The sequence below is a fragment of the Tenacibaculum sp. IB213877 genome (assembly GCF_034043975.1).
Lineage (GTDB): Bacteria > Bacteroidota > Bacteroidia > Flavobacteriales > Flavobacteriaceae > Polaribacter.
Genome location: NZ_JAXCHH010000006.1, coordinates 1 through 57,671, shown reverse-complemented (window position 1 = coordinate 57,671; position 57,671 = coordinate 1). Strand labels below are relative to the sequence as shown.

Annotated in this window: 53 protein-coding genes (1 of these 53 running past the window's edge); 21 read left to right on the top strand and 32 right to left on the bottom strand. The window is 31.2% G+C overall.

Annotation, left to right across the window (positions count from 1 at the left end):
- The 11 genes from mrdA to SLH33_RS07795 form a co-directional block, all read right to left on the bottom strand.
- Positions 1-1,496, bottom strand: the 5' portion of a protein-coding gene (gene mrdA / locus SLH33_RS07845) for a penicillin-binding protein 2 (RefSeq protein ID WP_320418536.1). 403 nt of this gene lie to the left of the window's left edge; 1,496 of the gene's 1,899 nt are visible here — the first part of the coding sequence; its start codon is at positions 1,494-1,496; its stop codon lies beyond the left edge, outside the window.
- 3 nt (positions 1,497-1,499) lie between these two features.
- The gene (locus SLH33_RS07840; protein WP_320418535.1) at positions 1,500-2,003 is read right to left on the bottom strand and encodes a rod shape-determining protein MreD; all 504 of its coding nucleotides are present in this window, start codon (positions 2,001-2,003) and stop codon (positions 1,500-1,502) included.
- Positions 1,996-2,823, bottom strand: coding sequence for a rod shape-determining protein MreC (mreC, locus tag SLH33_RS07835; protein WP_320418534.1), 828 nt, complete (start codon positions 2,821-2,823; stop codon positions 1,996-1,998). Before mreC ends, SLH33_RS07840 begins: the two co-directional genes overlap by 8 nt.
- Before the next feature lie 9 nt (positions 2,824-2,832).
- Positions 2,833-3,861, bottom strand: a complete 1,029-nt coding sequence (locus SLH33_RS07830) for a rod shape-determining protein (protein WP_320418533.1) — start codon at positions 3,859-3,861, stop codon at positions 2,833-2,835.
- Positions 3,862-3,945: 84 nt separating this feature from the next.
- On the bottom strand, positions 3,946-5,472 hold the full coding sequence (gene purH / locus SLH33_RS07825; protein WP_320418532.1) for a bifunctional phosphoribosylaminoimidazolecarboxamide formyltransferase/IMP cyclohydrolase: 1,527 nt from the start codon (positions 5,470-5,472) through the stop codon (positions 3,946-3,948).
- A gap of 355 nt (positions 5,473-5,827) precedes the next feature.
- Positions 5,828-6,280: a GAF domain-containing protein gene (locus SLH33_RS07820; RefSeq protein ID WP_320418531.1), complete on the bottom strand. Its 453-nt coding sequence runs from the start codon at positions 6,278-6,280 to the stop codon at positions 5,828-5,830.
- A gap of 9 nt (positions 6,281-6,289) precedes the next feature.
- Complete coding sequence (locus SLH33_RS07815) at positions 6,290-7,126, bottom strand: pseudouridine synthase (protein ID WP_320418530.1); 837 nt, start codon at positions 7,124-7,126, stop codon at positions 6,290-6,292.
- 53 nt (positions 7,127-7,179) lie between these two features.
- Positions 7,180-8,094 carry a geranylgeranylglycerol-phosphate geranylgeranyltransferase gene (locus SLH33_RS07810; RefSeq protein WP_320418529.1) on the bottom strand — a complete coding sequence of 305 codons (915 nt, stop codon included), beginning with the start codon at positions 8,092-8,094 and terminating at the stop codon, positions 7,180-7,182.
- Positions 8,094-9,020: a mevalonate kinase gene (locus tag SLH33_RS07805; RefSeq protein ID WP_320418528.1), complete on the bottom strand. Its 927-nt coding sequence runs from the start codon at positions 9,018-9,020 to the stop codon at positions 8,094-8,096. Before SLH33_RS07805 ends, SLH33_RS07810 begins: the two co-directional genes overlap by 1 nt.
- Before the next feature lie 51 nt (positions 9,021-9,071).
- Entirely contained in the window at positions 9,072-9,569 is a 498-nt protein-coding gene (locus SLH33_RS07800) for a hypothetical protein (RefSeq protein ID WP_320418527.1), read from the bottom strand.
- An 18-nt stretch (positions 9,570-9,587) separates the two neighbouring features.
- Positions 9,588-10,667: a diphosphomevalonate decarboxylase gene (locus tag SLH33_RS07795; protein WP_320418526.1), complete on the bottom strand. Its 1,080-nt coding sequence runs from the start codon at positions 10,665-10,667 to the stop codon at positions 9,588-9,590.
- A gap of 36 nt (positions 10,668-10,703) precedes the next feature.
- On the opposite strand from SLH33_RS07795, the gene SLH33_RS07790 reads away from it, so the two are divergent.
- From SLH33_RS07790 to SLH33_RS07780, 3 genes are read left to right on the top strand one after another with little or no spacing between them, the layout of a single operon-like run.
- Positions 10,704-10,937, top strand: a complete 234-nt coding sequence (locus tag SLH33_RS07790; protein WP_320418525.1) for a hypothetical protein — start codon at positions 10,704-10,706, stop codon at positions 10,935-10,937.
- 45 nt (positions 10,938-10,982) lie between these two features.
- Entirely contained in the window at positions 10,983-11,603 is a 621-nt protein-coding gene (locus SLH33_RS07785) for a hypothetical protein (protein ID WP_320418524.1), read from the top strand.
- Between the two features lie 55 nt (positions 11,604-11,658).
- Positions 11,659-11,955 (top strand): hypothetical protein, encoded by a 297-nt coding sequence (locus SLH33_RS07780; RefSeq protein ID WP_320418523.1) that lies wholly within the window; start codon positions 11,659-11,661, stop codon positions 11,953-11,955.
- Here the strand turns inward: SLH33_RS07780 and SLH33_RS07775 are convergent, their stop codons facing one another.
- From SLH33_RS07775 to SLH33_RS07765, 3 genes are all read right to left on the bottom strand, one after another.
- Positions 11,956-13,164, bottom strand: a complete 1,209-nt coding sequence (locus SLH33_RS07775; protein WP_320418827.1) for an NAD(P)/FAD-dependent oxidoreductase — start codon at positions 13,162-13,164, stop codon at positions 11,956-11,958.
- 81 nt (positions 13,165-13,245) lie between these two features.
- A complete protein-coding gene (locus SLH33_RS07770) occupies positions 13,246-14,229 on the bottom strand; it encodes a GYDIA family GHMP kinase (protein WP_320418522.1) in 984 nt (327 codons plus the stop codon).
- Positions 14,229-15,962 carry a hydroxymethylglutaryl-CoA reductase, degradative gene (locus SLH33_RS07765; RefSeq protein ID WP_320418521.1) on the bottom strand — a complete coding sequence of 578 codons (1,734 nt, stop codon included), beginning with the start codon at positions 15,960-15,962 and terminating at the stop codon, positions 14,229-14,231. The genes SLH33_RS07770 and SLH33_RS07765 overlap by 1 nt, the downstream gene beginning before the upstream one ends.
- A 144-nt stretch (positions 15,963-16,106) precedes the next feature.
- Here SLH33_RS07765 and SLH33_RS07760 point away from each other — a divergent pair, with 144 nt between their 5' ends.
- From SLH33_RS07760 to SLH33_RS07745, 4 genes are all read left to right on the top strand, one after another.
- Positions 16,107-18,326, top strand: a complete 2,220-nt coding sequence (locus SLH33_RS07760) for a S9 family peptidase (protein ID WP_320418520.1) — start codon at positions 16,107-16,109, stop codon at positions 18,324-18,326.
- Between the two features lie 6 nt (positions 18,327-18,332).
- On the top strand, positions 18,333-19,868 hold the full coding sequence (locus SLH33_RS07755) for an oligopeptide:H+ symporter (RefSeq protein WP_320418519.1): 1,536 nt from the start codon (positions 18,333-18,335) through the stop codon (positions 19,866-19,868).
- Positions 19,869-19,897: 29 nt separating this feature from the next.
- Entirely contained in the window at positions 19,898-21,472 is a 1,575-nt protein-coding gene (locus SLH33_RS07750; protein ID WP_320418518.1) for a peptide MFS transporter, read from the top strand.
- A 100-nt stretch (positions 21,473-21,572) separates the two neighbouring features.
- Entirely contained in the window at positions 21,573-22,088 is a 516-nt protein-coding gene (locus SLH33_RS07745) for a thioredoxin family protein (protein WP_320418517.1), read from the top strand.
- Between the two features lie 6 nt (positions 22,089-22,094).
- On the opposite strand, the gene SLH33_RS07740 is transcribed toward SLH33_RS07745, so the two are convergent.
- The 4 genes from SLH33_RS07740 to SLH33_RS07725 form a co-directional block, all read right to left on the bottom strand.
- Positions 22,095-24,116 (bottom strand): ComEC/Rec2 family competence protein, encoded by a 2,022-nt coding sequence (locus SLH33_RS07740; RefSeq protein ID WP_320418516.1) that lies wholly within the window; start codon positions 24,114-24,116, stop codon positions 22,095-22,097.
- A 168-nt stretch (positions 24,117-24,284) separates the two neighbouring features.
- The gene (locus SLH33_RS07735; RefSeq protein ID WP_320418515.1) at positions 24,285-25,214 is read right to left on the bottom strand and encodes an ATP-binding protein; all 930 of its coding nucleotides are present in this window, start codon (positions 25,212-25,214) and stop codon (positions 24,285-24,287) included.
- A gap of 187 nt (positions 25,215-25,401) precedes the next feature.
- The gene (gene lysS, locus SLH33_RS07730; protein WP_320418514.1) at positions 25,402-27,099 is read right to left on the bottom strand and encodes a lysine--tRNA ligase; all 1,698 of its coding nucleotides are present in this window, start codon (positions 27,097-27,099) and stop codon (positions 25,402-25,404) included.
- Between the two features lie 342 nt (positions 27,100-27,441).
- Positions 27,442-27,945 (bottom strand): DUF456 domain-containing protein, encoded by a 504-nt coding sequence (locus SLH33_RS07725; RefSeq protein ID WP_320418513.1) that lies wholly within the window; start codon positions 27,943-27,945, stop codon positions 27,442-27,444.
- Positions 27,946-28,131: 186 nt separating this feature from the next.
- Here SLH33_RS07725 and SLH33_RS07720 point away from each other — a divergent pair, with 186 nt between their 5' ends.
- From SLH33_RS07720 to SLH33_RS07700, 5 genes are all read left to right on the top strand, one after another.
- Positions 28,132-28,500 carry a BlaI/MecI/CopY family transcriptional regulator gene (locus SLH33_RS07720; protein ID WP_320418512.1) on the top strand — a complete coding sequence of 123 codons (369 nt, stop codon included), beginning with the start codon at positions 28,132-28,134 and terminating at the stop codon, positions 28,498-28,500.
- A gap of 5 nt (positions 28,501-28,505) precedes the next feature.
- On the top strand, positions 28,506-29,888 hold the full coding sequence (locus tag SLH33_RS07715) for a M56 family metallopeptidase (protein ID WP_320418511.1): 1,383 nt from the start codon (positions 28,506-28,508) through the stop codon (positions 29,886-29,888).
- Between the two features lie 7 nt (positions 29,889-29,895).
- On the top strand, positions 29,896-31,149 hold the full coding sequence (locus tag SLH33_RS07710) for a tetratricopeptide repeat protein (RefSeq protein ID WP_320418510.1): 1,254 nt from the start codon (positions 29,896-29,898) through the stop codon (positions 31,147-31,149).
- Between the two features lie 36 nt (positions 31,150-31,185).
- A complete protein-coding gene (locus SLH33_RS07705; protein ID WP_320418509.1) occupies positions 31,186-31,653 on the top strand; it encodes a hypothetical protein in 468 nt (155 codons plus the stop codon).
- A 263-nt stretch (positions 31,654-31,916) separates the two neighbouring features.
- The gene (locus SLH33_RS07700) at positions 31,917-32,240 is read left to right on the top strand and encodes a hypothetical protein (protein ID WP_320418508.1); all 324 of its coding nucleotides are present in this window, start codon (positions 31,917-31,919) and stop codon (positions 32,238-32,240) included.
- 22 nt (positions 32,241-32,262) lie between these two features.
- On the opposite strand, the gene SLH33_RS07695 is transcribed toward SLH33_RS07700, so the two are convergent.
- The gene (locus tag SLH33_RS07695) at positions 32,263-33,774 is read right to left on the bottom strand and encodes a GH3 auxin-responsive promoter family protein (RefSeq protein WP_320418507.1); all 1,512 of its coding nucleotides are present in this window, start codon (positions 33,772-33,774) and stop codon (positions 32,263-32,265) included.
- A 57-nt stretch (positions 33,775-33,831) separates the two neighbouring features.
- Between SLH33_RS07695 and SLH33_RS07690 the strand changes: the two genes are divergently transcribed.
- Positions 33,832-34,626, top strand: a complete 795-nt coding sequence (locus SLH33_RS07690; protein WP_320418506.1) for a DUF2797 domain-containing protein — start codon at positions 33,832-33,834, stop codon at positions 34,624-34,626.
- A gap of 26 nt (positions 34,627-34,652) precedes the next feature.
- Here the strand turns inward: SLH33_RS07690 and SLH33_RS07685 are convergent, their stop codons facing one another.
- A complete protein-coding gene (locus SLH33_RS07685) occupies positions 34,653-36,776 on the bottom strand; it encodes a carboxy terminal-processing peptidase (RefSeq protein ID WP_320418505.1) in 2,124 nt (707 codons plus the stop codon).
- Between the two features lie 322 nt (positions 36,777-37,098).
- Between SLH33_RS07685 and surE the strand changes: the two genes are divergently transcribed.
- From surE to SLH33_RS07660, 5 genes are all read left to right on the top strand, one after another.
- Complete coding sequence (gene surE, locus SLH33_RS07680; protein ID WP_320418504.1) at positions 37,099-37,869, top strand: 5'/3'-nucleotidase SurE; 771 nt, start codon at positions 37,099-37,101, stop codon at positions 37,867-37,869.
- Positions 37,857-38,144 (top strand): hypothetical protein, encoded by a 288-nt coding sequence (locus tag SLH33_RS07675; protein WP_320418503.1) that lies wholly within the window; start codon positions 37,857-37,859, stop codon positions 38,142-38,144. The genes surE and SLH33_RS07675 overlap by 13 nt, the downstream gene beginning before the upstream one ends.
- A 4-nt stretch (positions 38,145-38,148) precedes the next feature.
- Positions 38,149-39,258, top strand: coding sequence for a lipid-A-disaccharide synthase (lpxB, locus tag SLH33_RS07670; RefSeq protein ID WP_320418502.1), 1,110 nt, complete (start codon positions 38,149-38,151; stop codon positions 39,256-39,258).
- Between the two features lie 98 nt (positions 39,259-39,356).
- Positions 39,357-39,884: a C40 family peptidase gene (locus tag SLH33_RS07665; protein WP_320418501.1), complete on the top strand. Its 528-nt coding sequence runs from the start codon at positions 39,357-39,359 to the stop codon at positions 39,882-39,884.
- 55 nt (positions 39,885-39,939) lie between these two features.
- Positions 39,940-40,356 carry a C40 family peptidase gene (locus tag SLH33_RS07660; protein WP_320418500.1) on the top strand — a complete coding sequence of 139 codons (417 nt, stop codon included), beginning with the start codon at positions 39,940-39,942 and terminating at the stop codon, positions 40,354-40,356.
- A 43-nt stretch (positions 40,357-40,399) separates the two neighbouring features.
- On the opposite strand, the gene SLH33_RS07655 is transcribed toward SLH33_RS07660, so the two are convergent.
- The 4 genes from SLH33_RS07655 to secDF all read right to left on the bottom strand — a co-directional run bounded on the left by SLH33_RS07655 (position 40,400) and on the right by secDF (position 47,479).
- Complete coding sequence (locus SLH33_RS07655) at positions 40,400-42,025, bottom strand: hypothetical protein (protein ID WP_320418499.1); 1,626 nt, start codon at positions 42,023-42,025, stop codon at positions 40,400-40,402.
- A gap of 183 nt (positions 42,026-42,208) precedes the next feature.
- Positions 42,209-43,198 (bottom strand): GTPase ObgE, encoded by a 990-nt coding sequence (obgE, locus tag SLH33_RS07650; protein WP_320418498.1) that lies wholly within the window; start codon positions 43,196-43,198, stop codon positions 42,209-42,211.
- A gap of 92 nt (positions 43,199-43,290) precedes the next feature.
- Positions 43,291-44,409 (bottom strand): adenylate kinase, encoded by a 1,119-nt coding sequence (locus SLH33_RS07645; protein ID WP_320418497.1) that lies wholly within the window; start codon positions 44,407-44,409, stop codon positions 43,291-43,293.
- Between the two features lie 97 nt (positions 44,410-44,506).
- Positions 44,507-47,479, bottom strand: coding sequence for a protein translocase subunit SecDF (gene secDF / locus SLH33_RS07640; RefSeq protein ID WP_320418496.1), 2,973 nt, complete (start codon positions 47,477-47,479; stop codon positions 44,507-44,509).
- A gap of 216 nt (positions 47,480-47,695) precedes the next feature.
- Here secDF and SLH33_RS07635 point away from each other — a divergent pair, with 216 nt between their 5' ends.
- Complete coding sequence (locus tag SLH33_RS07635; RefSeq protein WP_320418495.1) at positions 47,696-49,372, top strand: formate--tetrahydrofolate ligase; 1,677 nt, start codon at positions 47,696-47,698, stop codon at positions 49,370-49,372.
- Positions 49,373-49,383: 11 nt separating this feature from the next.
- Entirely contained in the window at positions 49,384-49,812 is a 429-nt protein-coding gene (locus SLH33_RS07630) for an SRPBCC domain-containing protein (RefSeq protein ID WP_320418494.1), read from the top strand.
- Positions 49,813-49,814: 2 nt separating this feature from the next.
- On the opposite strand, the gene SLH33_RS07625 is transcribed toward SLH33_RS07630, so the two are convergent.
- The 3 genes from SLH33_RS07625 to SLH33_RS07615 form a co-directional block, all read right to left on the bottom strand.
- Complete coding sequence (locus tag SLH33_RS07625; protein ID WP_320418493.1) at positions 49,815-50,339, bottom strand: hypothetical protein; 525 nt, start codon at positions 50,337-50,339, stop codon at positions 49,815-49,817.
- Positions 50,340-50,454: 115 nt separating this feature from the next.
- Positions 50,455-50,790: a DUF779 domain-containing protein gene (locus SLH33_RS07620; protein WP_320418492.1), complete on the bottom strand. Its 336-nt coding sequence runs from the start codon at positions 50,788-50,790 to the stop codon at positions 50,455-50,457.
- 12 nt (positions 50,791-50,802) lie between these two features.
- Positions 50,803-52,302, bottom strand: a complete 1,500-nt coding sequence (locus tag SLH33_RS07615) for an aldehyde dehydrogenase family protein (protein ID WP_320418491.1) — start codon at positions 52,300-52,302, stop codon at positions 50,803-50,805.
- Between the two features lie 227 nt (positions 52,303-52,529).
- Between SLH33_RS07615 and SLH33_RS07610 the strand changes: the two genes are divergently transcribed.
- On the top strand, positions 52,530-53,468 hold the full coding sequence (locus SLH33_RS07610) for an AraC family transcriptional regulator (RefSeq protein ID WP_320418490.1): 939 nt from the start codon (positions 52,530-52,532) through the stop codon (positions 53,466-53,468).
- A 35-nt stretch (positions 53,469-53,503) separates the two neighbouring features.
- Here SLH33_RS07610 and SLH33_RS07605 read toward each other — a convergent pair whose 3' ends face one another.
- The 5 genes from SLH33_RS07605 to thrS form a co-directional block, all read right to left on the bottom strand.
- Positions 53,504-54,100, bottom strand: coding sequence for a tRNA (guanine-N1)-methyltransferase (locus tag SLH33_RS07605; protein ID WP_320418489.1), 597 nt, complete (start codon positions 54,098-54,100; stop codon positions 53,504-53,506).
- A gap of 79 nt (positions 54,101-54,179) precedes the next feature.
- Positions 54,180-54,524: a 50S ribosomal protein L20 gene (rplT, locus tag SLH33_RS07600; protein ID WP_320418488.1), complete on the bottom strand. Its 345-nt coding sequence runs from the start codon at positions 54,522-54,524 to the stop codon at positions 54,180-54,182.
- An 88-nt stretch (positions 54,525-54,612) separates the two neighbouring features.
- On the bottom strand, positions 54,613-54,810 hold the full coding sequence (rpmI, locus tag SLH33_RS07595) for a 50S ribosomal protein L35 (RefSeq protein ID WP_320418487.1): 198 nt from the start codon (positions 54,808-54,810) through the stop codon (positions 54,613-54,615).
- 64 nt (positions 54,811-54,874) lie between these two features.
- A complete protein-coding gene (gene infC, locus SLH33_RS07590) occupies positions 54,875-55,393 on the bottom strand; it encodes a translation initiation factor IF-3 (RefSeq protein WP_320418826.1) in 519 nt (172 codons plus the stop codon).
- Positions 55,394-55,463: 70 nt separating this feature from the next.
- Positions 55,464-57,410 carry a threonine--tRNA ligase gene (gene thrS / locus SLH33_RS07585; protein ID WP_320418486.1) on the bottom strand — a complete coding sequence of 649 codons (1,947 nt, stop codon included), beginning with the start codon at positions 57,408-57,410 and terminating at the stop codon, positions 55,464-55,466.
- Positions 57,411-57,671 lie beyond the last annotated feature (261 nt).

Here is a 57,671-nt window from a genome sequence, read left to right as displayed (position 1 = left end):
GTAAAATATTCTGGATCTATACTTGTTTTTTTTGCTATGGTGTATTTAGTATTTTGAATTTGATTATTACTTATTTTTTTTACAATATGCGGTGTGTAATAAAAACCTCTGTTAGCAATTGCTGCTGTAGCATTTGCTAATTGTATAGGAGTAGTTAGCACTTCTCCTTGACCTATTGCGTTAGATATATTAGTGGTTGGGCCCCACCCAAATTTATACCAATCATTATAAAATTTAGCATCGGGAATATAGCCTTTTTGCCCAACAGGCAAATCGTATCCTAAATAATTACCTAAACCAAAGCTTTTTACATGATTACTCCAATTATCAAAACCTATTTCTGTTTTGTCTGCTTTGTCGATTATTTTTCTGTATACCGTTGCAAAATAACTGTTGCAAGATTTTGCAATTGCAGTTTTAAGGCGGATGGGTCTGCCATACGTACCGCAGTGACAACCCATGAATTCATGTGGTTTTTTACCATACCTATATCCTCCATAACAGCGAACGGTAAACTTTTCATCTATCACTTTTTCTTGTAGTCCTATTAATCCGTTAATTATTTTAAAAGGAGAACCAGGGGAATATACACCTTGTAAGCCTCTGTCATAAGTTGGGTTGTTAATAGTGTCTCCAAATAATTTTACGGAGTTTGCAGATCGTTCTCTACCTACCATCATATTTGGATCGTAAGAAGGAGCAGTAACTAATGCTAAAATTTCACCGGTAGAAGGTTCTATGGCAACAATACCACCTCTTTTTCCGGCCATTAATTTTTCACCATATTGCTGTAATTCGGTATCTATGGTTAACATCAGATCTTTTCCGGGAACAGCAAGTGTATCGTACATTCCATCTTTATATGAACCAGTAATTTTGTTGAGGTTATTTCTTTTAAAATGTTTCTTTCCTTTTATTCCGCGTAAAACATTTTCATATTCTTTTTCAACACCCCACCAACCAATAAGTTCGCCTTGTTCATAATAGTCGCTATTTTTAGCAACTTGTTCATTTACTTCACTAATATAACCTACTACATTGGCAGCTGATTTAATAGGGTAATTTCTAATGATACGTTTTTGAATATAAAAACCTTTGTATTTATGTAATTTTTCTTGTAAAAAAGCAAAATCTTCTTTAGCTAATTGTTTTACAAAAACAGAAGGCAACCAGCGAGCATATTTTTCTGCTTTTTTATATTTTTCTTTAAATTCTTCTTTGGTTATTTTTAAAAGAGAACAAAACTCTAGGGTATCTAAAGGCTTAACATCTTTTGGTGTTACCATTACATCGTAAGAGAGTTGGTTGGCAACAAGCAATTTTCCTTTTCTGTCATAAATATATCCTCTTTCAGGATAGTCATACTCAATTTTTACGGCAGCACTTTGCACCGGATTTGTTTTACTACCTATAATTATTTGTAGTTGAAAAAGCCTTCCTATGTATATAAAACCTATTAAAGTAATTAAGAAAATAAGTAAAATGTTTCTTTTCACAAACTATACCTTTCTACTAAAAATGAAACTTCCTAAAAAATAAAGCAATAATGTAAACATACTTGATAAAATAGTGTTTATAATTACTTTTGAAAAATTATGAAAGCTAAAATTAATTAAACTATATAGAATAAAATGATGAATAAAAGTTAAAATTACAATGTAGTTAAAAACCTTACCAAAACTTTCTTGTTCTAGTTTAAAAAACTCAAAATCGCTCTCGGTTTTTTGAAAAACCACTCTAAAGAAATACAAACGTAAAAAAGCTATAGTTAGTGTGGCAAAGGCATGAATTCCTCCTGAGTTTGAAAAAAAATCAATAATTAGTCCTAATAAAAAAGCATAAGTTAAAAAAGGAAAACGATTTTTACTTAACGGAAACTGAAATATAAAAACGATATATAAATACGGATTTACATACCCAAAAAGTAATACATTGTTTAATATTAGTACTTGTAATAATATTAAAAAAGAGAATAAAAATATGTAGTAAAGACTTTTATTCATTAGGGGTTTGTAGTTTTTTTATTTCCTCTTTATCAAAGTTTTTAATAATATAAACAGTGCTTAAGTTACTCATATCATTAAATAATTTGACATTAATAGTGTTTAATGCAGATGTGTTTTTTGGAACTTCCATTACCGTTCCTATCAATATTCCTTCAGGAAAAATAGTTGATTTACCTCCAGTAATTATTGTATCTCCAATAGTATATGTGGCTTGCCTTGGAATGTCTGTAAGCTGAACTGTATTAAAATCATTTCCATTCCATGTTAAGGTACCAAAATGAAAACTGTTTTTAAAACGAGCATTTATTTTACTATTTCTGTTTAAAATTGATTGAACTCTTGCGTATGAGTTTGAAACATTATCAGTAATTCCAATAATACCTTTATTGTTTACTACAGCCATTTCAGAAGTTATCCCTTGTTTTATACCTCTATTAAGGGTTAAAAAATTATAAGGTTTATGAAATTCATTATTTATAATTTTACCATTTATGTATTGGTATTGCTGCTTATAGTTAGTAGTGTCTGTAACTTTTATTGTTACAATTGTATCTGAATAATAATGATATTTCTCTAAAAGGTTCTTTAGTTTATTATTTTCTTCAACAAGAATTTGATTTTGAGTTTTTAAATCAAGATATTCAGATAATTCTGCTCTTTTTTTATAAAGCCCACCAGTAATAAAATTTGTAGAGCTTATAAATTTGCTCTTATGGAAGTTATGGTTATTAATAATTAAAACAAGAGCAATAAACTGTAACAGCAAAAAATACAAGAAGTATTTATACTTCTGAAGAAAATAAATGAGCTGTTGCATGTTTAATTATTACTTAATCAATACACTTTTATATCTGTCTAAATCTTTTAGGGCAATACCAGTTCCTCTAACTACAGCTCTTAGTGGGTCTTCAGCTACATAAACAGGTAAATCTGTTTTTCTTGATAAACGTTTATCTAAACCGCGAAGCATAGAGCCGCCTCCTGCTAAATAGATACCAGTATTATATATATCTGCAGCTAATTCTGGAGGGGTTTTAGATAGGGTTTCCATCACTGCATCCTCTATACGTAAAATAGATTTATCGAGGGCTTTAGCAATTTCTCTATAAGAAATTTGAACCTGTTTAGGTTTTCCGCTTAACAAATCACGACCTTGAACCATCATATCTTCTGGTGCATCGTCTAAATCTTCAGTAGCAGCACCAATTTGAATTTTAATTTTTTCAGCAGTTGTTTCTCCCACATGAAGATTGTGTTGTGTACGCATATAATACATAATATCACTTGTAAATAAATCTCCTGCTACTTTTACAGATTGATCACAAACAATACCAGCTAATGCAATTACTGCTATTTCTGTTGTACCACCTCCTATATCAATAATCATGTTTCCTTTAGGCTCCATAATATCAATACCTACACCAATGGCTGCTGCCATTGGTTCATAGATAAGGTATATTTCTTTGGCATTCATATGACGAGCAGAGTCAATTACTGCACGTTTTTCAACTTCTGTAATACCAGAAGGAATACAAATGACCATTCTTAAGGAAGGAGGGAATAGTTTTTTTCTAATATCTGGAATTTGTTTTACAAATTCTTTAATCATTTCTTCAGATGCCTGAAAATCAGCAATTACTCCATCTTTTAATGGGCGAATGGTTTTTATGTTTTCATGGGTTTTTCCTTGCATTTTCTGTGCCTCTTTACCAGTGGCAATAATTTTACCGGTAACTCTGTTACGAGCAACTATTGAAGGGCTATCAATAACAACTTTACCATTATGAATTATAAGTGTATTAGCTGTTCCTAAATCGATGGCAATATCTTCAGTTAAAAAATCGAAAAATCCCATATAATTATGTTAATTATTTTATTCTTTATAAATGATGTATTCTCGCAAATCTATGAAAAAATGTAAGAAATTACATCATAATTCTTAATGTTTAAAATGTCTGGTTCCTGTAAATACCATTGATAAATCATGTGTATTACAATAATCAATACTTAATTGATCTTTTATAGAGCCTCCAGGTTGTATTACGCTTTTGATTCCTGCATTATCTGCTATTTCAACACAGTCTGGAAAAGGAAAAAAAGCATCACTTGCCATAACTGCTCCGCTTAAATCAAAATTAAAGCTTTTTGCTTTTTCAATAGCTTGACGCAAAGCATCTACACGACTTGTTTGGCCTGTGCCACTTGCGCATAATTGTTTGTTTTTTGCTAATACGATAGTATTAGATTTTGTGTGTTTGCAAATTTTTGATGCAAATAACAAGTCCTCTAACTCACTTTCAGAAGGTTTATTGTTAGTTGCATATGATAAATCTTCAAGTTGATCAGTTTTATTGTCTTTGTCTTGAACTAATACTCCATTTAAAGCAGTTCTTACAGTTTGAGTTGGCAGCTCAACATCTTTTTGAATTAAAATGATTCTATTTTTTTTGCTTTTTAAAATTTCTAATGCATCTGCATTAAAGTTAGGGGCAATAACCACTTCACAAAATAAATTATGAATCTCATCCGCAGTGGACTTATCAATAGTTGTATTAGCAATTAAAATTCCTCCAAAAGCAGAAACAGGATCTCCGGCTAAGGCATCAACATAAGCTTGATGAATAGTTTTGCGTTGTGCAAAACCACACGCATTGTTGTGTTTTAAAATTGCAAAAGTTGGATCTTCACCTGTAAATTCATTCATTAAGTTTACAGCTGCATCAACGTCTAATAAGTTGTTGTAACTAAGTTCTTTTCCATGCAGCTTATCAAACATGCTATCTAAGTTCCCAAAGAAATAACCTTTTTGATGTGGGTTTTCACCATATCTTAAGGTTTGAGAAGTTTGTTCGCTTACTTTATAAACTGTTTCTTCTTCATTAAAATAAGTAAAGATAGCAGTGTCATAATGAGACGAAATGTTAAATGCTTTTGCAGCAAAACGTTTTCTGTCAGCAATAGTAGTTTCTCCTTTATTTTCAGAAATTATATGTAAGAATTCATCATATTGTTCCATTGAAGAAACAATGAATGTGTCTTTAAAATTTTTTGCTGCTGCACGAATTAAAGAAATACCTCCAATATCAATTTTTTCTATAATATCTTGTTCAGAAGCACCTGAAGCAACTGTTTTCTCAAAAGGATATAAATCTACAATTACTAAATCTATTTGCGGAATATTGTATTCTGTTAATTCAGCAATATCATTCTCGTTTTCTTGTCGGTTTAATATACCTCCAAATACTTTTGGATGTAATGTTTTTACTCTTCCTCCTAAAATGGAAGGGTAGGATGTAACATCCTCTACAGGAACTACATCAATACCTAACTCTTTGATGAATTTTTCTGTTCCGCCTGTAGAGTATATAGTAACTCCTAAATCGTTAAGTTTTTTAGCTATTGGTGCTAATCCGTCTTTGTGAAAAACAGAAATTAAAGCAGATTTAATGGTTTTTTTTGTGCTCATTGTTGTGTTGTTGTTGAGCAAACAAACTTACTAAAACTAAAGTCGGTGTGCAATACAATTTAACAAGATCGTCAACAAAAAAATCGGAAAAGTTTATTGCTGTTTATAGCTCACTTTTCCGATTTTTTTCCGACGCTTCAAATAACTTTTATTCTGCATTTTCTAAGAAATCACGAAACCAAAGTGCAAATTTTTGAAGAAAGGTCAATTTTTCTGTTTGGGCTGTATTGCCCAAAACTTCGTAAGAGGGGAATTGCTTACTCATGTTAATAGGGGATTAAAAGAGTTAGTAAATAATTTTTGTGCTAACAAATATATACAAAAAAACTTAACAACCAAGTGTTTACCTATTTTTTTACAAAAAAACTGCAATTTCCTTACAAATGTACTCTAGTAACTCTTCGTCTTTTTTAGTAAAAGGATTAATTGTATGAGAATCAATATCTATTTGACCTATGTTTTCTCCATTTACAAAAATGGGAATTACAATTTCTGATTTTACCTTCCAACCACAAGAAATATAGTTGTCTTGTTCGGTTACATCTTGAACTACAAAGTTTTCATTACTAACAGCAACTTGACCACAAATTCCTTTACCAAAAGGAATAATAGTGTGTTCTGTAGGTTCACCAGCAAATTGAGCTAATTTTAATTCTTCTTTATTTCCATTTTTAAAATAAAAACCAACCCAATCATAATAAGAGATTTCTGATTTTAAATAATCACAAATAGCTTGTAGTTTTTCTTCAGTTGTAATAGTATTGCTTAGAATACTATTGATTTTAGTTTTAATAGATTCAATATTCATGAGGGATAATTAGATCATTTTTAAATTGTTAATTTCTAATTGAGTTAATTCTCTCCATCTACCGCGAGGCAAATTCTTTTTAGTTAATCCTGCAAAAACCACGCGATCTAGTTTAGTAACATTGTAACCAAAATGTTCAAAAATTTTACGTACAATACGGTTTCTGCCTGAGTGAATTTCTATTCCAACTTCATTTTTCTTCTGACCTTCTACGTAGGAAACAGCATCAATAAATACTTTTCTTCCTTCAATAATTACATCGCCTCTTAATTTATCTAGGTCAGAAAGAGTTAATTTTCTGTCAAGTGTAGCGTGGTATAGTTTACGAACATTGTGTTTAGGGTGCGTTAACTTTTTAGCCATTTCACCATCATTTGTAAAAAGTAAAAGACCTGTAGTGTTTCGATCTAATCTCCCAACAGGGTACACACGTTCTTTAGTAGCATTGGCAACAAGTTCCATTACAGTTTTTCTCCCTCTGTCATCTTCCATTGTAGTGATGTAATTTTTGGGCTTGTTTAATAAAATATAACGCTTTTGCTCTAAAGAAATTTGAGTTCCGTCAAAACGTACTTCATCGGTAGGTTGTACTTTGTAACCCATTTCTGTAATCAACTTACCATTAACGGTAACGCTACCTTGTTCAATGTATGTATCTGCTTCCCTACGAGAGCAAATTCCTGAATTGGCAATGAACTTGTTTAAACGAACACCTTCGTTTTCCTTTTTTTCAATGGGTTTATTGTTTTTTAAAGGCTTTTTAAAGTCTTTTTTGAATTGATTTCTTTGAGGAGATTTGCTGTTTTTACCAGCTTGTCGTCCTCTCGACGAGTTATTTTTGTTCATTTTGAATGTCTTTTTTAAAAAATGTGTGCAAAGATACGTTAAATGTTTGATTTTTAATCTAAAACCTCAACTACTTTGTCTAAAATTAATGTTCGATCTATAAAGAGTAAGCTAAAGACACCTATTAAAAGTAAGATTTTTAAAATATTATGTAATAATCTGTATTGATTTTTATGGGTGGCTTTATGTATATATATACCAACAAATACAAGCACAAAGCCTGCTAAGTAGAAGTAATATTTCATGTATTGTATGGCAGGATAGTTAAAAAGAATTGTAACAGGAACCAATGTTAACACTAATAATAAGACAATAAGTTGTTTGGTTTTTTTTTCGCCATAAGCAACAGGAAAAGTATTGTAATTATTAGCAATAGCACCTTTTATGTTTTCTAGATCTTTTATAAACTCTCTAACCATAATTACTAAAAACAAAAAAAAGGCATGCACAAAAATTACTTTTGAGAAGTTTTTATAATGTACAAAAACAACAAAAAAAGGTAAAAGCGTTAATATGGTAGCTGTGATTGAACCAGTAAGTGGATATTTCTTTAGTTTATGAGAATAAAACCAAATTCCAAAAATATAAACTGAAAAGAAAAGAGCAGCTCTCCAAGAAACTAACCAACCAAATCCAAAACCAATAAAGTTTAGAGTAAAATACAACATCAGTTTAGTTTCTTGCTTTACATAAGCGTCTAATCCTGATTTTAAAGGACGGTTAATCCGATCAGCTTTTACATCGTAAAAATTGTTGATAATATAACCAGAAGCTACTACGCAAACGGTAGCTAAAACTAAATAGAGTAGATGCCAGTCAAAAAGAATAGGTTTGACGGATTTTTTTTCTGAGAAAATGAAAATAGCTGCCAAATATTGAGCAGCTATTAACACTAGTATATTGTAACCTCTTACAACAGACAGTAGGCTAAAAAATTTGTAGAATATACTTCTGTTGTTAGTATCCATTAAAATCTATAAACTACTTCTAATTTATAATCTTTTAAACTTTCTTGTGCTTTTTCAAAATCTTCTGCAAAACCTAAAATATAGCCACCGCCACCAGATCCGCAAAGCTTTAAATAATAATCATTGGTTTGTAAACCTTGTTCCCATACTTTATGGAAAGCGGTAGGAATCATAGGTTTAAAGTTTGTTAAAACTACATTAGATAGTTTTTTAACATTACCGAATAATGATTTTACATTTCCTTTTAAGAAATCATCAATACAAGCATCTGTATACGTAGCAAACTCTTCACTGATCATTTTTCTAAAACCTTCATTTTTCATCTTATTCATAAAGATGTTAACCATAGGTTCTGTTTCACCAACTTGTTCAGAGTCTAATAAGAAAACAGCTCCTTTTCCTTCTTTTTGAGATGGAATGCCGGCAGGTTCAATATTTTCTGTAGAATTGATTAAGATAGGTAAGCTTAAATAAGAGTTTAAAGGGTCTAAACCAGAACTTTTTCCGTGGAAAAAAGATTCCATTAAAGAAAAAATTTGTTTAAGCTTTAAAAGTTTATCTCTAGTTAGGTTTTCTAGTACAGTTATTTTATCGGTAGCATATTTATCGTAGATTGAAGCAACTAAAGCTCCAGAACTACCTACTCCATATCCTTGTGGGATGGATGAGTCAAAGTACATACCATTATCAATATCTCTTTTTAATTCTTCTAAATTAAAAGAAACTATATCAGTTTCTAAATTTGATAGGTATGAATAAAATCTAGCTAAACTTTCATTTGATTTTTGTGCTTCTCCTGTTAAGTTTTGAGCCGATTTTAATGCTCCTTTATATGAGTTAAAAGGAATTGCTAATCCTTTAGAATCTTTAATAATTCCATACTCACCAAAGAGCAATATTTTTGCATAAAATAAAGGTCCTTTCATTTACTTTTTTTAAAATGCCAAATTTACACGAAAAAATAAACTGAAAATCAATTAGTAAACATTTTTGTAAAAAGTTTTCCAAACGCCAACTTTTTCACCGTCTCTGTATTTTCCTTTTGTTTCTATTTTTCCGTTTTTATAATAGGTTTTCCAATTACCTTCTTTTTTCCCATCTACATAATTTCCTTCTTCTTTAAGTTCGCCAGTTTCAAAATACACTCTTCTTAAACCGTCTAACTTACCATTTTTATAATTAGCTTTATGATAAGGCTTTCCGTTTGGGTGATAATAGGAAATCAAACCTTCAAACTCTTCTTCTAAAGGAGTATTGGTAGTGCTTAAACCTTCCATTTGAATTTGACCATCTTTGTAATAATCTACAATCCAATAGCCATTTTCTACTTTTTTAGGTTTTGGGCGATAATATTCACCATTGTTTTTTGTGGTTATTTGCCAATTGGCATCAAACCAAACGGTGTCTTGTGCTACTAATGTACTTGTTGTTAAAAAACTAACAAACATTGCTATAAGTAATGTTGAAGTTTTCATATTTTGAGGGTTTATAGGTTATAGTATTTTTGCGCCATAACCTGATTTATCACAAATATACTGATTTTTTTGGCAGTATGCTGCTAAAGTATTCTTAATAAACTGATTAATAGCCTCTTTTTCAGATGCTGGATAAAGTACATGAACATTGGCTCCTGCGTCTAATGTAAAACAAATATTACTGTCGTTTTCTTCTCTATATTTCCATATTTGATTTATGATTTCCAGAGTGTTAGGTTTCATTAAAATAAAATACGGATTACTTGTTAACATCATCGCATGAAGCGTTAAAGCTTCACTCTCAACCAAATTGATGAATTGTTTCATGTCTCCACTCTGAAGAATTTTAGAAAGCTTAGATAAATTTTCGTTAGCTTGTTTAAAACGGTTTTCTGCATATGGATGATCATGCATTAAATTATGACCAACGGTACTTGAAACTTGCTTTTCTCCTTTGTCAACTAATAAGATAGCGTCTTGATAATCTTCAAAAATAGGGTGGACTTTGTATGGGAATTTTACTCCGAATAGATCTGAGCTTCCTTTAATTTCTGGATGCTCTCCCCAAACTACTAAAGGGCCTTCAATACTCCTGCTAGCGCTACCAGAACCCAAACGAGCTAAAAAAGAGGCTTTTTTATTAAAATGCTCAGTAGTTATTTCAGGGCTCAATTCTTTTTCTAAACTTAATAAGCACATAGCAATAGCACTCATGCCACTTGCAGATGAGGCTATTCCGCTACTGTGAGGAAAAGAATTTTCTGAATGTATTTCCATTTTGTACTCCAAAATATAAGGACAATATTCTTGAATTCTTTCAAAGAATTTTGCAATTTTAGGTTTAAAGTCGTCTTTTTTCTTTCCTTCAAAATATAGCTCAAAATCTGCTTTTTCAACTTTATTAATTTTAGAAAAATTAATTTTTGTGGTAGTATGGCAGTTGTTTAGTGTAAAACTAATTGAAGCATTTTTTGGAATTTGCGGATCGCTTTTTCCCCAATATTTAACTAAAGCAATATTGCTTGGTGTTTGCCAAGTAAAACTTGCACTATCAATTGCTTTATCTTTAGTTATAAATAAAAATTCTGAAGTATTCAATGGTTGAAAATTTGCACAAAGATATAACTTTGCAATATGAACAGAAAAATAAAATTGATTTGGGATTTTAAAGGTCCAGATGGATATGAAACCGCCAAACATCATTGTATTCATTTAAGAGAGTTTGCTGCAATTGATAATTTACCGTATCATGAGGTGGATGCTAAGCAATTAAATCCTTTCCATACAGTAGCTTATATTGTAGTTGATGAAGAACATATGAAAACTTTTAGAGATGCTCTAAAACCTCATAGAGGTGAATTGGCTTAATTATTTGGAAAAATACACTATATTACAAACATAAATTATCCTGTTATGAAAGTAAGCGTATTTTTTTTAACGCTTTTGTGTTTAGTGTCGTTCACTGGTAAGGCACAATATAAATTCTCATCTTATGCTGCCCATAATTCAATTAAAGAAGCAATAGGAGTGAGCAGTGATATTATTAAAGCACGAACTCTAGATTTTGAAAAAAAAGCAGATGATAAGCCGTTAATGTTTCATCAGGTGAAAAAGAAAATAGGTGAATTAAATAGGCTTTCTAACAATCTAGTTGGGTATATAGAAAAAATTCAAAAAGAAGTTGACTCAGAGCGGGTTTTATATGAGTTGATTGATGATGATTTTTATGAAAATTTACTTTTTACCTCTAGAGGTGATTTAAGTTCTAAAGGGGAGAAATTAAAAATTAAAATAGATAGTTTATACAATTTTTCATCAACCATAAATATTCATCGTTTAACACATTTAGATAATTTTATAGACGAACATTTTAATACAAAAGGAGTTTTTTATGCAGATGAAAGAGAAATAGATTTTTTCGAATATCTGTTTTACGATAAATCTAATTACGGTATGATGATGACAATGAATTATTTGTTATTGGATGTAAAGACTTTTCAGCTTTTATATTTCGGTACAGTAATGAGTTATTAATTTTTTTACTCAAAACTATTCTAAAATTTGTAACTTACACTAAAATTTACAAGCTATGTATTTAATTAACGCACACGCAGTTCCAGGAAAAGAATCAGAGTATTTTAACGAAGTAAAAGGCGCTTTTGTAAGCGTTTATATTAACTATGCAGATGTAGAGGGAGCTTTACAATTAGCTAAGTTTTATATTGAAGATGAGGGTTGGAAAGTTGAAAGCATTGATGATGATTACTATGTAATTGATGGGGAAGAAGAATTGGATGAAGATTTAAGAGAATTTTATCAAGAAGCAAAAGAGTACGGGTATTCAATCATTTTTAACTGCTACGAAGAAGGTGACGAGGAAGAATAGTTATTCTTCTGCTAAAGCATTTGCACAAATATAGCCACCGGTCCAAGCATTTTGAAAGTTAAAACCTCCTGTTACGGCGTCAATATTTAAAATTTCGCCAATAAAGAAGAGGTTTTTATGTAGTTTACTTTCAAAACGTTTAAAATTGATTTCTTTTAAATCAATACCACCGGCAGTAACAAATTCTTCTTTAAAAGTAGATTTTCCTTCCGCTTTAAAGGTTGCTTTTGTAAGTTGGGTTGCTAGCTTTTGAAGTTGATTTTTATTCAAATCTGCCCAATTCTGATTTAGTTTTATAGAGGAAGCAATTAACAATCGTTCCCATAATCTTCGTGGAATCTCAGTAAAAGGAGATTTTAACCCGATTTGTTTCTTTGCGTTGGTTTTCTTCAATTGATTAAGTTCTTCTAAAACCTCTTCAGAAGATTTTGATAACCAATTAACTTCCACTTCGTATTTGTAGTTTTTCTCCGCTAAAATTCTAGCGCCAAAAGCCGATAATTTTAAAATTGCGGGTCCACTTAATCCCCAATGCGTGATTAACAACGGACCGTAGTTTTCTAATTTTGTATCTAAGATATTAACAGTAGCATTTGGTACTGAAATTCCACCTAAATCTGTAATTCTTTCATCTTTAATGTTGAAAGTGAATAAGGACGGAACTGTGTCAATAATACTATGTCCCAATTCTTGAGACATCTCCCATATTTTCTTGCTGCTACCAGCTGCAATAACTAATTTATCAGCAATAAATTCTTCATTTTTTGTGTTAATAACCCATTTTGAGTCTTGTTGATAAAATGAAGTTACTCCGCGGTTTGTTAACACTTTAATATTGAGGTTTTCAACAGCTTTTTGAAAGCAATCGATAATGGCTTGAGAAGTATTTGCTTCGGGAAAAACTCTATTATCATCTTCAATTTTTAACGGAACACCTCGGTTTTCAAACCACTCAAAAGTATCACCCGTCATAAACTGATGAAAAGGTCCAAGAAGCTCTCTGTTTCCTCTAGGATAGAATTTTGTTAGTTCTTTAGGGGCAAAACAAGCATGCGTAACATTACAACGACCACCACCAGATATTCTTACTTTCTGTAAAACATCTTTTCCTTTTTCGAGAATAGTTATGTCTAAATCAGGATTTAATTCTTTCGCATTAATTGCAGTAAAAAAACCAGCTGCACCACCACCAATAATAACTATTGACAGCCCCCTATCACCCGAAGGGGGGACATTTTGAGTTTTTTTATATGTATCGTTGTTTTTCAATGTTTTATAGTTTATGAAGTGTTATCTCCCTCCTTTTGGGAGTATTTGGGAGGGTTTCACCATTTCTTTGTAATTCAAAATTGTATTGAATCCTTTTTCTTTAAAATATTTGGGAGTGTCGCTGTTTCCTGTTGCCAACACAAAATCTCCACCCCAAGCACCTAAACTTTTTACTTCACCAAAATAATCGGAAAATAAATTGTTTTTTACGGGGTCTAATTTGATGATTGAACTGATAATTCTTTCATGCTCAACAATAATTTTATTCAAATCGTTGGCGGATTTTGCATTCACAAATTCATCAGATAAAGTAGAAATATCATTGATGTCACCTAGAGCGGAGTCGAGAGGTCTCTCTTTTTGATATTTTCGGTATTGTGCAATTCCCTCTCTACTATTTTGTTTTTGATTTAAATGAATAAAAAACAATTCATCTGCAAAACTCGGATTGAAATCTATTGTTTCAATTTTTGGTTTTTTATCTTCTAATTGATAAAAAATAGGAGAATTATTTTGGGCACAAGCAATGTCATATCCACTTCCAGAAAAAGCATTCCAAAGTAAGTCAAACCGATTTACGTTTGCCCAAGAAGCAATATTATTGATTAAAGTAGAAGAACTACCTAATCCCCAATTTTGAGGAAAAGTCAAATTTGTTTTTACCACAAAACCACTTTCAGTTTGTAAAAAATCAGTCCCGAATTCTCGGGATAGTTTTCTGGCTTCTAACAAAATGTTTTGTAAAGTTTCTGCAATAAATTCGGCACTTCCTTCTTTATCAGAATTAAATGTTGCTGAGGTTAAACGAAGTTTAGGTAAATCGAAAGACGCTTCAAACCAGCAGGTTCCTTCATTAGTGAAACTTCCCCAAATAAGTTGAGGTTCTTTAATAGGTTCAACTACTAAATCTTGTCCAAATTCTGTTGGAATTGCTAATGATTTAGCACCATCTAAAACCACATATTCTCCTGTGAGTAATAATTTTCCGTTAGAATAAAAGCGCATTATACTAATCCAAACTGTTTAAAGTGATGCGTAAAATGTTTTACTTGAAATTTTTTCCAATACTCATAATCTAATTCTCCAAAAAAAGGATGAACTACTGTTCTAGTTGTATCTTCAGTAAACACTTTTACAAAATGATTGACTTGTTCAATTAAATCATCAATTGCATCATCCATTGAGTTAAATTGTAATGGAGTAGGATCTTCTGATAAAAATGGAGCTCTAAAGCCTACTTGTAATTCACTATCAGTATTTAAAAAAGGTTTTCTGCGAGCTGTTTTTTCATCAGAAACATACGTGTCAACTTTCCAATTTCCATTGGCAATTTGAGTTACTACACTTAAATGTTCCACCATTTGCTGCCCGTTCATTTTACCAAATAAAGGTTTTGCATCAGTACTTAGTTTAGAAAGTCTATTTCTAACTTCAGTTTCATTTAAAAAATCAACCCAATTTATTGTAGGTTTTCTTAATGAATTTAGTTTTTCAACTACAGCGCTATGAGAAACAGTCCTTTTCTCAAAATACTTTACAACTTCTTCTTTTTCTTGCTCAGTCGCATGGTGTTGATTCAAGATGTTTTGCAAGTGCATTTTCATATGTCCGTGTTGAATTCCTTTGGTAGTTAAAGCTTTTAAAGCAGCAAAATTTTGAGCTAAACCAGCAGCAGCAATAATTTGCATTAAAGTTCTAGCACTTGGTTTTTGCATCATATCTAATGATAATTTTGCCATAGGGTGTAAAGCTGTTAATCCGCCTACAGTACCTAAAGCTAAAGGAATTTCAATCCAAAATCTAAAAATCCCATCTTTTACCTCACAATGTGTTAAACTAGAATAACTTCCGTTTTTACAAGCGTACGCATGTGCTCCAGCTTCAATAGCTCTAAAATCGTTACCAGTTGCTAAAACTACTGCGTCAATACCGTTCATAATTCCTTTGTTGTGCGTTACAGCTCGGTACGGTTCAATTTCAGCGATTTTAACTGCTTGCTCAAATTTATGCGCAAACTTTTCAGGATGTTTTCCGCCTAAATCTTCCACTTTACAACTCACTTCTGCCTTCACCAAACATTCTGGAACGTAGTTAGAAAGGATACTCATAACAATTTCGATATCCTCTTTTTCAAACTTTTTAGCAATAGCCTCTAAACACGAATTGATAAAATTCGCACCCATACTATCTTTAGTTTCAAAGGTTACATGAAGTTGATAGTAGTTATCAAGTTTATCAGTTTTATCAACTAAAACAATATCTAAAATTCCACCACCACGTTTTTCCATGTTTTTAGTAATGGAAGCTGTTGCAGCATATAATTCTGTTTTATTTTGATTGAAATAATTCTCTAGATTTTTTTTGTCACCAGCATATAAAAAGTGAACCTGACCAATTTTTGTGGTTGAAATCACTTTGGTTTTAAATCCACCTCTTGTACTCCAGTATTTTGCCACCTTTGAAGCTGCTGCAACCACTGAGCTTTCTTCAACCACCATAGGAATTGCGTACTCTCTGTCATTAATAACAAAGTTAGGGGCAACACCGTAAGGCATGTAAAAGTTAGAAATGGTATTTTCTATGAAATCGTCATGGAGTTGTTGTAATTTTTCATCAACATTCCAATATTGCTTTATAGTTTCTGTAATTTTGGGTTGGTTATTAAAGTAATTTTTAGCCAACCATTCAATTTTTTCTTCTTTAGTAAGTTTTGAAAATCCTGAAATAATTTTCGACATTTATCTTTCTGTTTTATACGGCAACAAAGATAGTTTATTACGCTAAAATGGCTTTGTTAAATATAGTTTTCTGTTAAATAACGGTAAAGTTTCCTATTTTTTACGTAAACTTGGCAGTTATTTTTTAATAAAAATTTATATCTGATGAGAATAATATGCTATTTGGCAATTTTTAGTATCTTCTTAACTTCGTGCAAAACCGAAACCAAATCAGCAACTAACTTCACTACCGGGACTAAAGAAATTACCTTAGAAGAAATTTGGAACGGAACCTTTTCTCCAAAAAGGATGAATGCGTTGAATTCTATGAATGGGAATTTTTACTCTTTATTAAATTCTGATAAAGAAACCGGGGAGATTACAGTTGATAAGTACAATTACCAAACATTAGAAAAAGTTGAAACTATTGTAAATAGTAAAGACTTAAAAGGGTTAGAAAGTTTTTCTTCATACAATTTTAATAATGATGAAACTCAATTGATTTTGGGTGCTAACTTTAAAAAAGTGTATCGTCATTCTTTTAAAGGAACATTCTACGCTTACCATATTGCTACTAAAAAATTAACCTTATTAGGTGAAGATATTCAAGAACCAACTTTTTCTCCAGATAGCAAAAAGGTAGCTTATACAAAAGATAATAATTTATTTATCAAAAATTTAGACAACGGGCAAGTTACTCAGGTTACTAAAGATGGTAAAATAAATGCTATCATTAACGGAACAACGGACTGGGTGTATGAAGAAGAGTTTGGCTTTGTACGTGCTTTTCAATGGAATAAAAATAGTGATTATGTCGCTTTTTTACGTTTTGATGAAACAGATGTTCCTGAGTTTTCTATGAACGTAACAGGAAACGATTTGTATCCTTCAATGCAAACCTTCAAATACCCAAAAGCAGGAGAAAAAAACGCAAAAGTTAGTTTGCACTTATTCAATTTAAACACAAAAAACACATCAAAAGTTAATGTGGGTTCATATGAATATATTCCAAGAATTCAGTGGACAAACGAAGCCAATACTTTGTGTGTAACTACCTTAAATCGTCATCAAAATGATTTGAACTTATACTTTGTAAATACCAATGGAAATGCAAAAGTAGTGTTGAATGAAAAGGATGATGCATACGTTGATATTCAAGATAACCTTACCTTTTTAGATGATAATAGCTTTATTTGGACGAGTGAGCAAGATGGTTATAATCATATTTATCATTATGATAGTAACGGAAAACTTATCAATCAGGTTACTAAAGGAGATTGGGAAGTAACCAATTACTATGGATTTAATAAAGACAATAACCGAATTTATTATCAATCGGTAGAAAATGGATCTATCAATCGTGGAGTTTATTCTATTGGCTTAGACGGAAAAGATAAAAAATTATTGAGTAATGAAGTTGGGCAAAACACAGCTTCTTTCAGTAAGAATATGCACTATTTTATCAACACACATTCAACTTCTGAAGTGCCTCCAATATATTCTTTATATAATGGAGAAGGAGAGATGCTGAAAGTGATCAAAGACAATACTAATCTGAAAGAAGAATTAGCAGAGTACAAAATGAGTCCGAAAGAATTTTCAACGATATCAGTAAACGGAAATGAGCTGAATATGTGGATGATTAAACCTGCTGATTTTGATGAGAACAAAAAATATCCGTTGTTAATGTTCCAATATTCAGGTCCGGGATCACAACAAGTGGCTAACCGTTGGAATGGTAGCAATGATTATTGGCACAATATGTTGGCGCAAAAAGGAATTATTGTGGCTTGTGTTGATGGACGCGGAACAGGTTTAAAAGGACGCGATTTTAAGAAAGTAACTCAAAAACAATTAGGTAAATACGAAGTTGAAGATCAAATAGCAGCGGCAAAACAACTTGCAGAAAGAAGCTATATTGATAAAGAAAACATAGGAATTTGGGGTTGGTCTTATGGAGGATTTATGAGTACCAATTGCATTTTGAAAGGAAACGATATTTTTACCACAGCTATTGCAGTAGCACCAGTTACTTCATGGCGTTTTTATGATACGGTGTATACAGAACGTTATATGACAACTCCACAAGAAAACGCTGAAGGGTATGATGATAATTCACCAATAAACTATGCTGATAAATTAGAAGGAAACTATTTATTAGTGCATGGTTCGGGTGATGATAATGTGCACCAACAAAACACGATGAGAATGGTAAATGCTCTGGTAGAAGCCAATAAACAATTCGATCTATTCATTTATCCAGACAGAACCCACGGAATTTATAAAGGAAAAAATACACGTTTGCATTTATTTACAAAGATGACCAATTTTATCGAAGAAAATTTAAATGTGAACAAAAACAAACCAACTAAAATAAAAGGATAGTTATATATGTCTGAAATTATTAAAAACACTGAAGAGCAACAATTATTTGGCCATCCCAAAGGGCTATTCTATTTATTTTTTGCAGAGTTGTGGGAGCGTTTCTCGTTCTACGGAATGAGAGCTTTATTAACGCTTTATATGGTGCAAGAAATTTTTAAAGCAATAGTTGAAAGAGATGCAGCAACTGCTGTTGTTTACGCTTCTTACGGCTCATTAGTATATGCATCAACAGTTATAGGAGGTAGAATTTCTGATAAAATTCTAGGCATGCGTAGTTCTATCTTTTTAGGTGGAATTTTAATGGCAATTGGCCATTTTGTATTAGCTATAGAAAATAATACAGCATTCTTTTTAGCTCTAGCCTTTATTGTGGTTGGAAATGGTTTTTTCAAACCTAATATTTCAACTTTTGTAGGATCTTTATATGAAGATGGAGATGATAGAAAAGATTCAGGTTTTACCATTTTCTATATGGGAATTAATATTGGTGGTTGGATAGCGCCACTTTTATGTGGGTGGTTAGCGGCCGAATATGGTTGGCATTACGGATTTGGATTAGCAGGAATTGGAATGTTAGCTGGACTAATTTTCTTTTGGAGCGGAATTAAAAAGAACGTTTTTGGTAATAAAGGTTTACCACCAAATCAAGAAGTATATGAAAAACCTGTTTTAGGAATTCCACAAAAAACTGTAATACCAATAATTGCTGTTTTATGTGTGCCTCTTATCGCATACATTCTATCTTCTTATAAAGCTATTGCAGGTGGAGAATCATTTTTAGGAGATGAGACCATTGTTGGTTTAATTTTTAAGATTATTGGTGTAGCAGTTGTTGTCTTTTTAGGAAAGATAATGTTAGAATCTACTCCAGATGAACGCAAAAAACTGTTTATGGCAGTTTTAATTACATTTTTTATGACGTTGTTCTGGGGATTCCATGAATTGTCAGGAAGTGTAATTACGTTGTTTGCTTCAAGAAATGTTGATTTAAGTGGTATTATGACTGCGAGTCAAACCAACTCATTAAACTCAATGTTTATTATTTTATTAGCAATTCCAATTTCTTTATTATGGGCATTTTTATCAAAAAGAAATTTAAATCCAAGAACACCATACAAGTTTGGTTTAGGATTGTTATTTGCAGGTTTAAGTTTTTATATTTTGAGTATAAGTAAAGGAAGCGCAGATGAAAACGGAATGGTACCTTTTATGTATTTATTTGCTATGTATTTTATTATTTCTGTTGGAGAATTATTTATGTCGCCAGTAGGATTGTCAAAAATCACCGATTTATCACCTAAAAGAATTGTAGCTTTTATGATGGGAATTTGGTTCTTATCTTCAGCATATGCGTTTCAAATAGTAGGTTTTATTTCTAAGCAATTAGCTGTAGAAAGTACAGATACTAATGTAGGAGGGTTGCAAACACTAGAAATATATACTAATGGGTTTGAACTAATTGCTCATTATGCAATTGGAGCAGGAATATTAGTTTTATTATTTTCGCCGCTAATGAAAAAGTTAATGGGTAACGTACACTAATTATTAAAAACACTAATTTAATTTCATATATGAATACAGACATAGAAAATCTATTTAAAGATAAAGTTTTAGGGCATCCGGCAGGATTGTTCGTGTTGTTTTTTACAGAAATGTGGGAACGTTTTTCGTACTACGGAATGCGAGCTCTATTGGTTTTATTTTTAATTACATCTATAAGTAATGGAGGCTTTGGATGGGAAAAAGCCGAAGCATTGTCATTATACGGAACCTATACAATGGGAGTTTATTTAACGCCAGTTTTTGGTGGTCTGATAGCAGATAAATTGTTAGGTTATAGATGGGCAGTTATTTTAGGAGCATTGATAATGACTTTAGGGCATGCAGCAATGGCGGTAGAAACTCCTTTATTTTTGTATATAGGTTTAGGATGTTTAATGTTAGGGAATGGTTTATTTAAACCAAACATGACTTCCATTATATCAAATATGTATAAAGATCATTCTGATAAAAAGGATGGAGCGTATTCTATTTTTTATATGGGTGTAAATGCTGGAGCCTTTTTAGGAATTATGTTATGTGGTTATATTGGAGAAAACTACTCTTGGTCTTGGGGATTTGGTTTAGCTGGAGTTTTTATGTTTATTGGAATGTTACAATTCTACTTCACGCAGAATATTTTTGGAAATATAGGTTTATCACCAAAAAAAATACAAGAAATTACAGTAGCACAAGTAGGTGCTGATGGAGACCAAGATTTAGTAAATGTAAATGAAGAAGAAAATACGCCTAAAAATATAATTGTAGATAGATTATTTGCAGTAGGTATATTTTGTGTTTTTACTGTTTTTTTCTGGGCTGCTTTTGAACAAGCAGGTGGTTCTATGACTATTTTTGCTGAAGAATATACTCAAAGAAACTTAACTGGTACTTCTGGAACTTTATTTAAGTACATAGATGCTTTACTAACCATTTTACCTTTAGGTATAATTACTTATGTGTTATACTTATTATTTAGAAAGACATTTGCTAAATATGCAATAGGAAACATTATTCTGTCAATTAGTTTTATCATAATTTGGGGGATTGTTGGTTGGAAAATTCAACGCGATTTCTCAAAAGAAAGTGTTGAGGTACCAGCAACTTGGTTTGGTATTTTAAACTCTTTATTCATTATTACATTAGCTCCATTGTTTTCTAAATGGTGGGAAAGTAAATACAATATGTCTGGTCCGTTAAAATTCGGATTTGGGTTGTTGTTATTAGGTTTAGGGTTCGGATTTTTATCGTTAGGATCTCAAGGAATTGTTGCTGGAGAACCCGTAATGAAAGTAAGTATGTTTTGGTTAATTGCAGCATATTTATTCCATACAATGGGTGAATTATGTATTTCACCGGTAAGTTTATCATACATCAGTAAATTAGTTCCTGCTAAATGGATTGGTTTTATGTTTGGCGTATATTACTTATTTATTGCAATGGGGAACAAGTTGGCAGGTACAGTAGGTAGTTATATTGAAGAGATTGAGAAAGCTTACTCTATTTCAGGTTTCTTTTTGATTTTTACCATCATTCCTATTGTTGCAGGATTAATTATTGCAGGTTTAAATCCTTTAATGAGAAAATTAATGCACGGAGTGAAATAACGGCTCTTTTTATTTAAAATAATATCAAAACCTGTCTCGTTTTTAGTAAACTGACAGGTTTTTTTGTAAGTTTGGAACACTTATTGAGACCATAACAGATATGAAAAAAATAATAATAGCAGCTTTTTTTGTGTTAACTTCAATAGTTACCAGTGCGCAAGAGATAAAATGGCTTTCTTTTGAAGAAGCTTTCGAATTGAATAAAGCAAACCCCAAACCAATTTTAGTTGATTTGTATACAGATTGGTGTGGTTGGTGTAAAAAAATGGATGCCACTACTTATAAAAACGAAGTAATAGTAAAATACATTAATGATAATTACTATGCTGTTAAATTAGATGGAGAAGGGAAAGACAATATCAATTTTAAAGGAAAAACATTTAAATTTGTTCAAAACGGAAGAAGCAAATACCACGAATTAGCAGCAGCTATTTTAAAAGGAAAAATGAGTTATCCGTCAACAGCTTTCTTTAATACTGAAGAGCAATTCTTACAAGCTGTACCAGGATATTTATCAAAAGAAAGATTTGAAAAAATATTAGCTTATTTTAGAGGAGATGCTTATAAAAATACTCCGTGGCGAGATTTCGAAAAAAACTTCAAGAGTTCTTTTTAAAAGGAATTACTTAATACTAAAAGCACCATTTTGCCCTGTGTAGTGAAATGGTGTTTTTTGTTGCTCACAAGTCAACTTCCACCTTTCTATATAGCTCTTAAAGTTTGTCCCGTCAGTAATAATTATTTTAGGTTTTACATCATTAATCAATCTGTTAAGGTTGAGTTTAGGAGAATATTGTAATACAACCGTTGGATTTTCTAAAGTTTTAGGATAAACTCCCAAACTATCGATAAACAAAATGTAACTATTGTTATGTGTAAAAATAGCAGGCTTATCTGTATTTAATTTCGGAAGTATATTTTCACCAATTACATAAGAAGTTAATAGTTTTTCATTTTTGATTTTCACCGAATCTAAATCATGGTAAATTTGTAAGTTTTCTCCATTTCTATTTCCAATTACCGATTGCCTACTTTTATGAAAAACAATAAACTCTTGTTTTATGTTTCTAACATATTTTTCAGCTATATAAACGGACTGAACCAATAAAACAGCTGCTAAAACATAGAGGAATCGTTTTGCAGTTCTTTTGATGATAAATCGAAAGGTGAGTATAATAACAACATATAAAGCAATCATCAACCAAACCGACATGGAAATATGAGTGAATAAAAAATCTTCTTTAGATGAAATCCATCCTACAAATGAATTCATCATATTAATAACAATTCCATAAGCAGAGGCTAGGAATTGAGGTAGTAAACCGACTAAAGCCAAAACAATAACGGTAATGCCACCCACTAAAATTGCACCTAAAAAAGGAATAATTGCCAAGTTTGAAAGAATAAACAAACTAGGAAACTGATGAAAATAATATAAACTAATAGGTAATATTCCTGCCTGTGCAGCTACCGAAACAGTTAACAATTGCCAACATTTGTTTAAGAACCATAATTTTGGTTTCCAAATGTTGTAGAGTAGTGGTTGTACCCAAACAATACCAAAAACAGCCAAATAACTTAGTTGGAAACCGACATCAAATAAAAACATTGGATTGACCAATAAGATAAAAAACATAGATGTTACTAGTGAATATTCTACTGACTGTTTGCTGTTAAAAGATTGCCCGATAGCCACAAACGTAAACATGGTTACGGCTCTTACTACCGATGCCGATAAACCTGCTATAAAAGCAAACATCCACAGTAAAAGGACAATCAAAAAAGTTTTTATGAGTTTTCCTTTAGGTAGGTTTTCAACGGGTTGTAATAGATACGTTAATAACAGTAATAAAATACCAATGTGTAAGCCTGAAATAGCTAAAATGTGTATAGCACCTGCATTGGTATAATCCTTTAATAATTCTTTAGATATTTCTTGTCGCTGACCTAACAACAAAGCATTGATCACTGCAAATTCATCCTTTGAAAAATTATATTTTGCTAATGATTGTTGAATTTTCTCTCGCACCATGGCTGATAAACCTACCAGTGAAAAAGTGCGTTTATCAACAATTTTGAACTGTGAGTTATCAACAAAAACCTGATGTTCAATTCCTTGTTTAGCTAAGTAGTTTTTATAATCAAATTGATGCGGATTTAATGGCGGAATCAACTCCTTAAACGTTGGTTGTAATAGCAATTTATCATCAACCTTCAAATTGTTAATAAATGAGTCTTTTTGAATGTTGAGAAGTATCTCCCCGTTTGTTTTAGTGGTATTGATTTGTGAAACCTCTGCTTTGTATTTGTCATAATAATTCCCGGGTTTTAAAATGGTGTTGATGGTCAAAACTACAACTTCATTAGTATTGAGGTGCTTGCTATAATGATTGTTATAATTTTTTGAATTATGAATATATACTGATGAAATACCAACAAAAATAAATAACAAACTAGTGGTAATTATAAATAGCGTTTTCTTTTTGTAATTATGAAAAACAACTAACAAAAGCAGAAAACCAGCTAAAAGAAGAAACAAACTCACAAACCCAAATTGCCATAGTTTAGTGTAAAATTGAATACAGATACCAACAATGGTACATAGCAAAAAATGACTAGGTAAGTAGTTGATTAGCTTTTTCATAACCTTTTAAAGGTATGAAAAAAGAAATAATAAAAAATTTACAGCTATAGGTAAGGTTAATTTACGTTGCGCAAGCACTAAGGTAACTAATTTGGTAGAACATAGTCAGTGATCATAGCCATCACAATAAATCAGCTGCAATGTTATTTTAGTACATTTTTAGGGCTTTTATTTTTCAATTACTATTGTTTTAGTGAAATTAGTTTTTTCCATGTTTACTGCAACTATAGTGTATTTCATTATCAATTCAGGAAGTTCTTCAACATCTTTGTCGATTTCTAAACAAATTTTATCTATATCAAACTCTAAATTTTGATATATAATTATATCTTGACTCCCAATATAGGTGCTTGATTGGGGCTTATGAGGTAAAGCTTTAGTGTGAAAGATACCAATTGTCCCATTTCCATCTAGACCAAAATTTGAAAATTTATATGGAGTATTTATACTAACTATAACCAAGGGCGCTTTCGCATAATTTTTTCCTTTATTCATTAAAGATAAGGTCAGCTCTATTCTTATTTGATTTGAATGAATAGTATTAATTTTTTTATCTTTTAGATTTAAATCAAGTTGCGCTGATTTTTTTCTTTGAAACATATCTTTGATATCGAAATGTTCGCATATATAAAAACTATCACCACTACGTTTATAATAGTGTTTATTTGAATAATTAGCCATGTGAGGTGCATAATCGCTTGAAGGAACATAGGTGATTATATATCCAGTATCTTCTTCAATTTCAATTTTTTTATGCTCAATACCAGTTATAACTGGAGTAACGGACTGCCCTTCCAATCGATTTAGTGTATTAAAGAATCTTGTTAATTCCTTAATAGGTTTTTTTGTAGTTGCTATATCTTGTTTTTTTTCGTTTTCTTTTGCTTTTATTCCCCAAACAATTATACCTCCATTTGAATTAGAAAATCCTGATAACGTCTTGCTTAAGTTTTTTTTGTCATCTTCTCTATTATGCTGATTATAGTTTGGGTGTGAGGTAGTTTTGAACTCAAGATTTAGATTTTCTTCTTGTCCTTCAATTATAAACCTATTTATTTCGTCAAGGTCTATTTTTTCAAAATATTCTTTTAAATTCAAATGAATAAATTTAATTGTTTTGTCCTAATTACTCACAATGTTAAGATGTCCGTTGTTTTAATGACAGCTATCGTCCAGGAGCTAAGTTAACAGAAAATAAATTAAGAGTCAAATTAAAAAAGCAACCTACTTCGGCTACGCTCAGTAACCAAAGGGTTGCTTTTTAAACTTTATTCTATAATACAGTTTATACGATCTCCACAAACAAACCAGCGTCAGTTTTTTCAACTTTAGCTAGGTTGTGTTTAGTTAAGCCTTTAATGGTTTTATCCCATTTTTTATTACTTAATCCGCTTTGTGTTTTTAACTCGGTTAAATCAATTTTTTCAGCTTTTTCAATCAGGGTTAATAAAGCTTTCTCGTCATCGTTCAACTCAACAGACGGAGCCTTACGCTCAGGTTTCATTTGAGGGAAGAATAATACCTCCTGAATAGATTGATTATTGGTTAAGAACATTATTAATCTATCCATTCCAATTCCTAATCCAGATGTTGGAGGCATACCATATTCTAACGCACGTAAAAAGTCCTGATCAATAAACTCACCAGCTTCATCATCACCACGAGCCGCTAATTTTAACTGTGCTTCAAAACGCTCACGTTGATCAATAGGGTCGTTTAATTCAGAATACGCATTGGCAATTTCTTTACCACAAACCATTAACTCAAAACGCTCTGTTAATTCGGGATTGTCACGGTGTTCTTTACATAATGGCGACATTTCCTTTGGATAATCAGTAATAAAGGTTGGCTGAATGTAGTTTCCTTCACATTTTTCACCAAAAATTTCATCAATTAACTTTCCTTTACCCATGGTTGCATCTACTTCAATACCCATATCTTGAGCCGCCTTACGGATTTCATCTTCGGTTTTTCCGTTAATATCAAACCCGGTAAAATGTTTTATTGCATCTGCCATCGTAACACGTGCATACGGCGCTTTAAAGTCAATTTCATGGTCACCAAACGTAGCTTTGGTAGTTCCGTTAACAGCCATAGCACAATACTCTAATAAATTTTCGGTAAATTCCATCATCCAGTTGTAATCCTTGTAGGCTACATAAATTTCCATAGCCGTAAACTCAGGATTATGAGTTCTGTCCATTCCCTCATTACGGAAGTTTTTAGAAAACTCATACACACCATCAAAACCACCAACAATCAATCTTTTTAAGTATAATTCGTTAGCAATACGCATGTATAACGGAATGTCTAACGCGTTGTGATGTGTAATAAATGGTCTTGCAGCTGCACCACCAGGAATTGGTTGTAATATTGGAGTTTCTACCTCAAAGTAACCAGCATCGTTAAAAAACTGACGCATTGCGTTGAATAACTTTGTTCTCTTTACAAAAACCTCTTTTACTTTAGGGTTTACAACTAAATCAGCATAACGTTGGCGGTAACGTAACTCAGGATCGTCAAATTTATCGTGTATATTTCCCTCAGCATCTGTTTTTGGTAATGGTAACGGACGTAACGATTTGCTCAATAATTTAAAATCTTTTACCAATACTGTTTTTTCACCTACCTGAGTTGTAAATAATTCACCTTCAATACCAACAAAATCACCAATATCCAGTAGTTTTTTATACACTTCATTATACAAGGTTTTGTCTTCTCCGGTACAAATTTCATCACGGTTAAAATATACCTGAACTCTACCTTCACTATCTTGCAATTCAGCAAAAGAAGCTTTTCCTTGAATACGACGAGACATCAATCTACCCGCAATAACCACCTTTTTACCTTCTTCAAAATGTTGTTTAATTTCTTTTGAGTTAGCATCTAACGGAAATAAATCTGCAGGATATGGGTTAATTCCTAACTCGCGTAATTTTGCAAGTTTTTCTCTACGTACAACTTCTTGTTCTGACAATTGCATTTATAAAATTTTTTAACAGTTTAATTTAAAGGCGCAAAGATACAATCAATTGCATAATTAAGCAATGTTAAAATATATCAGGAACACAAAAAAAATAAAAAAAATATTTTGTGGTTTTAAAAAACGATGTATATTTGCAGGCTGTCAAATTTTAAATGGCAGCATTTAGTTGTGTTGTTAGGCACGAAAGTGCCTTGGTTTTGTTAACCAATGGAAAGCTTCCCTTAGTCGGGTTGCTTTTTTTTTTGCTCTTATTTTTAGGAGCTATTTCCCGCTTTCGGCAGTCGCTTTTTGCAGGTAAACTTGCAAAAGAGCTCCAACAAATGCCTCTATCGGGGCTATTTACGAGAAGAAAGCCTCTTTATATTCCCAAAATTTTAAAATAAATAGTACAAAGTACACACCAGCTATTGAAAACTTAATAGTTACCGATGCTAAAAAACCTATAAATGCACCAAATGATGCTTTTAAAGCACGGTTTGTATCTTTTCCGTCATACATCAACTCACCAATTAAAGCACCCAAAAACGCTCCAATCAATATTCCAAAGGGAATAGGAGAAAGCAATCCAAGAATTAAACCAATTGTGGTGCCATATACTCCATATTTAGTTCCTCCAAACTTTTTCGTTCCCATGGCGGGAATAAAGTAATCTAATATAAATATGATTAGGGCTAAGACAAAAGTGATTCCTAAAAATGTCCAATCCATTGGTACAACTTTAGTCAGATGTAACAAAAGTAAACCAACCCAACCTGTAATTGGTCCAGGTAAAACAGGTAAAAACGAACCTATTATTCCTAATCCAACAAATAAAAATCCTAATAAAAGTAAAAATATATCCATGTTATAATCTTCTAATTTAATTATTTGGTAAAATTCAAAAACTGAACCAAACCTTTATAAAATCTGTGTTTTTGTAATGATACGACGAATATAATTATTCTTTGTTACAAAACTTGTAACTAAAAAAATAGTTTAAACTAAAAATTTAGTTTATATTTGAAAAACTAAAAATCGATTTAAGTGATTATGGAAAAACAATTAACCAAAGCAGAAGAACAAATTATGCAAGTATTATGGCAGTTACAAGAAGCATCGGTAAAAGAAGTGATTGCCGAATTACCCGAGCCAAAACCTGCCTATAATACAGTTTCAACCATTATTAGAATTTTAGAAACTAAAGAATTTGTGGGGCATCGACCAAAGGGGAGAGGTTATGTGTATTTTCCGTTAATAGCTAAAGCCGATTATAGCAACCAAAGTTTACACAAATTAATGGACGGTTATTTTGGAGGTTCATTTAAGAGCATGGTTTCTTTTTTTATGAAAGAAAACAAAATGGATATAAATGAATTAGAAAGTATTTTAAAAGAGGTGAATAAGAAAGATAAAAAGTAATAATCATGATCAATTACATCATTCAAGTAATACTATTTCAAGTATTGTTTTTATTGGTATATGATTTGTTTCTGAGTAAAGAAACGTTCTTCAATAAAAACCGATTTTACTTATTAAGTACAAGCTTAGGTTCTTTTTTGTTACCGCTTATAAAGATTCAAGGCTTACAAAAATCAGTACCACAAGAGTATACTATTTTATTACCCGAAGTAGTATTGTCACCACAAAAAGTAATTCAGCAACAAGTGTGGTATCAGTCTATTAATTATTTAGATGTATTGTTTTGGGTAGGAGTATCAGTTTTTTTAGTTGTGTTTATTATAAAACTGATGAACATTCTACAATTAATTTTTACCCATAAAATCATTCAAGAAAAAGATTACAAACTGGTTTTACTGCCCAAAAATTCTAAAGCATTTTCGTTTTTTAACTATATTTTTTTAGGAGAAGAAATACCATCTGATAAAAAAGATAAGATTATTCAGCATGAATTAATTCACAGCAAGCAAAAACATACAATCGACTTGTTGTGTTTTGAATTCTTAAAAATTTTCATGTGGTTTAACCCGATGATTTGGGTATATCAACACAGAATATCTTTAGTACACGAATTTATATCCGATGATGAAGTTAGCAAATCAACATCAACAAAAACGTATATCAACAATTTACTCTCTGAAATTTTTCAAGTAGAGAGCATTTCATTCATTAATCAATTTTATAAACATTCATTAATCAAAAAGCGAATACGTATGATGACAAAAACCAAATCAAAACAAATCAAACAGGTAAAGTACTTGTTATTAGTACCCGTATTGGCAAGTATGTTGTTTTATACCGCATGTAGTGAAAATGAACCTCCTAATGAACAAAATATGGTAACGGAACATTCAACTAAATTTAAAGAAGAAATAAAAATTAGAAATAATAATTATTATCTAAAAGAAGAAGGAAATTTACTAAAAATATATAATGAAAAAGGGAAAGAGGGGCATCTTGAAGATTTGTATATGGAAAAGAAAATGGGTGAACTTGATAAAAACAGAATTGTACCATTTTCAATAGTTCATAAAGTTCCTAAATTTGTGGGAAAAGAAGAAGGAAAGGAGGCTTTTAATAAAAATTTAAATTTATTCATAAAAGAAAATTTTAATTCAAAGCTAGCTAATAGTTTAGGTTTAAAAAAAGGAGAAAATAGAATATGGGTTCAATTTAAAATAGATAGGGAGGGAAATATAATTGATGCGAAAGCACGTGCGCCACATTCTGCTTTGAAAAGCGAAGCTTTAAGGTTGATTCATAAATTACCAAAGATGGAGGCGGGAGAATATTATGGAGAGAAAGTTATAACATCTTATGTTTTACCGATTTCTTTTAATGTTGAATAAATAACCAATGAAAAAGAAAATTTTACTACTAATTACTGCTATGATTATTGTAAAAGCCGAAGCACAAACTTCGGTTTTTAAACAAATAGATAGTTTGTTGCAGTTTGGTCGTTATAAAATTGCTCTAAACCAATTAAAAGAAATTGAACCTAGCTTTAATTCTAATTTAAAAATAGCGTTGGTATATGATGCAATTGATGATTACAAACAAGCATCTTTATATTATCAAAAAGCGTTGAGTTTTAAAGATGATTATTTGACTAGAATTAAGCTGGCAAAGTCACTTAAAAAAGAAGGGAAGCTAAATGAGGCGATTGTCTTATACGAAGCAATCGATTCAAAAGATTCAGATAATTTATTAGCAAAATATCAATTAGGTAAATTGTATTTGCAAACCAAGAAATCAAACAAGGCTAAAAAGGTTTTTGAAAGTTTGATTGAGAAAGATCCGAGCAATGCAAACTATTCATATCAATTAGGTTTAGCGTTTGCACAGTTAAAAAAACGAAATCCGAAAATAAATCGTTTTTTAGATGCTTTTAGAAAAGATTCAACTCATTTCAAAGCAATTGAAATGTTAGCAAGAGCTTTTACAAAATTGCGTGATAAAGATTCAGCAAACATATTTATAGAAAAAGGTTTACATATCAATCCCAATCATATTGATTTGAATAAGTTAAAGATCAATAGCTTCTTCAGAAAAAAGAAATATGAAGAGAGTATAGTGCTGCTAAAACATTTAGATTCCTTGAGTCCTAATGAGTATTACACTCAAAAAATGTTAGCGAAATCGTACTATAATTTGAAGGATTTAGAAAAAGCAAAAAAGCATTTTTCGAAGGCAACTAAATTAGATAGAGAAGACTTTAAAAGTTATACTTATTTAGGGCATATTGCTTTTCAAGAGAAAAATTTTAATGAAGCCATGTACATGTATAAAATGGGAACTTTTGTAGGTAAAGAACCTAGAGATGAAGAATACATGGGGTTAGCAAAGGTATATTATGAAATGGAATTACCTAAAAGAGTAATAGAGAACTACAAAAAGGCAGTAGCTGAGAATTTTAAAAACCGTGAGGCTCTTTTTGAGTTAGCAAAATTTTCTAAAGATTATTATAAAGACAAAAAAATAGGCCTTGAACTCTACAAAAAATACATTGATAGATTTGAAGGGGAAGATGAAAAAGTTGATGAATATGTAAAACAGAGAATCAACACCATTAAAAAAGACTTTTTCTTAAAAGGAGAAATTATAGAGTAGTCAATTTTTTGTACTTTTCACTTAAAATTAAGTGAAGTGAATTTTAGAGTTGTACTTTTTTTATTCTTGATGATGATTTGTAGTTCCTGCAACTACTTTTCAGCGGATAAAAAAGTAAATTTTCAGCCTTTAGATACAATTGTCGATTTTTCTACTGTAGATGCAGCTCCGGCATTTAAAAACTGTGAAAAGCTAATTGAATTTAAAAGAACAGATTGCTTTAGAAAAACTATGCAGAATGTAATGGCTAAAAGCCTTGAAAATATTTCTTTAAAATTAAATGAGGAAATAACAGAAACAGTTATTGTTACTTTACATATAAATAAAATGGGTAAAGTATCCTTAAAAGAAATACATTATCCATTTGTGCTGAATAAAAATAGTCATTTTACTAATGAAATAGAACAAGCAGTACAGAACTTACCCATATTAAAACCTGCTATTAAAAGAGATATACCTGTTGCAACAGAATATAAATTACCCATTCAAATTTTTGTAAAATAAAGAATGTGAAAAATTATATTCATTTATTTTTTATACATAATATAAAAAAAATCTTGTTAAATTTAAAATGTGTTGTATATTTGCATTCAATTAATGAGCTGTTTTTCAGATGTTTTTAAGCTTAAGCAGAAAATAGTTTTTAATTTATATTTAGTTCCCTCACTAAATGAATATTTCCCTCATTAAATAAAACAATTACTTTTTTTCTCATTATTATACCCCCAAGTATTATAAAATATTAGGTAAATTTTTAATTTTTAAAAATGAGTAAAAATTTGTTGGTACTAATTATACTTTGTTTTTTTAGTACAGTGGTAGTTTCACAAAATAAACAGGTTTGTGTAGAGGAAACTCAAAATAGTTTAGATTTAAATTCTATAGGAAAGAAATGTGCAGCACAAGAAAATAGCAAAACTTTCATAAGTAAGAAGCAATCTTCTATAATGGTTAGCAGTAGTAGGGATCATCAAAAAAGAAGAATTTACAATGAGTTGCGCAACATTAAAGATGAAAAAATTATAGCTACTGAAAAAGTAGAACCTCAAACGGTTTCAACTATAAAAGGGATTACTTTATTTAAAAAGTAAGTGTGTAAATTGTTAAGAGATGCTATTGTAAGTTTTTAAGTTCTTCAATAAATTCTCTTTTATTGGAAAGCCGCGGCACTTTGTGCTGTCCCCCCAGCTTTCCTTTTGTTTTCAGCCAATCATAAAACAAACCTTCTCTAGCCTGATGTATTGTGGGCATAGTTAATGTCATATTATTGTAGCGTTTTGCTTCATAATCAGAATTGGTGTTTTTAAGAGCATCATCTAACATTTCTGTAAAGAAGCTTAAATTTTCTGGAGCTTTATCAAATTCAATAAACCATTCGTGTGCACCTTTTTGTTTTCCATCCATAAAAATAGGGGCAACTGTATAATCTTTTACTTGAGCTTGGGTTTTATCACAAGCCTTTTTTAAGGCCTCTTCTGTATTTTCAATAATTAATTCTTCACCAAAAACATTAATATGGTGTTTAGTTCTACCCGTTATTTTTATTCTGTGTGGTTTTATAGAAGTAAATTTAATAGTATCTCCAATTAAATAGCGCCATAAACCACCATTGGTAGTAATTACCATAGCGTAGTTTACATTTTCTTTTACTTCTGCTAACGGAATTGCTTTTGAATTTTCACCATCAAATTCACTCATAGGAATAAATTCATAGAAAATACCATAATCAAGAATCAATAATAATTCATCCGAATCATTTTTATCTTGAATAGCAAAAAAACCTTCTGAAGCATTATAGGTTTCATAATATCTAAAATCTTCCTTCGGAATGAGTTTTTTGTATTGCTCTTTGTAAGGGTTAAAATTAACTCCTCCATGAAAATAAACTTCTAAATTTGGCCAAACCTCCAAAATATTATTCTTGCCTGTTTTTTCTAAAACTCTGTTTAGTAGAACAAGCATCCAAGAAGGAACACCCACCAAACTAGTAATGTTTTCATGAATCGTTTCATCAATAATTGCCTCCATTTTGGTTTCCCATTCACCCATTAATGCTACTTCTTGCTTTGGAGCCGAACTGTAATCTGCCCAAAAAGGCATATTCTCTATAATGATTGCAGAAAGATCTCCAAAATAAGAATTGTTATCTTCATAAACAGCAGAGCTTCCTCCTAAACGTAACCCTTTTCCTGTAAATAATTTGGCATCTTCATTGTTGTTTATGTACAAACATAACATGTCTTTACCTGCTTTAAAATGACAATCTTCTAAAGCTTCATCACTAACAGGAATAAATTTACTTTTTGCATTGGTAGTACCACTGCTTTTAGCAAACCATTTTATTTTTGTTGGCCATAGCAAATTTTGTTCTCCTTTCCTGCAACGTTCAATTAAAGGCTCTATACTTTCGTATTGCTGAATGGGAACTTGTTTAGAAAAATCGGAATAATTTACAATAGAGATAAAATTATATTGCTTTCCAAATTCAGTGTTTTTCGCAGTACTTATTAGTTTCATTAGCAATTCATCTTGAACATCTACAGGGTATTTTAAAAATAATTCCATTTGATGTTTTCTTTTTTTTAAGAACCAAGAAATTATAGAATTTATAAATTGAAACGGCATAGTTTAACCTTGAATTTGTAAGTTTGTTTATCAGCTAAAAATAGTAAATTTTACGAGATGCAATATACGGGAGTTTTAAAAAAAATGAATACTGAAATTACTGATAAAGTTCAGTATTATTTAGATATGAAAACTGATTTTATAAATATTAATCAGTTACTTAATAAAGAAATTGAACTTAGGTTTGTTACGTATGAATGTTTAAACTGTCATTTAGAAAAAGAAATTTACCGCCAAGGTTTTTGTAAGTCATGCTTTTTTGACATTCCTACAGCGGGAGATTGGATAATGCATCCGGAATTAAGTAAAGCACATTTAGACATTGAAGATAGAGATTTAGAGTACGAAAAAAAGGTGCAATTACAACCGCATGTAGTGTATTTGGCAAATTCTAGTGATGTTAAAGTAGGCGTAACTCGTAAAAGTCAAATTCCTACACGTTGGATAGATCAAGGAGCACATGAAGCTATTGAAATTGTTGAGGTGCCTAACAGATATTTAGCTGGCATAACGGAAGTAGCTTTAAAAGATCATGTTTCTGATAAAACGAATTGGAGAACTATGTTAAAGAATGATATTAAAGATGAAAACTTAGTTGAATGGCGAGAAAAATTACATGAGTTTATTCCTGCAGAAGCAGAAGAATATTATATAGCCAACAATTCTGAAACCAATATTAATTTTCCCGTATTTCAATATCCGAAGAAACCTAAAAGTTTGAACTTGGTTAAAGAAGAAATGTATAAAGGAAAATTAGTTGGAATTAAAGGACAGTATTTAATTTTTGAAGATGATACTGTTTTTAATATAAGATCTAACGAAGGTTTAGTTATTGAACTAATAACTCAATAAAAAAAGCGACCATTTGGTCGCTTTTTTTATTGCTTTACAGCTATGTGATTATTATTCATTTTTAATTCACTTAGCACATTTAAGGCTTCATTCATATAAATATCCTTTTTCAGATTTTTATGCCATGCTTCTCGTTTTTCTTTTAATACTGTATCTTTTGTAAATTCAGATACTTCGTATTTAGGTGAGTTAAATGTTAAGTTAGATTCAAATTTGAAAATATCTTTATATTTTTTTCCTTCATTAACTCTGTCATCATTCTGTTTTTTGTAATCGTTATAGTTTAAAGAAAACAAATTATCATCTTGATTTTTCTTTAACCATTGTGCATATTCGTTAATAGAAACAAACTTAGGGTTATTGTTTATTCTTTCTTTACTGTTATTAACTACTTCATTGAAATTAGTGTAAGAATTGGTTTTTGTATAATTGGCTTGCGGCACCTTATCCCAAGGTAAAGCCCCATCCAAATCACGCTCTCCAAACTCCATATAGCTATAACGATCTGGCATCGCAATATCAGAGTATACACCTTCTATTTGTGTTGATCCGCCATTGATTCTATAAAACTTCTGAATTGTCATTTTTAAAGCTCCTAGATCATCTGGGTATTTACTTACATAGTAATTTAAAGGTAGTACATTTTGTACTGTTCCTTTTCCGTAGGTTTGTTTTCCGCCCATAATTACTCCGCGACCATAATCTTGCATTGCTGCAGCAAAAATTTCTGAAGCAGATGCAGACATTTCATTTACCATTACAACCAAGGGACCATTCCATTGTACTTTTGAATCGGTATCATTTTTAACCCTGGCAGGTTCATTTCTGTATTTTACCTGTACTATAGGACCTTTTTCAATAAACAAACCTCCTATTTCAATGGCAGTTTTTAAAGATCCACCACCATTACTACGAAGATCTACAATTAAACCTTCAACACCTTCTTTTTTTAAGCGTTCAATTTCTTGTTCCATGTCACTCGCAGCATTACGTTGCTTAACATCTTTAAAATCAATATAAAATTTAGGTAAATTAATAATTCCGTATTTTTTTCCATTTTTTTCAACTACACTCGATTTTACAAATGTTTCTTCTAATTCAACAACATCACGAATGATAGGAATTACAACAGTCGTACCATCTAATTTTTTCTTAACTGTTAAACGTACTTCTGTGCCTTTTTTTCCTTTGATGAATTTAATAGCGTCATCTAAACGCATACCTACAATATCTAGTGGTTCTTCATCACCTTGAGCAACTTTTAAAATAATATCTCCAGCTTCTAACTCACCTTGTTTCCATGCAGGTCCGCCTGAAATAAGTTCAACAATTTTAGTATATATACCTTCTTTTTGTAAACGAGCTCCAATACCTTCTAATTTACCTGACATGTCTTGATCAAAACGAGATTTGATACGAGGAGACATATAATTGGTGTGTGGGTCAAAAGCACTTACTACACTATTTAAAAAAGTAGAGTACCAATCAGAGTTTTCAAGTTCATCAATTCTAGCATATAAATCATCCATGTTTTTTAAAACAGTAGTACGAGCCTCAAGCTCCAACTCTTCAAAAGTTTTAGGAGTAATAGAGTTGTCTTTTTTTATTTTTTCAACCTGTTGCTCTTCTGCTTCTTGAATTCGGCTAACAATTTGTAATTTTAATTGCTTACGCCAATAATCAAGCAATTCATTTTGATTTTTAGCAAAAGGCACTTTGTCATAATCTAAATTAATTTGTTCTTTCTTTTTATAGTTAAATGGCTCAGAAAGTAAGGTTCTATATGTAATTTTTGCAAATTCTAATTTTTCTAAAAACCTATTGTAAACCAGTTTGTAAAAATCAATGTTAGAATCTTTAATTTGATTGTCTATTTCATATTTATATTGTGAGAATTCTTTTAAATCTTCTTGTGTAAAATAACGTTTGCTAGGATCTAATCCGTCAATAAATTCATTAAAAACATGTTCAGAAAAATCATCATCAATTTCTTTTTGAACATAATGTCCTTGAGTTAATATATTTTTTAAAATATAAATAATGATTTTGTCTTTATCCCCATCTTGGACAGGATATGTTGAAGTATTTGCTTTTGAAGCAAAGTTTAAAAAAAGTATGGTAATAAGTGATAATATATATTTCGTCTTCATAAATCGTCTTTCGGTTTAATCTAAATTAAGTTTTCAGGTCTAATGCTAAGCTACTAAAATAATGCCAATTTGAAGAATTTAGCTACTTCTTTCTTTTTTTTGGTTTTCGTTTTTCATGCAGAGTCTAAATTTTTATAGTATTTCAATTTGTTTTTTTTAAAATTGAGGAGGTAATTATTAAAAAAATAAATAATAAGCCTTACTTATAAAATTTAATATACTACAAGTTTACGTTTTTATAAAGCGTTTTTATCTTTACAAAATGTTAAAAAGCATCGTGAGTTTTTAATGTATATTTGTTTTAACAAGAATTTTAAATACTATGGGAGAAAGACCTTTAATACTCGTTACTAATGATGACGGAATTACCGCTCCGGGAATTAGAATGTTAATTGAAATAATGAACACTATTGGAGATGTTGTTGTGGTAGCACCAGATAATCCGCAAAGTGGTATGGGGCATGCAATTACAGTAAACAACGTTATACATTGTGATCCAACAACGGTAGATGATGGTCCGCAAATAGAATATAGTTGTTCTGGAACCCCAGCAGATTGTGTTAAAATGGCAAAAAATGAAATTTTAAATCGTACGCCAGATCTTTGTGTCTCTGGTATTAACCATGGATCAAACTCGTCCATAAACGTTATTTACTCTGGAACAATGAGTGCAGCTGTTGAAGCAGGAATTGAAGGTATACCGGCTATTGGATTTTCATTGTTAGACTATGAATGGAATGCTGATTTTAAACAGGCAAAAGATTACGTAAAAAAAATAGCATTAAATGTACTTTTAAACGGATTGCCAGACGGAGTTGTACTAAATGTAAACATCCCAAAATTAAAAAAAGAAGAAATAAAAGGCATTCGTATTTGTAGGCAAGCCAATGGAAACTGGAAAGAAAATTTTGATAAACGTAAAAGCCCGTTCGGTAAAGATTATTACTGGCTTGCAGGCGAGTTTGTAAATAATGATAAAGGTTTAGATACAGATATTTGGGCACTTGAAAATGGATACATTTCTATAGTACCAGTGCAATTTGACATGACAGCACATCATGCCATTCAAAAATTAAATACATGGGATTTATAAAAAAGGAAATACTTATTGGTTTTTTAGTTTCATTGTTTGCAACTTTTTGTGGAATGTTTATTTATTTACAATACGTTTCTCGTTTCGGGTTTTATGAAACTATAGAGATGATACAAGAAGGAGGTATTTTAGGTTCAGTAATTGCTTTAGCTGCATTGCCTAACCTTTTTGTTTTTTTTGTCTTTCTTAAAAAAAATCAAGATTACAGAGCACGAGGAGTTTTAATTGGTACTATTGTTATAGCTTTAATCACTTTTATTTTAAAGTTTTTTTAGGAGTATGAAATATTACATTTTGGCAGGAGAAGCTTCTGGAGATTTACACGGATCAAACCTAATGAAAGCTTTGTTAAAAGAAGACCCTGATGCAGAGATTCGTTTTTGGGGAGGAGATTTAATGCAACAAGTTGGCGGTACCTTAGTAAGTCATTACAAAGAACGAGCTTTTATGGGATTTGCTGAGGTGATTATGAACCTGCGTAAAATTTTTGGATTTATAAAATTCTGTAAGCAAGATATTGCACAATTCAATCCTGATGTAATTATTTTTATTGATAATTCCGGATTTAATCTTCGTATTGCAAAATGGGCAAAACAACAAGGTTTTAAAACCAATTATTATATCTCACCACAAGTTTGGGCCAGTAGAGCAGGTAGGGTAGAAAGTATTAAAAGAGACATTGATAAAATGTTTGTTATTCTTCCGTTTGAAAAAGAGTTTTATTTAAAGTACAATTACCACGTTGAGTTTGTAGGGCATCCGTTAATTGATGCTATTGCTGATAGAAAACAGGTAGATATTTATGCTTTTAGAGAAGAACATAATTTAGGAGATAAAGATATTATAGCGTTATTACCGGGAAGCAGAAAGCAAGAAATTACCAAAATGCTATCGGTAATGTTATCGGTAATAGATGATTTTCCAAACTACCAATTTGTGGTTGCCGGAGCACCGAGTCAAACCGATGAATTTTATCAGGAATTTATCAAAAATAAAAATGTAAAATTCATTACTAACAAAACCTATGATTTGTTGAGTTTATCTTCTGCTGCATTGGTTGCGTCGGGTACAGCCACTTTAGAAGCCGCTTTATTTAAAGTACCACAAGTGGTTTGTTACAAGGGTAGTTGGTTGTCGTACCAGATAGCAAAACGTATTATAACGCTTAAGTTTATATCCTTAGTGAACTTGATTATGGATAGAGAAGTGGTGACCGAACTCATTCAAAACGATTTTACCCGAAAAAATTTGGTACAAGAATTGAATGCAATTTTAAAAGGAACCAAAAAAGAGCAACTTTTTTTAGATTATTTTGAGCTAGAACAAAAGTTAGGAGGTAAAGGCGCATCTGCCAAAGCCGCTAAACTTATTGTTAAAGATTTACAATAAAAGCATTGTTATTGTAGGGTTGGTAAGATTATCATATGCATTTGAAATAACAAATTAGAATAATTTTTTATATTTATAAATCAAAGTACCCCAAATTGATGATTAAAAGACTACTCATACTCGTTGCAATTTCTGTGATGATCACATCCTGCGGATCTTCAAAACAAGTAACTACATCAACAAGAAATATAAAAACAACAAGAACGCGTACAGTTGCTACTCCAAAAACTGTCAATGAAGTAACAGTTGCTGATAAAATAGTATGGACTGCAGTTACTTATAAAGGAGTTCCGTATCGTTATGGAGGTACAAGTATGTCGGGAATGGATTGTTCTGGTTTAATACATACTTCGTTTACTGAAAGAGATGTAGATATTCCGCGTACTTCACGTCAAATGTATTATGAGGGATATCCTATTTCTTTAAAAGAAGTACAACGAGGAGATTTATTATTTTTCAAAACATCTTATAAAAGTGGAAAAATAAACCATGTAGGTTTGGTAACTTCAGCAGATGATGGAGATATTCGTTTTATACATTCTACAACTTCTAGAGGAGTTATTGTTACTTCTTTAGATGAGCCTTACTGGAAAAAAGCCTTTGTCAAAGCCAAAAGAGTATTATAGCATGTTTAAAAGAGTCTTTTTATTGTGTTGTATACTCGTGTTTATGGTGTATTCCATGATTAAAGTAACCAATCCGCATACCAAACAACAAAAGTTACGTAAAGTGGTTACGGTAGCAACTTCATTTAGCGGAATTCCATACAAACCTGGAGGAACCACTATTTCTGGAATGGATTGCTCGGGTTTGATACAAACCTCTTATAAAGAAATAGAGGTGATGTTACCCAGATCTTCTCAAGAAATGAGTAAAAAAGGAGAGACCATTACCGTTGATGAATTGCAAGAAGGCGACTTATTATTTTTTGATATTGACCGATTAAAAGGCGCTATTAATCATGTTGGTTTGGTAACCTATGTGAGCCAAGATACTATACAATTTATTCACTCTACCACCAAAAGAGGAGTGATGGTAAATACACTTAACGAAACCTATTGGGAAGATGCTTTTGTAAAAGCAAAACGGGTTTTGTAGCAAATTTTTGTTGTTGAAGTTAGTTATGATTTTATAGAGAAGATTAAGAAATACATCTTATTCCCTTCCAGTTATTATTCCAAACAATTCTATATCTTCCATATTGCTCAACCTTTCCATTAAGTATATCTATGGTTTTGATAGTCTTTGAATTATTTACTGATATTGTGCAAACAAGCGAATCAATTAATCCAGAATCTTTTAAATCTCTAATTCGGAAATCTTTTTCGTGAACCATTACTCTTATATATTCAGTTTTTAAAAACCTACCGTAAAGTTTATTAAGTTTTATTTTAGATTTTAATGAAGTATAATTTATTATTTTTTTAAAATTCTTTCTTATATATATAATATTTTCTTCATCTCTTGAAGAATTTTTTACAAGTACTCTAGTGTCTGAAATTACTATTGATTTATTCCTTCTATGATATTTATAAAAACGAATTTCAAAATTTCTTTTAAACTTATAATTTGTTTTTTCATGAAAATCTACCCAGGAGCTTTTTAATTTTAAAAAAACAGTATAATTTTTAATAGACTGAATTAAATGTGAAAAAATTTTATTTTTAGGAGCGAAGAATAATAAGTTATTAACAATTACATTTTTATAATCAAATGCATTATTACTATTTTTCAAGCGATTTTCTTTCAACACCTTTCCATCATAGCCTCCAAAACCAACCAAATTACTATGCTTAGATTTTAATGATAAAAAATATCTGTGATAGTCTGGAGCAAAATACTCAGCTAAAATTGCGGTTCTTAATGAGTAATAATTAACATCACGGTGCCTATGAGCATAATTTTTAATAAATATGTTTAATTGTTTTTGATTATTAATCATTGTATTTTCTAAACAATCAGATATTTTCCAAAATGGAGTATTTGCCAAAGCCGCTAATTCTTGGAGAAGGTAATTACTAGGTAGGGTATATTTTTTAGAAGCTAAAAATTCTCTATTTATAATTATAAAAATTTTAAAAGCTAAAGTCATTGAATTACAGATATCAACTAATGAATCAAATTTTTTAACAATTTGTTTCGTTCTAATTTCTTCTTTATTACCTCTTTTGTCTTGATAGATAATCGAATGTTCTAAATATTTTACTTTTCCATGAGCAATTCCATTTCTTATAGTATTATTATAGAAATTAGTTAAAGGCTTTAACTCGGTGTTTTTTAATTCTTGAACGCAATTAAAGGTGTCTAAGCCTGATGTAGATTTATTCTTATATATTCTTTGATAACTAGCTAATATTTTAAGAAAAATTGTATAAGTAGATTCTATTAGTTTCAAGAAATTAAAATGAATATTGTTTTCTATAAATTGTATTGTATATATTTTGTTATCATCAGGAATAATTATATCATGGATTTTTAATTGATTTATTTCGTTTATTTTTTTTAGTGCCAAATCAATTTCATGTTCATACTCATTTAATAGTCTAACAAGAGTATTAGGTTTTTCTAGTTTAGCCGTTTCTAAATGATTATAATAAACATGAAATGACTGTTCACAATAGAATTTTTGTGGATATTCTATGAGGTATTCTTTTAGAGATAGAAATTTTGAGTTAGAAATATTTTTTAAACTCGGAAATTTTTTAATAATTTTCTCTTTCCAATAATTGTTTTCTTGTCTAGTAATTGGACTTTCTTCTAAAAACATTATGGTGTTCTATAAGGTTAAATTCAATAACAATTGTGGACGATATGGTATAATTCTAAATTCTTAGACTCATCGATAGCTAATATCATAAATTAAACTAATGACCAAACTAAAAAAGCAACCTATGGTTACTGAGCGTAGCCGAAGTAGGTTGCTTTTTTAAATATTTACTGTGAAAAATGTTTAATTCAACATTTTCCAAAGTTTGTCTTTTAACTCGGTTAAACCAATTTGCGCTACTGAGGAAATAAAAACCACATCAACACCTTCCGGTACTTCGTTTTTCATTTCTTGTTGTAACTCTTCATCTAACAAATCGCATTTGGTTACAGCTAGTAATCTGTTTTTATCTAACAACTCAGGGTTGTGTTGACGAAGCTCATTTAGTAAAATTTCATAATCTTTTTTAATATCCATGGTATCTGCAGGAATCATGAACAATAAAATAGAGTTTCGCTCAATATGACGTAAAAAATAATGTCCTAAACCTTTTCCTTCCGATGCCCCTTCAATAATCCCTGGAATATCCGCTACCACAAAACTTTGATGATTTCTATACTCTACAATTCCTAGATTAGGTTTTAGGGTTGTAAAGGCATAATCTGCAATTTTAGGCTTTGCCGCAGTAATGACCGATAGTAAAGTAGATTTTCCTGCATTTGGGAATCCTACCAAACCAACATCGGCTAAAATTTTTAACTCGATACGATACCAACCCTCTTGTCCGTCAATACCTGGTTGTGCATAACGTGGCGTTTGGTTAGTTGATGATTTAAAATGCCAATTACCTTTACCTCCTTTACCACCTTCTAATAAAATTATTTCTTCTTGGTCTTCTGTAATTTCAAAAAGAACCTTATCAGTATCGGCATCTCGTATAATGGTACCCAAAGGCACAGGAACAATTATGTCTGCACCGTCACTACCAGTACTTCTGCTTGATCCTCCATCACCTCCATGTTCTGCTCTAAAATGACGTTTGAATTTAAGATGAAAAAGGGTCCACAAATTTTTATCTCCTTTTAAAATAACATGTCCACCACGACCACCATCACCTCCATCAGGTCCTCCTTTGGCAATATATTTTTCACGGTGTAAGTGCGCAGAACCGCGCCCACCTTTTCCTGATGATGCGTAAATTTTTATGTAATCTACAAAATTGCCTTCCGTCATTTTATTTAAGTGTCATTCCTGCGAAAGCAGGAATCTTATTTTTTAATTCTTGTTATTAAGAAATTCCTGTGTTTAGTAGGAATAATAAAATCTTATAATTTATCAAAAACGTCTGATAAACGTTGTGTGATTTCTTCAATAGAACCTACACCGTTTACTCCAAAGTAATTACCTTGCGCTTGGTAATACTCTTTTAAAATAGCAGTTTTTGTATTGTATTCGTTAAATCGATTACGGATTTTTTCTTCATCTGTATCGTCAGAACGTCCGCTTGTTTTTCCTCTTTCTAAAATGCGCTCTACCAATAAATCTTCTGGTACTTCTAAAGCAACCATACCGTTAATACGTTCATTTTTTTCAGCTAAAAACTCATCTAAAGCTTTTGCTTGTGATTCGGTACGAGGAAAACCATCAAAAATAAAACCGGCAGCATCCGCATTTTTATTTACTTCTGCTTTTAGCATATTAATCGTTACTTCATCCGGAACTAAATCTCCTGCATCAATATATTTTTTAGCTAAAAGTCCTAATTCTGTCTCGTTTTTGATATTGTAACGAAATACATCTCCTGTAGAAATGTGAACTAAGTTGTATTTTTCTTTTAATAAATTAGCTTGAGTACCTTTACCAGCACCTGGAGGTCCGAACAATACGATGTTTTTCATTTTAGGTTGTGTTGTTAATTGATAAATTGCAGGTAAGTTTCTTCCTAATCCGTTATAATCTAAACCGTATCCCACAATAAATTTGTCTTCTATACTTTTACCTATGTAAGAGATAGGAAGTTCTTTGCGGTATACATCGGGTTTAAAGAATAAACTTACTATTTTAAGTTCTTTTAAGTTTTTATGTTTAAAAATCTCATAAATTTCTTGCAAGGTAGTACCAGTATCAATAATATCTTCTAAAATGATAACGGTTCTGCCCTCTATATCTTCATTTAAACCTATTAGCTGTTTTACATTTTCTGTAGAGCTAGTGCCATTGTACGAGGCTAGTTTTACAAAAGATATTTCGCAGTCTCCTTTGTAATGTCTTATAAAATCAGCCACAAACATAAAGCATCCGTTTAAAATTCCTACAAAAATAGGAATTTCATCATCAGGCAAGTCTTGCTTTACTTGTTGTACTAATGTTTTTGTGATTTGCTGAATTTCTTGCTCTGAAATAAGCTCTTTAAAATATAAATCGTGAAGTTTTGTAATTTTCATGAGGCTGTAAAGATAAGCAATAAAAGAAAAAACCGTCTTGTATTACTGAACATTTTCAGCGCTTACAAAACGGCTTTGTTATTATTGTAAAGTTGAATTACTTTTCTTCTTTGTCTTCATTTTTTGTAGTGTCAAACATTACTGGTGTTGCCACGAATAATGATGAGTATGTACCAACAATTACACCTACAATTAATGCAAACATAAATCCTTTGATACTATCTCCACCAAAGAAGAAGATTGCTAATAATACTAATAATGTAGTTAACGAGGTGTTAATGGTTCTACCTAAAGTACTATTTAATCCTTTGTTTACTAAGTTAGAAGTGATTTTGTTCTTTCCTTCTGTAAACTCTCTAATTCTATCGAAGATTACCACGGTATCATTTAAGGAGTATCCTACTACTGTTAAGATAGCTGCTATAAACGATTGTCCAATTTCCATATCAAATGGCATAAACTTGTATAAGATAGAGAACACACCTAATACGATTAAAACATCATGGAATACCGCTGCTACTGCACCAATAGAGTAAGACATTTTTCTAAAACGTAATAAGATATATAAGAACACAACAATTAATGAACCTAAAACCGCCCAAATAGCAGATTGCTTAATATCATCTGCAATAGTTGGTTCTACTTTAATATAGCTCATAATTCCGCTTCCTTCTTTTTCAAAACCAGGTTTGAAATCTTCATAAGAAGCATCGCCTAAATATGATTTTAATCCGTTGTATAATGTGTTTTGTACTAATTCATCTACTTCTTTACCGTCTTCATCAATTTTGTAAACAGTAGTAATTTTTAACTGGTTATCTGCTCCGTATGTTTTAACCTCTGGTGCAGTACCAAAAGCGTCTTTTAATGTAGCAGCAACTTCGTTAGCTTTCATGGGTTGGTCAAAACGAACTATGTATGAACGTCCTCCTTTAAAATCAACTCCTTGTTTTAAACCTAAAGTAGCCATAGATATTAAACCAGCTATAATAATTCCTCCTGAAATCATATACGCTAACTTACGGCTCTTTAAAAATTCAAAGTTTAAGTCTTTAAACCAGTTTTTAGAAATGTTAGTATTGAAAGGTAAATCAATCCCTTTAGCAACCGCACTATCTACTAATAAACGAGTGATAAAAATTGCAGTAAATAAAGAAGTAGCAATACCGATCATTAATGTTAAAGCAAATCCTTTAATTGGTCCTGTACCAAAAACATATAAGATAATACCCGTTAATAAGGTAGTAATGTTAGCATCAATAATTGCTGATAATGCTCCTTTGATACTAAATCCTTCTTCTACTGAAGTTGCTAAACCTTTACCAGAATTCAATGCTTCCTTTATTCTTTCAAAAATAATTACGTTCGCATCAACCGACATACCAATAGTTAAGATGATACCTGCAATACCTGGTAATGTTAAAACAGAGTTGAATGATGCTAAAAAACCAAAAATGAATAAGATGTTAACTACTAAAGCAATGTTTGCGTACAAACCAGCTCTACCGTAGTATAAGATCATCCATCCTAAAACTAATAAAATAGCAATTCCGAAAGACCACATACTTGCGTTGATAGACTCTTTACCTAAAGATGGTCCAACAACTTCTGCTTGAATAATACGAGCAGGAGCAGGTAATTTACCAGCTTTTAATACTGTTGCGATGTCTTGTGCTTCGTTAACAGTCATGGTGCCTCCAGAAATTTGAGTACTTCCTCCGGTAATAGCTCCGTTAACAACAGGTGCAGTATATACATAATCATCTAATACTACAGCTACAAACTTACCAACATTTTCGCTAGTCATTTTAGCCCATTGTTTTGTTCCTACGCCATTCATAGACATAGATACTACAGGCTTACTTAATTGATCATAATCTTGTTTTGCATCAGCAATAACATCTCCTTCAATAGCAGGTTCATCATTTCTGTTAGATTTAATTGCATATAAACCGATTACTTCTGTAGTGCCATCTGCACTAGCCTGTGCTTTATAATCCCATAAGAACTTAGTATATTTTAAGTTTTCTGGTAATAATGATCTGATTTCTTTGTTAGCTAATAAGCTATTTACCATTGCAGTATCTGCAACTTTAGCTTGAGCTACTAACGAGCTTACTTGCTGTGGACTTTGAGCCACATTAGGGTATAAGTATGTAAATAAACTTTTTTGAGTATCAACTTTAGTAGAATCTGCAGATTCACCTAGTAAATCATCAATACTTTCAGTTTTTGTAGAATCCTTTGTTTGAGTAACGGCTGAATCTTCTTTTAATAAATCAGAAGCCTTAGCATTAGCAGCAAAGAAAAAGTTTTGAATATCAGCATTTGTAAATACTTCCCAAAACTGTAATTCTGCTGTACTTGTAATTAATTTAGTAACACGATCAATATCTTTAGCTCCAGGTAATTCAATTTGGATTCTTCCCGAGTTACCAATACGTTGAATATTTGGTTGTACAACACCAAATTTATCAATACGGCTACGTAATACTTCAAAAGAGGTGTTTACTGAAGAGTTAATTTCTTCTTGTAAAATTTCTTTTACTTCAGTATTTGTTTTGTTGAAATCGATTTTTTCACGTAACAATTTGTTACCAAAAATTGATGGATCACTTAATTTTACAGATCCGTTGCTTAACTTTTCAAATTCACTAACAAATAAATCTAAATAGTTTTCTTGACTGTCTTTTTGTGCTTCATCAGTTTTAGCTAATGCTTCATTAAAAACAGTATTTTTTGAGTCATTAGATAACCCAATTAATATATCTTTAACAGATACTTGTAAAATTGCGTTGATACCTCCTTTTAAATCAAGACCTAAGTTCATTTCTTTGTCTCTGATATCATTGTAGGTAAAACCAGCAATAACCTCTTTATTTGCAACGCTATCTAAATACTTTCTTTCAAACTTAGCAAGTTCTCTACCATTATTATCAGTAACATTAGATTTTGCATAAACTTTAGCATTGTTTTCTACTTTGTTTGCAAAAAATGTAAATGATAATTGATATAAACTCACCAACCCAAATAGGATTGCAAATAATTTAATAAGTCCTTTGTTTTGCATCTTCAATAATTTAAATCGACTTCTTTTTAAAAACGTGCAAATATAGTATAACAATCAACAAAACCCAATTTTTTATTGTTTTTCTACTAATAAAATACACGGAATAAAATGATTAAACAACCGTTAAAACTTTCTATGGCTATTTAATTATCTTTACGCCCAAAAGTAAACCTTTATAAGCAGAGGTCTTTAATTTTTTACTAAAAAATAAACAATATGTCTTATACTTCCGATATTGAAATTGCACAGTCAAAAAAACTTATTCATATAAAAGAAATTGCTAAAAAGCTGAACGTTAAGGAAGATGATTTAGAAATGTACGGTAAGTACAAAGCAAAATTACCATTGCATTTAATAAATAATAAAAAAGTAAAAGCAAGTAATTTAGTTTTAGTTACAGCATTAACACCAACACCTGCTGGAGAAGGAAAAACAACAACTTCTATTGGTTTAACTGAAGGTTTAAATAAGATTGGAAAACAGACCACAGTAGTGTTGCGTGAACCATCATTAGGACCTGTTTTTGGAATTAAAGGAGGAGCTGCCGGAGGCGGTTATTCTCAAGTAGTTCCGATGGAAGATATTAACTTACATTTTACAGGTGATTTTAATGCAGTTGAAAAAGCAAACAATTTATTATCAGCTTTGATTGATAATAACTTACAAAGCAGGACTAACAATTTAAATATTGATCCACGTACTATTTTATGGAAACGCGTCATTGATATGAATGATCGTTCTTTGCGTCAAATCACTATTGGTTTGGGCGGAACCGCGAACGGAATTCCTCGTGAAGACGGATTCAATATTACCCCGGCATCTGAAGTCATGGCTATTTTATGTATGGCAACTTCGTTTAACGATTTAAAAGAACGCTTAGGAAATATTTTTATAGGATTCACTTTTGATAAAAAGCCTGTTTTTGCTCGTGATTTGAAAGCACAAGATGCCATGGCTATCTTATTAAAAGATGCTATTAAACCTAATTTAGTACAGACTTTGGAAGAAAATCCGGCAATTATTCATGGTGGACCATTTGCAAACATTGCACAAGGAACCAACACCATTATTGCTACTAAAATGGGATTATCACTTTCTGATTACGTTGTTACTGAAGCTGGTTTTGGCGCTGATTTAGGAGCAGAGAAATTCTTAAATATCAAATCACAGTACGCAGAATTGAATCCGAAATGTGTGGTATTGGTAGCTACTATTAGAGCGTTGCGTCATCATGGAGGATCTTCAAGTGATGAATATAATACACCTAATTTAGAACGTGTACAAGACGGATTCAAAAATTTAGAAAAACATATTGAAAACATTCGTAAGTTTAATATTGAACCTGTGGTTGCTATCAATGCTTTTACTTCTGACACTAAAAAAGAAGTTGATTTTGTGATACAAAAATGTGCTGATTTAGGCGTGCATGCAGTTTTAGCTGAAGGTTGGGCAAAAGGAGGAGAAGGTATGACAGAATTAGCAGAAGCAGTTGTTGATGTTGTTGAAAATAAAGCAACGCAGTTTAAACCTTTATACGATTGGAAATCACCAGTAGTTGAAAAAATTGAAAAAATTGCCAAAGAAATTTACGGAGCGGTTGCGGTAGATTTTGATAACAAAGCAAAATTAAATTTAAGAAGAATTGACCGATTAGGGTTTAACGATTTTGCTATTTGTATGGCAAAAACTCAAAAATCATTTTCAGATAATGATAAATTAATTGGTCGTCCAGAAGGATTTACTGTTACAGTAAGAGAAATTGAAATTGCTGCCGGAGCACAATTTATTATTCCTATTTTAGGAAAAATGATGCGTATGCCTGGGTTGCCAGCTGTACCAGCATCAGAAAATATGGGTATAGATAATAATGGTGTAATTTCAGGATTGTCTTAAAAAGTGAAATTATGAAGCCAATTGTTGTAAGTAAAACAATTCATCAACCTGTAGAAAAAGTTTGGTTAGCAATTACAGATGTGAATCAAATGGTTTATTGGTTTTTTGATAATATCCCTGATTTTAAACCTGAAGTTGGATTTAAAACTTGGTTTATTGTTAAAAATGAAGATCGAATTTTTTACCATTTATGGGAAATTGCCGAAGTCAAAATCAACAAAAAAATTACAGTACAATGGACGTATCCTGATTATGTAAAAGAACCATTTCCTGTAACTTTTGAATTAGAAGATTTAGGAGAGAATCAAACAAAATTTACAGTAATAGCAGAAGGAATTGAAAAATTCTCTCATTTTAATCTTGTAGAGTTTGCTCCTGAAAGTTGTAGAGGAGGATGGGAGTATTTTTCTGACAGATTGAAAAAATATTTAGAGAATTAGACTTAATTCAACGGAATCATAATTCCTAATTGAAATCTGTCATAATCGAATTCGTCTGTATTTATATCAGTATTATAATCCCTAACATTTTTGTATAAAAATTCGATCATTATATTTTTAACAGGAATGGCAAAACCAAAATTAAAACTTGGATGTTTTGTTCCAAGGCTCGCCCCAATTTTAGCAACATGAAACGGACGAATATATACGCTAAATTTGGGTTGTATTGCTGGAGAATCAAATTTACCTAAAATAGTATCAAATCCACCAGACACTTCAAAAGATGAAAAAGCCAGAATAAGGTTTGTGAAAATACAATTTCCTAAAGAGGTATCATTTCCACAATCATGTGTATTTCCAAAGGTATTTATGTATAAAGAAATTTCATTGTCTAGAATAAAATTTCCTTGATTGATTCCAGAATAGAATCCTAAAGCATTTTTAGAATATAATTGATATTTTTTTTGTTGAGCATTTAATGAATAAATTGATAAAATAAATAAAAAAAGAATAGTTAGTTTTTTCATGAGTTAGCAATTAATTATAGAAACACCAAACTTATCAAAATAATATGAAAAAAAGCAACCTATGGTTACTGAGCGTAGCCAAAGTAGGTTGCTTTTTTAAATGTTTAAAAATGAATTACTTTTTATCTGCTATTAAACGAGAGTGAATAATAAAACGTAAACCTAAAGGAATCTCTAAAGAAAAGCTAGCACCTCTTCCTTCGGTTACATCAATGGTTAAATGTGTGTGTTGCCAGTATTCAAATTGATCTTTATTCATATAAAAATTTACACCAGCAACTTTACCCAACAAAACATCACTCTCATCTAAATACATGTCGTCTTTTTCAAAGATCATGGGAGAGGAACCATCACAACAGCCACCACTTTGATGAAAAATTAATTCACCATGTTTATTTTTTAGTAATTCAACTACTTCAGCGGCTTTTTTGGTTATAGCTACTCTTTCCATTTGATTTTTATTTTAAAAGAATCCTAATTTGTTTTTGTCATAAGAAATTAACATGTTTTTGGTTTGTCGGTAATGATCCATCATCATTAAATGTGTTTCTCTACCAAATCCTGATTTTTTATAACCACCAAACGGTGCATGCGCAGGATACGCATGATAGCAATTCACCCACACTCTACCAGCTTTAATAGCTCTTGGTATTTGATATAATTGATGTGCATCTCTAGTCCAAACTCCTGCACCCAAACCATACAAAGTATCATTTGCAATTTCTAAAGCTTCTGCTTCATCTTTAAATTTGGTAACACACACAACCGGACCAAAAATTTCTTCTTGGAAAACTCGCATTTTGTTATGACCTTCTAAAATGGTAGGTTTAATGTAAAACCCGTCAGAAAGTTCTCCTTTAAGTTTATTTGCTCCACCACCACATAATACTTTAGCGCCTTCTTCCTTACCAATATTTATATATGATTGGATTTTTTCATATTGATCATTAGAAGCTTGAGCACCTACCATGGTATTTACATCATAAGGGCTACCTTGTTTTATAGCTTCGGTTCTTTCAACCACACGCTTCATGAACTCATCATAAATATCTTCTTGAACTAAAATTCTTGAAGGACAAGTACAAACTTCACCTTGATTAAAAGCAAACAAAACAGCACCTTCAATAGCTTTGTCTAAAAACGCATCATCTTCATCCATTACACTGTTGAAGAAAATGTTTGGAGATTTTCCTCCAAGCTCCATGGTAACAGGGTTTAAATTTTTAGATGCATATTGCATAATTAATTGTCCGGTAGTAGTTTCTCCTGTAAAAGCAACTTTATCTATTCTTGAACTTGAAGCCAATGGCTTACCAGCTTCAGGACCAAAACCATGCACCACATTAATAACTCCTGGAGGAAAAACATCTGCAATTTTTTCCATTAACAAGGTTGCTGATGAAGGTGTTTGTTCTGCAGGTTTAAGAATAACACAGTTACCAGTTGCTAAGGCTGGAGGTAATTTCCAAGAAAGCATTAGTAACGGGAAGTTCCACGGAATAATTTGACCTACAACTCCTAAAGGTTCTTTAATATTCATGGATAAAGTGTTTGCGTCAAGTTCGGTTGCGGTACCTTCTTCAGCTCGAATACATGAAGCAAAATAACGCCAATGATCTATAGCTAAAGGAACATCAGCATTTAAAGTTTCTCTTATAGGTTTTCCATTATCACATGTTTCAACAATGGCAAACTCTTCTAAGTTTTCTTCAATTATATCAGCTACTTTATTTAATAAAGCTGCTCTTTCCGCTGCAGATGTATTTCCCCAACTTTCTTTGGCTGCGTTAGCAGCATCTAGAGCTAAATCAACATCTTCTTTTTGTGATCTAGGATATTTTGCAATCAAACTATTATCTATAGGAGAAGTGTTTTCAAAGTACTGTCCTCCTAAAGGCGCAACAAACTTACCATTGATAAAATTTTGGTAAGTTTCATTAAATTTTGGTTTAGAATAACTCATGTTTTTAAAATTAAGGTATTATACCTTTTAATTGTTTGGTTATTAAAGTTTTATTAAAAAATGCGTAACTTTAATAAATTTTAGTTTTTGGGGTATAATAATTAGTTAATTAATAATTTTTATAAAGTTATTTTTTCATATCCTAAAATTATTGCACATATTTATTATAAAATTGAACAAAACTATCATACTGTCAATTATTCATTACTTTTTAAGTATTTTTAAGCATGAGCCAATTATTAAGTCATCACAAAAGAACCAGAAAACTAACTACATTAGTAGAAAATAGAACTACCTATAATGCAGATTTTGCGGAGTTAAATATTTATGAAACTCATGAATATGCTGAGAAAGTAGCCTTAAAATTTGATTTCCCTATTATAGCTAGTATGCTTACTGGAAAAAAAGTAATGCATATTGATGGATTACCATCGTTTGATTTTTATCCGGGAGAGTCAGTTGTAATGCCTACAAATAAAGAAATGGTTATTGATTTTCCGCTGGCTAAATTTGATAATCCAACACAATGTTTAGCTTTAGGAATAGATTCAACCAAAATAATAGAAGTTGCAGAAAAATTTAACCATCAAGTTGCTATTGAAAATGAAAACAATGATTGGAAGTTAGATAATGACACTTCTCATTTAATTAATAATACAGATGTAAATCATCTTGTAGAAAGATTGGTGTATACTTTTACTCATAATAACAAATCTAAAGATGTTTTATTGGATTTAATGATTCAAGAGCTAATTGTTAGGTTGCTACAAACAAAAGCAAAAACATTTATTTTAAATGATACAGATGGTGTTTTTAATGATACCCGAATAGGAATGGTTATTAAGTTTATTAAAAATAACCTAACTAATAAAGATATTACTGTAGAGTTGTTGGCAGAAAAAGCATGTATGAGTACTTCTCATTTTCATAAGAAATTTAAAAATACATTAGGTATATCTCCAATTGATTACATCAATTCTGAAAAGATTAAATTTTCAAAGAAATTAATTAAAGAGTATAAAGATTACCGAATTTCAGAGATAGCATTCAAATCAGGATTTAACAACACAAGCTATTTTAACAGACAGTTTAAAAAAATGGAATTAATGACACCACAACAATTTAAAAATTCGGTATCTAGTAAAAAAGAAAAGCAACCTTTTTAGGTTGCTTTTCTTTTTATGTGATATATCCATTAAATTTATATGCCACGTTGTTTATTAATTTCGTCTTGTAATTGACGACGTAGTTTTTGTTCACGTTCAATAGCTTTTTTTCTATGTTGCTCAAAATCTTGTTCAACTTCTAGTAAACTCTTCTGAGCTTGCTTGGTTAAAATATTACTATTGTTAAATTTATATAGAAAGAAAAATAAACCACTTAGTAGAACTAAAATAATTCCCCAAACAATAGTGTTATATAAAACTTTAGTTAAAGGGATTCCTAAAAATGAAATTCTATCCTCTTTATCAATTGCTGAAGATAAATTATTGTTTAGTTCAGATATTTTAGTGTTTAGAGATGAGATGATAGCCTCTTGTTCATTAATTTTTACCAATTTAATTTTAGAGTCATTTTTGATTGTAGCTACACTATCTAACACATTTTTTTGAAAGTTTAAAAAGTTGGTGCGCTTAATCATTTTATATTCTTGCCAATTGCTGGCTTTCCTATAAACTTTTATAAACTGATTTTCTATAGTGTTTGGTAAAGAGTCAACTTGAGCTTTGGTTAGTCTAGTTTGAGCTATAATAGATGAAGTGAAAGTTAAAAGAATGATTAGTTTAATAAATTTCATTATAACAATATTTTTGGTTAAGGGTTAAAAAAACCCAAACGAAAAGTTTGGGTTTTTAGTATAAGCAAGGTTATTAAACTTATTTTACTGTATCAACAATTGCCTTAAAAGCTTCTGGGTTATTCATCGCTAAATCAGCTAAAACCTTACGGTTTAACTCAATGCTATTAGCTTTTACTTTACCCATAAACTGTGAATAAGACATTCCGTACTGACGTGCTCCTGCGTTAATACGCTGAATCCATAAAGAACGGAAGTTTCTCTTATTGTTTTTACGGTCACGGTATGCATAAAGCATTCCTTTTTCAACCGCATTTTTTGCTACTGTATAAACGTTTTTTCTACGTCCAAAGTAACCTTTTGCTTGCTTCAAGATTTTTTTTCTTCTATTTCTTGAAGCTACTGAATTTACTGATCTTGGCATAATTTTAATTTTTTTGTAGTAGGCGGCTTACGTAAAAGCACTTTATGAGCCTAACTCCACGGTTAATAATTAATTCCCGAGCAAACAATTATTTTAATAATAATTGTTGCTTAATACTCGTTTCGTCAGACTTGTGTACTAACGTTGAGTGTGTTAATGCTAACTTACGTTTTTTAGACTTCTTTGTTAAGATATGACTTTTAAACGCGTGTTTTCTTTTAATTTTACCAGTACCTGTTAACTTAAAACGTTTTTTGGCACTAGATTTGGTTTTCATTTTAGGCATCTTTGCTTTTCGTTTTTATCTTGCTTATATTTTTGTTTAAAAACTAAACAGTCATAGCTTAGTTTTATTTTATCTTTTTGGGTGCAATAAACATAGTCATACGTTTACCTTCTAATTTTGGCATTTGTTCAACTTTACCATAGTCTTCAAGTTCTTGAGCTAACTTTAATAATAAAATTTGTCCTTGCTCTTTAAAAACAATTGAACGACCTTTAAAGAAAACATATGCTTTTAATTTAGCACCATCTTGTAAAAATTTAATAGCATGTTTCTTTTTAAACTCATAGTCATGGTCATCTGTTTGAGGGCCAAAACGAATTTCTTTAATAGTTACCTTAGTAGCTTTAGCTTTTAAGGCCTTATCTCGTTTCTTTTGCTCGTACAAAAACTTTTTGTAATCAATAATTTTGCAAACAGGAGGTACAGCCTTTGGAGAAATTTCAACCAAATCTAACTCTTGCTCTTTAGCCATTTCTTTTGCTTTTGCTAAAGGGTATACTCCTTGTTCAACATTTTCGCCCACTAGACGAACTTCATCAACATATTTAATTTTTTCATTTATTCTATGTTGATCTTCCTTGATAATTCTTGCAGGACGACGCCCACCTCTTCTTTTAATTGCTATGACTTAAAAATTTTAAATTACTATTTTTTTAATTTCCGAAAGGCACTAAGGTTTTACTAACTTCTTTCTGTATTAGAGAAATGAATTCTTCAATAGTAAAGGTTCCTAGGTCTCCTTCTCCGTGTTTTCTTACAGATACCGTGCCATTTTTCTCCTCTTGTTCACCAACAATTACCATAAATGGAATTTTGCTTACTTCAGCGTCACGAATCTTTCTGCCTGTTTTCTCGTTTCTGTTATCAACGAGGGCGCGAATTTCGGAATTTTCTAACAAAGTTAAAACTTTTTCTGTATATTTTTGATATTTCTCGCTGATTGGCAGTATAATAACTTGTTCTGGTGTTAACCAAAGTGGAAAATTTCCTCCTGTATGCTCTAGTAACACAGCAATGAAACGTTCCATAGAACCGAATGGAGCACGATGAATCATTACTGGTCTGTGTAATTCGTTATCGCTGCCTTTATAATTTAGGTCAAAACGTTCAGGTAAATTATAATCAACCTGTATGGTACCTAATTGCCAACTTCTACCTAAGGCATCTTTTACCATAAAGTCTAGCTTGGGTCCATAAAAAGCAGCTTCACCAGCTTCAACTACATAATCTAAACCTTTGTCTTTTGCGGCATTGATAATTGCTTGTTCTGCCTTTTCCCAATTTTCAACAGAACCAATATATTTTTCTGGGTTATCAAGATCTCTTACAGAAACCTGTGCGGTAAAATCTTCAAAACCTAACGATCCGAATACATATAATACTAAATCGATTACATTTTTAAATTCAGAATCCAATTGTTCTGGAGTACAAAAAATATGAGCATCGTCTTGCGTAAATCCACGCACACGAGTTAATCCATGTAATTCTCCACTTTGCTCATATCTGTATACAGTACCAAATTCAGCAAAACGTTTTGGTAATTCTTTATATGAATAAGGTTTGTGGTTGTATACTTCACAGTGATGTGGACAGTTCATTGGCTTTAACAAAAACTCTTCATCTTCTTTAGGAGTATGAATAGGTTGAAAACTATCTTCACCATATTTAGCATAATGACCAGAAGTAACATATAATTCTTTCTGACCAATATGGGGTGTCATTACCATTTCATATCCAGCTTTTTTTTGAGCGGCTTTTAAGAAATCTTCTAAACGACCACGTAATGCAGCTCCTTTTGGTAGCCATAATGGTAAACCTTGACCCACTTTTTGAGAGAAAGTGAATAGCTCTAATTCTTTTCCAAGCTTTCTATGATCACGTTTTTTTGCTTCTTCTAATAATTCTATATATTCAGTTAATTGTTTTTGTTTAGGGAAAGAAATTCCATACACACGAGTTAACTGATTGTTCTTTTCATCTCCACGCCAGTATGCTCCGGCAACGTTCATAATTTTTACCGCTTTAATAATACCAGTATTAGGTATATGTCCACCGCGACATAAATCAGTAAAGTTACTATGATCGCAAAAAGTAATATCTCCGTCTTCTAATCCTTCAATTAACTCAACCTTATATTCATTATTTCTTTCTTTATAATATGCTAAAGCATCCGCTTTAGAAACTGATCGCATCTTAAATTCTGCTTTTTCACGAGCTCTTTCTAAAAATTGTTTTTCAATTTTAGCAAAGTCCTTTTCAGAAATTACTTCCTCACCGAAATCTACATCATAATAAAAACCATTATCAATGGCAGGTCCAATGGTTAATTTAGCCTCAGGATAAAAATCTAGAATAGCTTGTGCTAATACATGGGCAGATGAATGCCAAAATGCTTTTTTTCCTTCAGGAGCATCAAACGTAAATAAGATTAAGTTACCATCTGTGGTAAGTGGAGTAGTGGTTTCTAATGTGGTTCCATTAAAACTTGCCGAAATAATATTTCTAGCTAACCCTTCACTAATACTCTTAGCAACATCTAAAGGAGTGCTGTTCTTTTCAAACTCTCTGACGCTTCCGTCCGGTAATGTAATTTTTATCATTATATGTAATATGTATTAAACGTATTTCCCTACAAATGGAAATTTAGATGCGCAAAGATATTGCAAAACCAAATTTTGTACAATATATATGTATGCTATTTACATATTTATCTTTCTTTGGCTGTTTCCTTTGCTATTTCATAGCATCAGGTCGGGCTATTCGCGCTCGCTTTTTGCTTTAAAAAAGGATTTTTAGAGCAAAAGATCTCAAACAGCTGCTACTATCCCTAACAGGAATACCTTTGTCTGCATACTATTATA

What these genes read in the sequence shown, in the direction of transcription:
- SLH33_RS07840 (WP_320418535.1), bottom strand. Translation starts at nt 2,003, where the DNA reads ATGAATAAAAGTCTTTACTACATATTTTTATTCTCTTTTTTAATATTA.
- SLH33_RS07750 (WP_320418518.1), top strand. Translation starts at nt 19,898, where the DNA reads ATGAATACAGACATAGAAAATCTATTTAAAGATAAAGTTTTAGGGCAT.
- SLH33_RS07610 (WP_320418490.1), top strand. Translation starts at nt 52,530, where the DNA reads ATGAGCCAATTATTAAGTCATCACAAAAGAACCAGAAAACTAACTACA.
- SLH33_RS07655 (WP_320418499.1), bottom strand. Translation starts at nt 42,025, where the DNA reads ATGTTTTTAGAAGAAAGTCCAATTACTAGACAAGAAAACAATTATTGG.
- rplT (WP_320418488.1), bottom strand. Translation starts at nt 54,524, where the DNA reads ATGCCAAGATCAGTAAATTCAGTAGCTTCAAGAAATAGAAGAAAAAAA.
- SLH33_RS07830 (WP_320418533.1), bottom strand. Translation starts at nt 3,861, where the DNA reads ATGGGATTTTTCGATTTTTTAACTGAAGATATTGCCATCGATTTAGGA.
- obgE (WP_320418498.1), bottom strand. Translation starts at nt 43,198, where the DNA reads ATGACGGAAGGCAATTTTGTAGATTACATAAAAATTTACGCATCATCA.
- SLH33_RS07805 (WP_320418528.1), bottom strand. Translation starts at nt 9,020, where the DNA reads ATGAAAGGACCTTTATTTTATGCAAAAATATTGCTCTTTGGTGAGTAT.
- SLH33_RS07755 (WP_320418519.1), top strand. Translation starts at nt 18,333, where the DNA reads ATGTCTGAAATTATTAAAAACACTGAAGAGCAACAATTATTTGGCCAT.
- mreC (WP_320418534.1), bottom strand. Translation starts at nt 2,823, where the DNA reads ATGCAACAGCTCATTTATTTTCTTCAGAAGTATAAATACTTCTTGTAT.
- SLH33_RS07695 (WP_320418507.1), bottom strand. Translation starts at nt 33,774, where the DNA reads ATGCCGTTTCAATTTATAAATTCTATAATTTCTTGGTTCTTAAAAAAA.
- SLH33_RS07810 (WP_320418529.1), bottom strand. Translation starts at nt 8,094, where the DNA reads ATGGATACTAACAACAGAAGTATATTCTACAAATTTTTTAGCCTACTG.
- SLH33_RS07620 (WP_320418492.1), bottom strand. Translation starts at nt 50,790, where the DNA reads ATGGAAAGAGTAGCTATAACCAAAAAAGCCGCTGAAGTAGTTGAATTA.
- SLH33_RS07675 (WP_320418503.1), top strand. Translation starts at nt 37,857, where the DNA reads ATGGGATTTATAAAAAAGGAAATACTTATTGGTTTTTTAGTTTCATTG.
- SLH33_RS07725 (WP_320418513.1), bottom strand. Translation starts at nt 27,945, where the DNA reads ATGGATATATTTTTACTTTTATTAGGATTTTTATTTGTTGGATTAGGA.
- SLH33_RS07790 (WP_320418525.1), top strand. Translation starts at nt 10,704, where the DNA reads ATGAACAGAAAAATAAAATTGATTTGGGATTTTAAAGGTCCAGATGGA.
- SLH33_RS07785 (WP_320418524.1), top strand. Translation starts at nt 10,983, where the DNA reads ATGAAAGTAAGCGTATTTTTTTTAACGCTTTTGTGTTTAGTGTCGTTC.
- SLH33_RS07635 (WP_320418495.1), top strand. Translation starts at nt 47,696, where the DNA reads ATGTCTTATACTTCCGATATTGAAATTGCACAGTCAAAAAAACTTATT.
- SLH33_RS07720 (WP_320418512.1), top strand. Translation starts at nt 28,132, where the DNA reads ATGGAAAAACAATTAACCAAAGCAGAAGAACAAATTATGCAAGTATTA.
- SLH33_RS07690 (WP_320418506.1), top strand. Translation starts at nt 33,832, where the DNA reads ATGCAATATACGGGAGTTTTAAAAAAAATGAATACTGAAATTACTGAT.
- SLH33_RS07760 (WP_320418520.1), top strand. Translation starts at nt 16,107, where the DNA reads ATGAGAATAATATGCTATTTGGCAATTTTTAGTATCTTCTTAACTTCG.
- thrS (WP_320418486.1), bottom strand. Translation starts at nt 57,410, where the DNA reads ATGATAAAAATTACATTACCGGACGGAAGCGTCAGAGAGTTTGAAAAG.
- SLH33_RS07700 (WP_320418508.1), top strand. Translation starts at nt 31,917, where the DNA reads ATGAGTAAAAATTTGTTGGTACTAATTATACTTTGTTTTTTTAGTACA.
- SLH33_RS07820 (WP_320418531.1), bottom strand. Translation starts at nt 6,280, where the DNA reads ATGAATATTGAATCTATTAAAACTAAAATCAATAGTATTCTAAGCAAT.
- purH (WP_320418532.1), bottom strand. Translation starts at nt 5,472, where the DNA reads ATGAGCACAAAAAAAACCATTAAATCTGCTTTAATTTCTGTTTTTCAC.
- SLH33_RS07645 (WP_320418497.1), bottom strand. Translation starts at nt 44,409, where the DNA reads ATGAAAATTACAAAACTTCACGATTTATATTTTAAAGAGCTTATTTCA.
- lpxB (WP_320418502.1), top strand. Translation starts at nt 38,149, where the DNA reads ATGAAATATTACATTTTGGCAGGAGAAGCTTCTGGAGATTTACACGGA.
- SLH33_RS07765 (WP_320418521.1), bottom strand. Translation starts at nt 15,962, where the DNA reads ATGTCGAAAATTATTTCAGGATTTTCAAAACTTACTAAAGAAGAAAAA.
- secDF (WP_320418496.1), bottom strand. Translation starts at nt 47,479, where the DNA reads ATGCAAAACAAAGGACTTATTAAATTATTTGCAATCCTATTTGGGTTG.
- SLH33_RS07740 (WP_320418516.1), bottom strand. Translation starts at nt 24,116, where the DNA reads ATGAAAAAGCTAATCAACTACTTACCTAGTCATTTTTTGCTATGTACC.
- SLH33_RS07770 (WP_320418522.1), bottom strand. Translation starts at nt 14,229, where the DNA reads ATGCGCTTTTATTCTAACGGAAAATTATTACTCACAGGAGAATATGTG.
- lysS (WP_320418514.1), bottom strand. Translation starts at nt 27,099, where the DNA reads ATGCAATTGTCAGAACAAGAAGTTGTACGTAGAGAAAAACTTGCAAAA.
- SLH33_RS07665 (WP_320418501.1), top strand. Translation starts at nt 39,357, where the DNA reads ATGATTAAAAGACTACTCATACTCGTTGCAATTTCTGTGATGATCACA.
- SLH33_RS07625 (WP_320418493.1), bottom strand. Translation starts at nt 50,339, where the DNA reads ATGAAAAAACTAACTATTCTTTTTTTATTTATTTTATCAATTTATTCA.
- rpmI (WP_320418487.1), bottom strand. Translation starts at nt 54,810, where the DNA reads ATGCCTAAAATGAAAACCAAATCTAGTGCCAAAAAACGTTTTAAGTTA.
- SLH33_RS07660 (WP_320418500.1), top strand. Translation starts at nt 39,940, where the DNA reads ATGATTAAAGTAACCAATCCGCATACCAAACAACAAAAGTTACGTAAA.
- SLH33_RS07715 (WP_320418511.1), top strand. Translation starts at nt 28,506, where the DNA reads ATGATCAATTACATCATTCAAGTAATACTATTTCAAGTATTGTTTTTA.
- SLH33_RS07630 (WP_320418494.1), top strand. Translation starts at nt 49,384, where the DNA reads ATGAAGCCAATTGTTGTAAGTAAAACAATTCATCAACCTGTAGAAAAA.
- SLH33_RS07745 (WP_320418517.1), top strand. Translation starts at nt 21,573, where the DNA reads ATGAAAAAAATAATAATAGCAGCTTTTTTTGTGTTAACTTCAATAGTT.
- SLH33_RS07685 (WP_320418505.1), bottom strand. Translation starts at nt 36,776, where the DNA reads ATGAAGACGAAATATATATTATCACTTATTACCATACTTTTTTTAAAC.
- SLH33_RS07780 (WP_320418523.1), top strand. Translation starts at nt 11,659, where the DNA reads ATGTATTTAATTAACGCACACGCAGTTCCAGGAAAAGAATCAGAGTAT.
- SLH33_RS07815 (WP_320418530.1), bottom strand. Translation starts at nt 7,126, where the DNA reads ATGAACAAAAATAACTCGTCGAGAGGACGACAAGCTGGTAAAAACAGC.
- SLH33_RS07710 (WP_320418510.1), top strand. Translation starts at nt 29,896, where the DNA reads ATGAAAAAGAAAATTTTACTACTAATTACTGCTATGATTATTGTAAAA.
- SLH33_RS07800 (WP_320418527.1), bottom strand. Translation starts at nt 9,569, where the DNA reads ATGAAAACTTCAACATTACTTATAGCAATGTTTGTTAGTTTTTTAACA.
- SLH33_RS07605 (WP_320418489.1), bottom strand. Translation starts at nt 54,100, where the DNA reads ATGAAATTTATTAAACTAATCATTCTTTTAACTTTCACTTCATCTATT.
- SLH33_RS07615 (WP_320418491.1), bottom strand. Translation starts at nt 52,302, where the DNA reads ATGAGTTATTCTAAACCAAAATTTAATGAAACTTACCAAAATTTTATC.
- surE (WP_320418504.1), top strand. Translation starts at nt 37,099, where the DNA reads ATGGGAGAAAGACCTTTAATACTCGTTACTAATGATGACGGAATTACC.